Raw genomic sequence first — 57,671 nt, 5'->3', positions numbered from 1 at the left:
CCCGACACGACTTTGGCCATCCTTGCCGGTTTTGGCTACAACCGCCGTGTGATGATCCAAGGCTACCACGGTACGGGTAAGTCGACCCACATTGAACAGGTGGCAGCGCGTTTGAACTGGCCTGCGGTGCGTGTGAACCTTGATAGCCACATTTCCCGGATTGATCTGATCGGTAAGGACGCGATCAAACTGCGCGACGGCGTGCAGGTCACCGAATTCCACGAAGGCATCCTGCCATGGGCGCTGCGCAATCCGGTTGCGATTGTCTTTGACGAATATGATGCAGGCCGCGCTGACGTAATGTTCGTGATCCAGCGCGTGCTAGAGACCGATGGTAAGCTGACGCTGATGGATCAAAACGAGATCATCACGCCAAACCCTTACTTCCGCCTGTTCGCCACTGCCAACACTGTAGGTTTGGGCGACACAACCGGCCTTTATCACGGCACGCAGCAGATCAACCAAGCGCAGATGGACCGCTGGTCGCTGGTGGCGACGTTGAATTACCTCAGCCATGATGCAGAAACCGCGATCATCCTGTCCAAGTCACCGCACTTTAACACCGCAGACGGGCGCAAGAAGATTAGCCAGATGGTTACCGTCGCGGACCTGACCCGGACCGCATTCATGAACGGCGATCTGTCCACTGTCATGTCACCACGGACGGTACTGGCCTGGGCCGAAAATGCGCGCATCTTCCAAGATGTGGGCTATGCCTTCCGGCTGTCGTTCCTGAACAAATGTGATGAGCTTGAGCGTCAGACAGTGGCGGAATTCTATCAGCGGTGCTTTGACGAAGAGCTGCCAGAAAGTGCGGCGAGCCTGAGTCTCGGATAACCGCGCCCTCGCAGCGGTTTCACTGCACAATCGCGCAAGAAAAATCGCATTGTTCGCAATTTTTCTGGGATTCGCCACATTCCGGTCCGTTTTCTGGTAATGATGTCCGCAACCAGAGAGGGAGCATCGGAGTCCACCATGAAAATGAACGTCGCAACGCAGTTGCCCGACGACTATGTCGTCAGCCATCAGGATCTGGCTGAAACAGCCGCCTCTCTGATTGCCCATGCGCTTTTGCCGCTTTTTGCCGAAAACATGGGCGAAGACATCGCCAAGGCGAATGTCGAGGGTATCGTGACAGAGCTTGCCTATCTCTTTGACGAAGGTGAGATCCGATTGGGCGGCAAAATATATCGGCCCCGCATCGCGTTTGTGGACGACTCTGGTCAGCTTTTGCCCGGTGCCGCCGATCTTGTCACGCTCCATGAACTTGCGGGCGAGCCTTTCAACATCTCACCCGATCTGGGCGTCACATTTGAAGCCCCTGAATTGGTCGAAGAATAACCGTCAGCACTGGTCAATATCGCCTGTGGGTTCTAGTTTGCACATCATGCAAAGGACCCGCAGATGAACAAGCCATCAGATAACCCAGCCGACCCGTTCAAAAAGGCGTTGGCCGAGGCGACCAAAGTTATGGCGGATGACCCCGAATTGGCGGTCACCTATTCTGTTGATCCCGCAGGCCAGACCGCAGACACGATCCGTCTGCCGCAGGTGTCGCGCCGGATGACCCGCGATGAGGTGTTGCTGGCGCGCGGTACGGCAGATGCCTTTGCCTTGCGCCACAAATTTCACGACCCCAAGGTATCTGCCCGCTACATGCCGCAAGGCCAGATGGCACAGGACCTATATGAGGCGATGGAAACCGCCCGAATCGAGGCCGTAGGCGCGGAATACATGCCCGGCACCGCAGGCAATATCGACGCCAAGATCGGGACCGAGGCGCTGCGCAAGGGCTATGACCAAATCACACAAGCCTCAGACGCGCCTTTGGCTGTTGCTGCGGGTTATCTTATCCGCCATCTGGCCACGGGCCGTGATCTGCCCAAAGGGGCCGAGAACGTCATGGAGCTGTGGCGCGGGTTTATCGAGGACCACTGCGGTGGCACGCTCGAAAACCTAGAAGACACGCTGAACGATCAACAGGCCTTTGCCAAATTCGCACGCCAGTTGATCAGCGACATGGGTTATGGCGATCAGCTGGGCGATGACCCTGACAGCCTTGATGATGATCAGGAAGACGAGGCCGAAGAGGGCAGCGACGACGATCAGGAAGAACCCGATAGCACTGGCGAGGATGACAGCGACGGCGAAGAAGCCGAAGGCGCGCCCGAACAAAGTCAGGAAGACAGCCAAGACGCCAGTCAGGCTCAGGTCAGTATGGACGATCAGGCCGACACCGAAATGGGCGAAGAGGCAGAAATGCCCGAAGGCGAAGCCCCACTAGAGCCGCCTGCCCCGCAACCTGTCTCGGATGCTGATCCTGATTATCGCGTCTTCATCACCGATTTTGATGAAGAGATTTCTGCCGAAGATCTGGCCGAACCGGTTGAGCTGGAACGGCTGCGCGCCTACCTCGATCAGCAGCTTGAGCCGCTCAAAGGGGCGGTGTCGCGACTGGCCAACAAATTGCAGCGCCGCCTACAAGCCCAGCAGAACCGGTCATGGGAGTTTGACCGCGAAGAGGGAATTCTGGACGCTGGCCGTCTGGCCCGGATCGTCGCATCGCCCACCACTCCGCTGTCCTTCAAGGTCGAGAAAGACACCGATTTCCGCGACACGGTTGTGACCCTTCTGTTGGACAACTCCGGCTCCATGCGTGGGCGACCGATCTCTATTGCGGCGATTTGTGCCGATGTCATGGCGCGCACGTTAGAACGCTGTGATGTGAAGGTCGAAATTCTGGGCTTTACCACCAAAGCTTGGAAAGGCGGCCAATCGCGTGAGAAATGGCTGGCGGCAGGCCGAGAGCCCACGCCGGGCCGCCTGAACGATCTGCGCCATATCGTCTATAAATCAGCCGACGCCCCATGGCGGCGCACCCGCCCCAATCTGGGGTTGATGATGAAAGAAGGCCTGCTCAAGGAAAACATCGACGGAGAGGCGCTGGAATGGGCGCACCGCCGCATGGCGGCACGGCAAGAACAACGCAAGGTGCTAATGGTAATTTCGGACGGCGCGCCGGTCGACGATTCTACCTTATCGGTGAACCCTGCCAACTATCTTGAAAAGCACCTGCGCGATGTGATTGCCATGGTTGAAAAGCGCAAAGCGGTTGAGCTGGTGGCGATTGGGATCGGCCATGATGTGACACGTTATTATGAGCGTGCGGTGACGATTACAGATGTAGAACAATTGGCCGGGGCAATGACCGAACAACTGGCCAGCCTTTTTGACAGCGATCCGCGCAAGCGGGCCCGTGTGATGGGGATGCGCAAGGCAGGTTAAACTTGGGCGTTACGGCATCGGTCCGATGCTTCCAGCCAAAGTTTGATTGGACATAGAAAGTCAGGGAGTTTTCATTTGTTTCAGACGTTTGAGGCGCAATCGATCCCAGAACAAGGGCCACCACGATTGACCGCATTGCGCGCGGTGATGGCTGATCGGGGTTTTGATGCCTTTCTTGTGCCCCGCGCCGATGCCCATCAAGGCGAATATGTCGCCCCGCGTGACGCCCGGCTGGAGTGGCTGACAGGGTTTTCGGGATCAGCAGGGTTTTGCGCCATCCTGCCCGAAGTTGCCGGCGTTTTCATCGACGGCCGCTACCGTGTTCAGGCGCGTGCGCAGGTGGCTGATGTGTTTACCCCTGTGCATTGGCCCGAGGTGAAACTGTCCGATTGGCTGAAAGAACAGCGCCCCGAAGGTGGCGTGCTTGCCTACGATCCCTGGCTGCACACGCTGTCCGAGATTGCAGAACTGCGCAAAACGTTGGATGCCTTTACGCTGACCCCTACCGAGAACCTCGTTGACGAGATCTGGGATGACCAGCCCGCGCCACCCGACGCCCCGTTTACCGCGCACCCGCCAGAACACGCAGGCGAAAGCCATGCCGATAAACGCGCGCGCCTGGCCGCTGAGATGGCAGAGGCAGCAGCCGTTCTGACCCTGCCGGACAGCATCGCGTGGCTGCTGAACATCCGTGGCACGGATATTGCGCGCAATCCCGTACCGCAGGCCTTTGCAATCTTGCACGGCGATGGCCGCGTTGATCTTTTTGCCGGGGCTGGCAAGGTTGATGATATTCGCGATCACCTTGGCCCTGATGTGGCTGTGCAGGATATCGGCGGTTTTCTGGGTGCGCTTACTGCGCTGAAAGGGGCTGTGCTGATCGATGCACGATCCTGCCCTGACATCGTAGCCACCGCCTTGTTCGATGCCGGTTGCGAGGTCGTCAAAGACAAAGACCCTTGCATCCTGCCCAAGGCCCTCAAGAACCCGGCTGAAATAGCGGGCGCGAAGACCGCCCATGAACGTGACGCTGTGGCCATGGTCCGTTTTCTGGCCTGGCTTGATGCCGAAGCCCCCAAAGGTGGGCTGACCGAAATTGACGTAGTCACCGCGCTTGAAGATTTCCGCCGCCAGACCAACGCTCTGCGCGACATCAGTTTTGAGGCGATCTGCGGGGCCGGTCCGCACGGCGCGATTGTCCATTACCGGGTCAGTGATGAAACAAATCGTCCTGTCAAACCGGGGGAATTGCTGTTGGTGGACAGCGGCGGACAGTATGTCGATGGCACCACCGACATCACGCGAACCATGGCCATTGGCGTGCCCACAGCCGAGCACCGCGCCTGTTACACCCGCGTTTTGCAAGGCATGATCGCGGTCAGCCGCATCCGCTTTCCAAATGGCGTGGGTGGTCAGCATCTGGATGCGCTGGCACGTGCCCCGCTTTGGTTGGCGGGTCAGGACTATGACCACGGCACAGGGCATGGCGTTGGCAGCTATCTGAGCGTGCATGAAGGCCCGCAGGGGATATCGCGACGCTCTGACACCGCCCTGCAGGCGGGTATGATCCTGTCCAATGAACCGGGTTACTACCGCGAAGGGGCCTTTGGCATTCGCATCGAAAATCTGATTGTGGTGGTTGACGCGCCGGCCCTGTCCGGCGCGGATGAGCGCGCGATGTTGGCGTTTGACACGCTGACCTATGTGCCCTTCGACCGTCGGCTTATTGATACCGACCTGCTAACACAGGCAGAACGGGACTGGATTGATGGGTATCATGCCGATACATTGGCGCTTCTTGCGTCCCGATTGGATGCAAAGACCCGCGATTGGCTGACCGCCACCTGCGCGCCGCTGTGACTTAAGACCGTCATTGACAGCGCCTAGGATCGCCTAACCCGCGGCATGCCGCCAGAAGTGAGGAACACGACCATGGCCGACCATATCAAAATCCGCCCTGCGACAGGCACATGGGTTGTCCGGGCCGCAGGCGCTGTGCTGGGTGAAAGCACCAATGCGCTGGAACTGGCCGAAGGGGATTACCCGCCGGTCATCTATTTCCCCCGCGCGGACCTTGCCATGGCGTTTCTTGAGCCGACCGATACGACCTCAACCTGCCCATACAAAGGTGAGGCGAGCTATTTCACGATTGTCGCCAAAAGCGGGCCACTGGCCAATGCCGCCTGGTCTTATGAACGCCCCTTGGAGGGTGTGGCCGCGATCAAAGATCACCTTGCCTTCTACTCTGACAAAGTCGCCGTAGAGCAGGTTTAACCGCTAAGAGTGTTCCTCGGCCGCTGTTTCTGACAGCGCCCGGTTCATTGCCCGCAACGCATCGACTTCATACAATGCGCCCAGCAGCTCTGCCCCGCTTTCATCATGTGTAGCGCGAACCACAGGAATCAGCCTTGGCTTTTCGCGTTCAAAAAGCGGCATCGCCTGTTCGAGCGAGGCGTTGCGATCAAGACAAATCCCTTCACGGATCAAGGCGCGGCATTCTTCTTCCAACGTAGACTGGCGCCCTTCGATGGGGTGCATGATCCCCGCGACCTTGATCGTGGCCAGCAAGTAGGCCTGCGGACCGGCGGCCAGATGCACATCCCGCCGCTCTAACTGGGTCAGGAAGAACGACCGATCCACCAGCCGCGAAGATAACGCGCTGGACAGCGACACAGCCACCATTACGGCCAAACCTGTCTGCCAGTCGCCTGTCAGCTCAAACACAATCAGTGTGGTGGAAATGGGCGCGCCAAGGACAGCCGCTGCAACCGCCCCCATGCCCGCCAAGGCATAAAGCGTACCCTCGCCAGAGACATTGGGAAAGATCGCTGTGGCGATGATCCCAAAAGCGAGGCCCGTCAGCGCACCAACCATCAGCGACGGTGAAAACACCCCGCCGCCCATACGTCCGCCCATGGTGATGGCCACGGCCACCACCTTAAGAATGACAAAAACAATGGCCTCGTGCAGTAGCAGTTCACCGGTGAGCGCGGCTGACGTCGTCTCGTAACCGACACCGATGATATGCGGCCACCAGATCGCCAGACCGCCCAGCATCGCACCGGCAATGGCCGGACGCAGAAAGCGGGGCATACGCGTTTCGCTTTGGACGTAAGAGCCAAAATCATCGGCTAGAAAGATAGCTTTCATCAAAGCCACCGCAACGATCCCACAGACCAGACCGAGGATGATAAAGGCGGGCAGTTCAACATAGAATTGCAGCGCGTTTTGGACCGGCAGCACAAATTCCGTGACATCGCCGAAAACAAGGCGGTTGATGACTGTGCCCACAGCAGAGGCAATGACAATCGGCGCAAAGGCATGGACGGCGAAATGACGCAGCACCACCTCTAGTGCGAAAAGCGCGCCAGCAATCGGCGCGTTAAAGCTGGCAGACACAGCAGCGGCGACAGCACATCCAAGCAAATCCCGGCCCGTGATCCCATTGGCATTGATCCATCGACACACAGTCGTCGAAATAACGGCAGCAAGATGGACCACAGGCCCTTCGCGCCCACTGGACCCACCCGTCGAGAGGGTGATCATCGAGGCCATGGCAGAGGCCAGGCCGCGCCGCACTTCAACCCGACCTTGGGCAAGGGCCGCCCCTTCGATCACATCAGCAACAGATCGTACCCGCCCGTCATCGGTAAACCGATCCAGAATTATGCCAACAATCAAACCGCCACAGATCGGAATGATCAGAATTTGATACCAGGCAAGCCCAGCCGCAAAGGAATGCAACGTCAGAACATCATCCGTTCCATAAGCCGTGGTTTGCAGCAGATAGATACCCAGACGAAACAGCACCGCAGCAAGGCCCGCGCCGATACCAATGGCAAGTGCGATGAACCAGAATTGGATTTGGTTGGGGCCATGGGTTTTCATGACCCGCGCTGCATCTTTGCAAACCGTCGTCGCATCAGCAACTTTCTGCTGTAGCAACGCTTTGACTGGCTTGCCCATTCGGTCTGCTTTCCGCCTTGGTCACGATAGCGCCGCACGGGGGTGTCAGATCAGCACGGCTTGTATCGTCTCTATGGTAAGTCGTGGATGCATCCAAGCCAATATTGCGTGACGCTGCCCCCGTTCCATTGCTGCGGGAAAATTGCAGGGCGGCGTCGGGGCGCTGAAACAGGGATTGGACAGAAGAGGCTTTGCAGTAAAAAAAAACAACCTACACGCGTATCCTGCAAATCCACCACGCCGATAAGTGTAAAAATTACCAGAATTTTCACGCAAACTAATGGTGGCAGGTAAGATGGCAACCGCAACAAAATAGGGGATTTGAGAGAACAATACGGAGTTTCGTGAGTGATTTTGCACCCTTAGCGCATGAGTTTCACGGACAACTCTTGATAGTTAGGTCAGTATGCGTGACATACTTTGGGATAGGTTGCGAGTTTCAGGGGTAAACTGTTACTTAGGGTCAAGAGACGCGTATTGTCTCCCATTTCACGAGTATCAAGAGCAACGCTAAGGCGGAGTTCGCAGTTACCCAAGATCGCTTTAGCAATGAAGCGTTCTTAATGAACGATGTATCGAGGAGGTGAGTGGCCGAGATACATAGTAAAGAGTGGGCTGAGTAACCGGTGTAAGTTCAGGGCGTCGTATTTCATACGACGCCCATCTTCTTTCCTAGGTTTCAATCAACGCACGGGCCGCTTCGCGCGCCGCATCCGTCACCGTGTCACCCGACAGCATCCGCGCGATTTCATCAACACGTGCGTCCGCATCGAGTGCCACCACTGTTGATGTCGTAGACTTGCTATCTTGATGTTTTTCTACCCGCCAGTGATGTCCGCCAAGGGCAGCAACCTGCGGTGAGTGTGTCACCACCAGCACCTGCCCACCTGCCGCCAGTTCCGCCAGACGCCGCCCGACGGCATCCGCCGTCGCACCACCAACCCCACGATCGATTTCATCAAAGATCATGGTCAGGCCGTCGCTCGCTTGCGTCAGGCAGACCTTAAGCGCCAAGAGAAAACGGCTCAGCTCGCCTCCGGATGCAATCTTGTTCAATGGCCCGGCAGGTGCGCCGGGGTTGGTAGCCACCGTAAAGGCCACATCATCTGCCCCCTCTGGCCCGGCCTCGGCTTCGGCCATTGTAGTGGCAAAGACTGCGCGTTCCATCTTGAGCGGTGCCAATTCACTGGCCATGGCCGCGTCCAACGCCTTGGCCGCCTTCGCGCGCTTCTTGCGTACACCCAATGCCGCAACATCATAGGCCTGTTGTGCCGCCGTCACTGCCGCATGCAACGCCTCAAGATCACGTGCGCCATCATCAAGCACCGCAAGCCGCTCTCGCAGTTCGTCAGCGAATTGGCGCAGATCATCCGGTTGTACATTGTGTTTGCGAGCCAAGCCACGGATCGCAAAGAGCCGCTCTTCGACCTCTTCCAGCTCTGAGGTGTTGAACGACAACGCATCCAGACAATCGGCCACGCCGCGCTGTGCTTCGTCCAGCGCCAGCATAGCCTGTTCAATTGACGTCAGCGGCGCATCAAGCCGGCCTTCCGCCTGATCAGCAACACCCTGCAACCAGCGTAGCGCGTCGCTTGCCATGCCTTCGGCACCATTCATGCCCAGCGTGTCGGCGGCCTTGCCAATATCAGCACGGATCTTTTCGGCGGCCTGCATGAGGCGGCGCTGCGTGTCCAATGTGGCCTCTTCCCCGGTTTCGGGGGCCAGTGCATCAAGCTCGCTGACCGCATGCCGTAGAAAGTCCTCCTCGGCCTTTGCATCGGCGATTTTGGCCTCGGTTGCGCCCAGGTCGCGGCGTGCGGCGGCCATGGCACGCCAAGCCTGCCGCACTTGCTGCAGTTCAGCGTCCAGCCCAGCATATGCATCCAGCATCTGCCGGTGCCCGCGCGGGTTCAGCAGACCGCGATCATCATGTTGGCCGTGCAGTTCCACAAGCGTCTCTGACAGCTGACGCAGAACCTCGCCGCTGACCCGCCTGTCATTGACCCATGCTGTCTTGCGCCCATCGCGTGAATTGACGCGGCGCAGGATCAATTCATCATCAGCCGCGATACCCGCCTCTTCCAGAACAGCCATGGCCGGATGGGAGGCAGGCAGATCGAACCAAGCAGTGACCTCGCCCTGATCGGCACCCTGCCGCACAAGCTCTGCCCGGCCGCGCCAGCCAAGCACAAAACCCAAGGCATCCAGCAAAATCGACTTACCGGCCCCGGTTTCCCCGGTCAGCACGTTCAGCCCCGGCTGAAACGCCAGTTCCAGCCGGTCGATAATTAACATGTCGCGGATGTCTAAGCCACGTAGCATCGGTTTGCCCAACGGGCGGGGTTTCCCCCGCGTTGATTACAGCCATTCACCACGTAGCACCTGCCGGTAGATCGACGCCAACCAGTTGTCGCCTGCAGCCTCTGCCGTCAGGCCGCGGCCGGTCAGTAGGGCAAAGCTGGATTCGTACCACTCCGTCGACTGATAGTTGTAGCCAAGGATCGCCCCGGCGGTCTGCGCCTCTTCTACCAAGCCAAGCGACAGATAGCTTTCTACCAAACGGTGCAGCGCTTCTGGCGTATGTGTTGTGGTCTGGAAATCCTCGACCACCGTGCGGAAGCGGTTGGCGGCCGCGACGTAGTTGCCACGCTTAAGGTAGTAGCGCCCGATTTCCATCTCTTTGGCGGCCAAGTGATTGAACGCTAGATCAAATTTCAGCACCGAAGCGCTGGCATATTCGGTGTCGGGGTATTGTTCGATCACACGGCGCAGGGCCTGCAGGGCCTGAAAGGTCAGCCCTTGATCACGGCCAACTTCGTCAATCTGATCATAATAGGACAAGGCCAGAAGATAGGCCGCATAGGCCGCATCGTCCTGTGTCGGATAGAAATCCAGATAGCGCTGCGCAGAGGCGCGGCTATTGGGGTAATCTTCGTCCTTGTGATAGGCAAAGGCCTGCATAATCAGCGCACGCTGGGCAAATTCGGAATACGGATAAAGGCGCTCAATCTCACCAAAGGTGAAAGCGGCATCATCGGGATCACCTTGGGTGATCTGGCGTTCACCACGCTCAAAGATCTGGCGGGCTGTCAGATCATCCAGCGGCACACCGCTGCGTTCACCACTACAAGCCGCAAGCACGGCAAGCGAGACGGCGGCAACACTGCGCAGCACCCAACGGGATTTGGTGACCTTGCTGCCTGACATCTTTGTGACCTCATTCACACTTATTATGCGGACAAAGCGCCATGCGCCTGCCCTTCTCGGCTCGGTCTAACATAGAAAAATCGGGGGCAAAATGCCTTTTGACCGCTTCGTGTTCAACTGTCGTTGTATGGATCAGGCAACCGCGTCCAGATCGGCCATGCTGATCCCCACGCCGGGCAGACGTGCCGCGGTTTTTGCGTCGCAATTGACCCAGCGCCATGCGTCAGGGCGGTCAAAGAGCGCACGCAGCAGTTTGTTTGTCAGCGCATGCCCGGCCCGTGTACCCGTGTAGCGGCCAAGGATCGGCGCGCCGGCAGTGTAAAGATCACCCAACGCGTCCAGCATCTTGTGGCGCACGGCCTCATCCGCGTGGCGCAGCCCGCCGGGTGTCAGAACTTTTTCACCATCAACAACAACAGCGTTGTTGATCGTTCCGCCCAAGGCCAATCCGTTGGCACGCATCGCATCCACATCTGCCGAGCGGCAGAACGTCCGGCTATCGCACAACTCGCGTACAAAGGCCCCGTTGGCCATGTTCAACATCTTATGCTGTTGGCCGATTGCGGCATCGGCGAAATCAATCGCAAAGTCGATCTGCAATGTCGTTGACGGGCTCAACTGCGCATAGGCCGGACCATCAGAGACCGAAACCTCCTCCAGTATCTCAATCACGCGCAGTGGCGCAGATAACGAACGTAGGCCGACTTCTACAATGCCGCGCACAAAGGCCGCCGCACTGCCATCCAGAATTGGAACTTCAGGCCCATCAATATCGATCAACGCGTTATGCACACCGCAACCCGCAAGTGCGGCCATCAAATGTTCGATGGTTGAAACCGTCACGCCATCTGCATTTGTCAGACGGGTGTTCAAGGGCGACACAATCACATCATGCCACAAGGCCGCCAGCGCAGGGCGCCCTGTCAAATCCGTCCGCCGGAAAACGATGCCAGCATTTGCAGCCGCAGGATGCACGACAACACGCACAGGCGACCCGGTATGAAGACCGGTTCCTTCAAAGACGACATCTGATTTTAGCGTTGTTTGCACGCGGGGCTTTCCGTGGTGTGGCGTTGTGTGAGTGTGCAATTCAACTAGGACGTCACTGTCTTAGGCTCAACTCACTCTTTGTAACGGTCTGAAACATCGGCTGGCGGAAACAAAGCAATCATTTCGCAGATGCAGCAAGTCTTTGTTTTAGAAGCAAAAAAGGCCGCATCGCTGCGGCCTTTTGATGTGATCGAACGTTGCGTCACGATCTTGATTGTTTCAGATCAATTCGCCTGACGGCGAAGAAATGCCGGGATTTCGATCTTTTCCTGGTCATCATTCTGCTCTGGCTCTTGATGCAAGGCCGTCACTTGCGGCTGTGTGCGGGCCGGTTGCTGCGGCGCGCCATCTGCCTGCGCACCGGTCATCCGGTTGATCAAAGAGTTGATCCCAAAGCGCGGCTTTTCGGCCTCGGCAGGGGCTGCTGATGCCACAGCCTGCGGTTGCTGCAGGGGCTGTGGCGCTTGATCCGCATTGGGCACTCGGTTCACAGCCGCTTGCAGCCGGGCCATCGCTTCAGGCGATGGGGTACCCGGCGCAGATGCGGCGCGTGGTGCGACAAAGTTGTCGGCCTGTGTCAGGTCCGGCTCTGGGCGTGGTGTATAGGCGGGTGGCGGCAGATCATCAGCAACGGCCTGTGGCGCTGGCGCAGGTGCCGGTTGCTGGTAAGCTGCAACAGCTGGCTGCGCAGGTGTTTCCATCTCTTCGAACAACGTGGGTTCTTGCGCAACCGGCGCTGGTGCTTCGGTTTGGGCAACCGCAGCCGGTGCGGCGACTTCAATCTCTTCTGCGATCTCAGCGACAGGGGCCAGCGGTGCCGCCATCGAGCGGCGCGGCACAGGTGCTTCCATCTCGCGGGTCACGGCATCGATACCTGTGGCCACGACGGAAACGCGCATCTTGCCGTCCATCTCAGTGTCGAGCGTCGAGCCCACGATAATGTTCGCGTCGCCATCGACCTTTTCACGGATCTTGTTGGCGGCTTCATCCAGTTCAAACAGGGTCAGGTCATAGCCACCAGTGATGTTGATCAGGACACCCTTGGCACCTTCCAGCGAAATCTCGTCCAGAAGTGGGTTGGCAATCGCTTTCTCAGCGGCCTGAATGGCACGGTTTTCGCCGTCGGCTTCGCCTGTGCCCATCATCGCCTTGCCCATTTCGTCCATCACGGCGCGGACATCGGCAAAGTCGAGGTTGATCAGGCCCGGACGAACCATCAGATCTGTCACGCCTTTGACACCCTGGTAAAGGACGTCATCAGCCAGTGCGAAGGCCTCGGTGAATGTGGTGTTTTCATTGGCCAAACGGAACAGGTTCTGGTTTGGAATGATGATCAGCGTGTCGACAACTTTCTGAAGCGCTTCAACGCCTTCCTCGGCTTGCTTCATGCGCTTTGCACCTTCGAACTGGAAGGGCTTGGTCACAACGCCGACAGTCAGAACGCCCAGCTCGCGGGCGGCTTGCGCGATGATCGGCGCGGCCCCGGTTCCGGTGCCCCCGCCCATGCCAGCAGTGATGAAACACATATGTGCACCGGCAAGGTGATCAACGATCTGTTCGATGCTTTCTTCGGCGGCGGCGGCCCCAACGGTTGCCCGTGCGCCTGCGCCCAGACCTTCCGTTACCTTCAGACCCATCTGGATTTTCGCAGCGGCGCGCGACTGTTGCAACGCCTGCGCATCCGTGTTCGCGACCACAAATTCTGTGCCATCAAGCTCTTGCTCGATCATGTTGTTGACGGCATTGCCGCCCGCGCCACCAACACCAAACACCGTAATACGTGGTTTCAGCTCTTCATGCCCCGGAAGGGAGAGATTCAAAGTCATAACTCGATCCGCCTGTTTTTTTTGATTTGCCCGTGCCCACGGGCTTTTACTGCTTATTGATCAATACAATAACCAAGTGATGCCGAAAGGTCACGACAAAAACACAAAATAACCACCAAATCTGGACAAAATCTGCGACTTACCTCCCGGATTTCGGCCGATCAGCAAGATATTGCGCATTACCAGTTGTCTTTAAACCATTTTACTGCCCGTTTGAGCGATCTGGCGGGGTAACGATCGGCGGGAATTTCAAAATCCCACCACTCATCCTGTGGATTGGCCGCGAACAACGTCAGGCCAACCGCGCTGGAAAACGCAGGACCAATTGCAGCTTGCGGCAGACCCTGCACGCGCAGCGGCCGACCCAATCTGACCTGTTGGCCAAGGATCTTGCTTGCCAGCCCATCAAGGCCGGGGATCTGACTGCCGCCGCCTGTCAACACGATCTGCTGGCTTGGAAGGTGCTCGAACCCTGCCGCATCAAGCCGTTCGCGCACCTCTTCTAAAATCTCTTCCACACGCGGGCGCATGATGCCGATCAGTTCCGCACGGCTGACCGTGCGCCGGTCATGTTCCCAGTCGCCAGTGTCGCCACCGATTTCGATCATCTCGCGGTCGTCCATTCCAGTGGCCATCACGCCACCATAGAACGTCTTGATCCGCTCTGCCGTGGCCGCAGGGATTTGCAGACCCATGGAAATATCGGACGTCACATGCTCCCCCCCCATGCGCACGGAATCCGCATAGATCATGTGTTTCTTCATAAAGACCGACAGGCCGGTGGAACCGCCGCCCAGATCAATACAAGCGGCGCCCAGCTCTTGTTCGTCCTCAACAAGCGTGGACATGCCAGAGACGTAAGCAGAGGACGCTATCCCCGCGAGTTCAAGATCGCAGCGTTTGATACAGTAAAAGATGTTCTGGATCGCCATCGCATCGACCGTCAGCATATGCATGTCCGTGGTCAGCGTATTGCCGATTTGCCCGCGCGGATCGGCCAAACCAGAGCGGTGGTCGAGCGCAAAGTTCACAGGCTGCGCATGTAGCACTTCGCGGTCCATGCCATAATCCGGCACATCGCAAGAAGCCATGACCTGACTGATATCCTGTTCGGACACCAAACCGCCGCTGACATCCAGCGAACCATCCAGCCCGTAAGACCGGGGACGCGCACCCGATAGGCAGGCAATCACGTGATCAACACGCACATTCGCCATTTTCTGGGCCGCCTGCACGGCGGTCCGAATTGCGCGCTCTGTTTCCTGCATCGCGTCAACTTCGCCAAAGCGCACGCCGCGCGACCGGGTTGTGGCCGCGCCAATAACGCGGAACTGCGATTGCCCTGCCATAGAGCCGACACCGTCGGTGCTGCGGAACTGCTCGGGTCCGTCAAACCGCAGGATCAAACAGGCAATCTTGGATGTGCCCACGTCCAGAATGGCGACAACACCCCGCTGCATCGCGGCCTTGCGCATCTGCCGCATTGTTCTTTGGCTGTCGTATACGTCGCCCATTAGTTCCCTGCCCCATCATCAATATCAATTTGAACATTCACACGGCGCAGCGCCGCTGCGGCCTCTTCATTCATCCGCAAAGTCGGGCGGCCCACGTTGCGCATATCCACAACGGCCACATCCCGGTTCAGCATGTCCTGCGCGTCATTCAACGCGATCACCCGGTCAAGTGCGGCAACGGCTGTATCGGACGGCAGCAAAATCCGCTGGTCCCGGTCCAGCACCATATCCCAGCGCCGTTCGCCCATGCGGACCAACCCACGCACGCGGTCCAGCAACGGACCTGCCGCCGCAAAAAGGGCGAGTGCCTCGTCAATGTGTTCTTCTGCCCCGTCGCCCGCGATCAACGGCAGATCAAGCCGATCTGCGCGGGTCGCAACAACACCCGATTGCACGCCATCCGCATCAATCAAACGCAACACACCTGCGTCACGCCAAAGGGCGACGGGCGCACGTGGTGTCAGCGCAATCTCCAAGGCCCCCGTCTGCCCCACACGCACGCTGGCGGATTGGATCGGGTCAAGCGCTTCGATTTGCGCGCGGATCGCCTCTAGGTCGAGATCGAACGAGGAGATCGGAAACTCTGACGGCAACAAAGGCGCGACCTGCGCGACAATGGCAAACTCTGCCCCAGTCACATGCATCGTCTGCACCATGAATTGTGGGCGCTGCTGAAAGCTCTGCTTGGCCTCTTCAACGGTCGTTGCAAGCTGCGCCCGGTTGACGGGTTTGGAATACCAGGACCCCGCAATCGTCAGGATCAGAATGATCGGCACGCCGATACGCACACTTGCACGAAAGCCGGGCGTCAGCATCAGCCGTTGATAGCGATAGCCCAGCCGGGATGGCGCGGGGTCGCGTGGTGCGGCGTCAGGAGTATGGCGGCGACGGATCAGCGATCGCATGATGCGTCCTCCACCATCCAGCGGCACAGCTGCGGGAATGTGACGCCCACATGCGCCGCCTGTTCTGGGGTCAGCGACGTGGGCGTCATACCGGGCTGGGTATTGGTTTCAAGAAGGACGAGGCCATCAAGGCCACGTGTTTCGTCCCAACGGAAGTCCGTGCGTGATACACCGCGACACCCTAAGGCCTGATGCGCCCGCAAAGCGTACTCCATGCAGGCGTCGAAAATGTCCTGCGGGACATCTGCGGGCAGCTCATGACGGGACCCGCCAGGCGCGTATTTTGCATGATAGTCATACCAGCCGTCCGTGATGATATCGGTGACCGTCAGCGCACGATCACCCACGACGGTTGTGGTCAACTCTCGGCCGGGCGCAAATGCTTCGACCATCACCCTATCGGGCATATCATCAGCAAGCTGTGGCGGGCCGTTCGCGTCTTCGTTGACAATGTAGATGCCAACGCTGGAGCCTTCATTGTATGGCTTCACCACATAAGGCGGCGGCATCACATGCGCAGCGCGGACATCATCCGCAGAAGCCAGAATGCTATCAACCACAGGCAGGCCAACCTTGCGGTAGATATCCTTGGTGCGCTGTTTATCGAGGGTCAGAGCAGAGGCAAGAATGCCGGAATGCGTATAGGGGATTTGCAGCCATTCAAGGATACCCTGAATGGCCCCATCCTCACCCCAGCGACCGTGCAATGCGTTGAAGACAACGTCAGGGGCAATCTCTTGCAGACGTGCCGCAACATCGGGGCCCGCATCGACCTCGATCACCTCACATGCTGCGTCCCGCAAAGCCGATGCACATTCACAGCCCGTGCTGAGCGAGACTTCGCGTTCAGCCGAGGGGCCGCCCATGAGGACAACAACTTTCGGGTTTGTCCTGCTCGACATACCCTACCGCCTTATTCGCGGGCCTTTTTTGACCCGTCATTCGTTTTGGCCCTTGCCTTGGACCGTGGCCTTTTGGCCCTTTATTCTGCGGTATCTTTGTCCATTCGGACACCGACCCGCATGATTTCCCATTGTAGCTCAATCCCTTGGCTAGCGTAAACCTTTTTCCGCACCTCTTCGCCCAAATCCTCAAGGTCGGCGGCGGTCGCCCCACCTGCATTTGTCAGGAAGTTGGAGTGCTTGGTGTTCATCACAGCGCCGCCGCGCGTTGCGCCGCGCATGCCTGCGTTGTCGATAACCTTCCAAGCCTTAAGATCATGCACGTCATCCGCCCGCCCGGTTGAGGAAAAACCAGCCGGATTGCGGAAGGTTGAGCCAGCGGTGCGGTCTTTGGTCGGTTGGGTTTCATCGCGCTTGCGCAACTGGCCTTCCATCCGCGCGTTCAACGCTGCGGGATCGTCTTTTGGTGCACCAAATCGGGCGGAAACGATCACGGCACCATCAGGCAAAACACTGCTGCGATAAGCCAGTTCAAGCGCGTCGCGGGTCAACGCAACGATCTGACCATCCCGCAGCACCGCTGTGACTGATTGCAGGACATCGGCCACATAAGTGCCATAACAGCCTGCATTCATCCGCACGGCCCCGCCGATCGTGCCGGGTATTGTGCGTAGGAAAGTCAGATCAAAACCAGCTTCTGCGGCTTTGCGCGCTACATGCGCATCAAGGGCCGCTGCGCCAGCTGTGATCCCATCGTCGTCAATGGTGATCGCGTTAAAGCCGCGTCCCATGCGGATCACGACACCGGGAATGCCGCCATCGCGCACAATCAGGTTGCTGCCAACCCCCATGGGAAAAACAGGGATTGCCGGATCGAGCGCGGCAAGAAAGGCCGCGAGATCGTCAATATCGGCAGGCTGAAACAAGACCTCTGCTGGGCCACCCACGCGCATCCACGTCAGATCTGCCAAGGCACGATGCGCGGTCAATGTGCCGCGCACCGCGGGCAACTTAGGCAAGTTTTGGTTCATCCCGTTTGATCCATCCTGTCACACCGCCGATCAGTCCACCGACGCCGACTGGTGCGCAAATTCCTATCAATGCAAGCACATAGCCCAAGCCATCCCACCCCGTCGAGGATTGAATGCCCATGAACATCCACGTTGTAAAAGCCACCCAGATACCGGCGAACCAACCTAGCCCGCTGCGGCTGCCCGCTTTGCCACATTGAAAGCCCGCAAAGGTTGCCACCAAGAATGCCACGGTCGGCACACCATAAACCAAAAGATATTCTTCCATTGTGATTCTCTCCAATTTTGAACGCTGTTCAAATATATGCCAACTTTATGAACGACGTTCAAGTATTTTCTTCAATCACCGCTTCAGATCGCCCGGTCGTCCTGCCTGCGCAAGAGCCAGCCAAGAAACGCGCCTGCCGCACTACCCAACAATGCGGGCAGAAAACCAAGCATCGCCAAAGTCATGGCAAAGACCGGGTCAATCCCGATGGGCCGCCCACTGGCAAAGATCAGGATCACCAACGCCCCGCCGATGATCGACCCAATTGTCAGCGCCAAGCCAGATTGCCCTGCCCGCATCAACGCGGTGAGCAATAGGAAAGGCGCACCCGCACAAAGCAGCATACCCCCGATGATCATCATCTGTCCCACGGCCTACCTCGCGACTTTGTTCTTGATCCACTGCCATAGAAAGTAGACCGGCCAGCGCAAAATCGAAACACCCGCAATCAGGCCCAGCAACCCGTAGAACACACCGTGTTCCCAAGTAATCCAGAACAGTATCGGAAACCCAATGGCCATTAGGATGTAGGCGCGCCGCCAATGGTTGTCAGTTGACGGAAAAGCCGCCAGCGCAAATGCCAAGACCACCCAAAGCCCGATCAGGACAACGGGATCAGACAGAAACGCCAAACCCATGCTTACTTGGTCAGACGCGCAGGTAGCGCATTGGCCCAAGCGCTGATCGTACCTGCGCCAAGACAGACAACCATATCGCCCGGCTTTGCCTGTTCGCGCACCAGCCGTTCCAGATCATCCTCGGATTCAACCGTGGACGCGTGGCGATGCCCATGGCGGATCAGACCGGCCACCAGATCGGCATGACTGGCGCCCTCAATCGGCTCTTCGCCAGCGGCAAAAACCTCTGTAATACCGACGACATCAGCATCATTGAAACAGGCGCAGAATTCGTCAAAATGATGCGACAACCGGGTGAACCGGTGTGGCTGATGCACCGCAATGACGCGCCCCTCGGTGGCTTGGCGTGCGGCTTTCAGCACGGCGGCAATCTCAACCGGGTGATGGCCGTAATCGTCGATGATGGTGACACCATCCACCTCGCCCACTTTGGTAAAGCGGCGGTTCACCCCTTTGAAACCTTTCAGGGCGGCGCGGATTTCATCCTTTTTCATACCCAAATGACGGGCCACAGCCACAGCCGACAAGGCGTTTGAGACATTGTGGTCCCCCGGCATTGGCAGCTCACAGCCTTCGATCACCGCGTCTTCTGTCTGCAACGCGATGTCAAAATGCGCGACACCTGCCTTGTAGGTCAGATTGATCGCCCGAATATCCGCCTGCGCGTTAAAGCCATAGGTTGTCACACGCCGGTCGGTGATCTTGCCCACCAGCGATTGCACGTCGGCATCATCTGTGCAGCACACGGCCAGCCCGTAAAATGGGATGTTCGAGACGAAGTCGTAAAAGCCCTTATGCAGCGCCTCTTCGGTGCCCCAATGTTCCATGTGTTCGGGGTCAATATTGGTGACGATGGCGATGGTCGCAGGCAGGCGGTTGAAGGTGCCGTCGCTCTCGTCGGCTTCAACCACCATCCATTCACCCTGCCCCATGCGCGCATTTGAGCCATAGGCGTGGATAATGCCGCCGTTAATCACAGTTGGATCAATTCCACCCTCATCAAGCAATGCGGCAACCATTGTCGTTGTCGTTGTTTTGCCGTGGGTACCTGCCACAGCCACATTGGATTTCAGGCGCATCAGTTCGGCCAGCATCTCGGCCCGGCGCACCACGGGCAAACCCGTGGCACGCGCGTCATCCAGTTCAGGATTGCCCGGTTTGATTGCGGATGAGATCACGATGACCTCTGCACCTTCAAGGTTTTCAGCACGCTGCCCTTCAAAGATGATCGCACCCAGCGATTTCAAACGATCCGTGATTTTCGAGGCCTTCAGGTCCGAGCCCTGCACAGTGTAGCCGTGGTTCAACAGCACCTCTGCAATGCCCGACATACCGATCCCACCGATCCCCACAAAATGGATCGGGCCCACATCAAGGGGCAGTTTAGTTGCTGCATTCATAATCGGGTTCCCATCCATCATGTTTTGCCCGCCTCTGCCAGACTTTCAACCATATCCACAAGACGCGTCGTCGCGTCCGGCACGCCACAGCCCGCCGCGGCAATGGCCATCTGCAACATGCCAGCTTCGTCTGACAACAGATCCGTCAGTTTCGCGGTCAGGGTCTGCACGTCAAATTCTGCTTCCGGCATCAGCACCGATGCACCCGCCTCGACCAATTGCCTGGCGTTTGCTGTTTGTTCGTCCCGGACGGCGGCCGCAAATGGCACCCAGATTGCAGGGCGCCCGATCACGCTGACATCCGCAACGGTTGACGCCCCAGAACGTGAGATCACAAGTTGCGCATCCACAATGCGGCGCGGCACATCATCAAAGAAGGTCTGCACGTCCGCGCTGATCAATTCGCTCGCGTAATAGTCGGTCACGCGTTCTATGTCCTCGGGGCGTGCCTGATGGCTGACCCGGATATTGCGGCGGATATGTTCCGGCAGTGCGGCAATCGCAGGCGGCACCATATCTGACATCACCCGCGCGCCCTGTGAGCCGCCCATCACAAGCAAAGACATCGGGTATTCACCGGGCGGAATATAGGGAGAGCCTGCATGCTCTAGAATTGCCGCACGCACTGGGTTTCCAGTGTGCGTGCCTGCAATCTTGCCGGGCAGTTCGGTCGGCCATGTGCCACAAGCAATCTGATCAACACGTTTGGCGAAAAGCTGGTTCACGCGCCCCAGAACGCCATTTTGTTCATGGATCATACGCGGAATGCGCAGAGCCCAAGCGGCGGTCATTGCCGGGATGGTGGGGTATCCGCCAAAGCCCACAACGATCGCCGGGCGATCGCGCAGCATTCGCCACTTGGCTGCGGCTATGCCAGCCAGAATACGAAACGGCACGGCAAGTTTTTGAACAATGCCACCGCGTGCAAAGGTGGCGCTGCCAACGACAGTCACCTCAACCGCATCCGGAAATCCGGCCGTATAGCGCGCGCCTCGTGCATCTGTAGACAGGCGCACGCGCCAACCCTTCTCCAGCATGGCCTCGGCCAGCGCTTGCGCTGGAAACATATGCCCGCCGGTGCCGCCAGCGGCGATGATCAACAATGGCGCGCTCATCTGTTGGCACGCCGCAAGAAGACATCACTCAACTCGCCCTGAGGTCGGGTGCGCGTGAACGCCAAAAGCATGCCCACGGCAATCCCGCTGGCGATCAAGGATGATCCACCATAAGACACAAACGGCAAGGTCATGCCCTTGGCAGGCAGAAGTCGCACCGCCACACCCATGTTGATCATGGCCTGCACACCAAAGGCACAGACAAGACCGGTGCCCGCCAGACGGATGAAAATGTCACGCTCTTTCATCAGGCGCAGCAGCGAACGCACAACGATCACTGCATAAAGAGCGATAATCACAAGCACGCAAATCAACCCATATTCTTCTGCCGCCACAGCAATGATAAAATCCGTATGGGCATCAGGCAGCGACCATTTCACCTGCCCCTCGCCCACACCAACACCAAAGAACCCACCCTCGCGGATGGCGTTGGTGGCATAGCCAAGCTGCGTGTTGGGATCCAAGTCAGGTGACAGAAACCCGTCAATCCGACGGGCAAAGTGTTCGGAATTGGAATAGGCGACGGTGCCGCCAAAAATGACCAAACCCGCCAGGATGATCAGCAGGGTCATCGGCGCACCGGCCACGAAATACATCACACCCCATGCGAAAAGAACCAAAGCGGCTTGCCCAAAATCAGGCTGCATAGCCAGCATCAAAACGATCATCATCGTCAGAACAAAAGAATAGGTCTTGCCCGGCGGACCACCCAACTGTTGGGACGCCGCCAAAAGCCAGGCAGTCATGACCACAAAGCCGGGTTTCAAAAACTCTGACGGCTGAACGGCGGCAAACCCAAGCGAATACCAGCGCGTGGCCCCTTTGCCAAAATCAGTCCCAAGCACCGGCAAAAAGGCAAGGGCAACAAAGGCCGCCAGAAACCCCAGCACGGCCAAGCGGCGCACCACCGTGGGCGACATCATCGAGACGACAAACATGACCGCCATTGCTGCCCCACCAAAGATCGCCTGACGGGTCACATAGTGAAACGGCTCCAGCCCGTTTTTGGTTGCCAAAGGCGGCGAAGAGGCAAGCCCCAGCAACAACCCGATCCCGAACAACAGCAGGATGCAGGACATCGTCCATTTATCAATTGTACGCCACCATCGTGGCAAAACCGGATCGCCGGATTGCACCGGGACCGTCCCATAGACCATTTCCGTCATGGATCACCGCTCACTTGCCTAATACGCCCGTTTTCCGGGTCTGGGTGCAGCATAACCCCCTATTCCTCGCGATTCCACTGAAATCACGGCGCCTCTTATTTTCTATGTCCAATCAATCTTTCGCCAGAGGCATCCCGCATTTGAAATCCCTCGCTACATCCGCCATATGCGCAGCCATGCAGATTGAGACATTGATCATTGGGGCGGGGGCGGCTGGCATGATGTGCGCAGCCCACGCCGGGCCCGGCGTACTGGTGGTAGATCATGCCAAAGCAGCAGGCGAAAAGATCCGTATTTCGGGAGGTGGCCGATGCAATTTCACCAACCTACACAGCAGCCCGCAGAATTTTATTAGCCGCAACCCGCATTTCTGCAAATCAGCGCTGAAGCGCTACACCCAATGGGATTTCATCGATCTGGTCGGGCAGTACGGCATCGCGTGGCACGAAAAAACCCTGGGGCAGCTCTTTTGCGATAGCACCGCCAAAGACATCATTGCGACGCTGTACGCAGAGATGGAGAAGGCAGGGGCGCAACTCTGGCTGCAAACGTCGGTCGCCGCGATCTCGCATGACGGCGCAGAGTTCACTGCAACGCTGACCCGTGATGGGCGCGAAACGCATGTGAAGGCCAAGAACCTCGTGGTGGCCTGTGGTGGCAAATCGATCCCCAAGATGGGGGCAACTGGGTTCGGCTATCAGATTGCGCAGCAGTTTGGCCTGCCAGTGATAACCCCGCGTCCGGGGCTTGTGCCGCTGACCTTCTCGGATGATCGGTTCAAACCCCTTGCGGGGGTCGCCGCACCGGCCCGCGTCTCGGCTGGCGATGCGCAATTTGATGAGGCTATCCTGTTCACCCATCGCGGCCTTTCAGGCCCGGCAATCCTGCAAGCCTCGTCCTATTGGCAGGAGGGCGAGAGCATTGATGTGAACCTGATCCCGCAAGCGGGGCTCTTGGCCGCGCTGCAATCGGCCCGACAAAGCGATGGTAAGAAGGCACTCACAACAGTCTTAGGTCACGCCCTGCCCGCACGGCTGGTTGACTATCTGCAAGATGAACTGGGGCTGACCGGCAATATCGCAGACCAAAGCGATGCGCGCCTGACAACACTCTGCGATGCTCTGGCGCATTGGCAACTGACACCGGCAGGTTCCGAAGGTTACCGCACAGCAGAGGTCACATTGGGCGGGGTTGACACCGATGCGCTGTCATCCAAAACAATGCAGTCCAAAGACGTGCCCGGCCTTTATTTCATTGGTGAATGCGTGGATGTGACTGGCTGGCTGGGCGGCTATAACTTTCAATGGGCGTGGTCGTCGGGGTGGGCTGCTGGGCAGGCCATCCGTGGGACGTAAGGTGGATCACGATCCACCTTACAGGCCGCGCACCTGCGCCATAAAATCATCGCCGCGCTTTTCAAAACTGTCATATTGATCAAAGGACGCCGCCGCCGGAGCAAGTAAAACAACCTCACCCTTTTGCGCATCCTCTGTCGCCGTCGCCACTGCCACATCCATTGTGCCGCAGACCACCGCATCGGCCCCTGTTAACTGGCGTGCAAAGTCTTCGGCTTCGCGGCCGATCACATAGGCCTTCACCACATGCCCCAGATGCGGCAACAGCGCATCCATCCCGCCTTCTTTCTGCAAACCACCGCAAATCCAGCGTATTTTCGGGAACGCCTGCAAAGCCTTGGCCGCACTATCGACATTCGTGGCTTTGCTATCATTAACGAAGGTAACCCCATCCCTTTCGGCTACCACCTGACTGCGGTGCGGCAGGCCGGGGTAGCTGTGCAACGCCTGCTCGATGCCCTTGGGTCCCAGCCCCAGACTACGGCAGGCCGCATAGGCCGCACAGGCGTTTTGGTGATTATGTGCACCGGGCAATCCAGCCACAGCACGCAGATCAATCGAGGCCACCTGTCGCCCCTTGCGGTGTTCGGACAAGAAGCCCTTGCGTGCGCAAACAGACCAGCCATCTCCGGTCAGCTTTTGCCCCGAAGAAATGCGGATGATCCGGTCATCCCCAGCCCCTTCGATTAGCTGATTGGCGATATAACGCCCTTCGGCTTCATCTACCCCAATCACGGCACGGTCAGGCCCGCCCTCGGCAAAGAGCCTGCGTTTGGCCGCAAAATACCCGCCCAGCCCTGCGTGCCGGTCCAGATGATCTGGGCTGAGATTGGTAAACACCGCGACATCAGGCGTCAGACTGCGGGCCAGATCGGTCTGGTAAGACGAGAGTTCCAGCACCACGACTTCGCCGTCATGGGCAGGTTCGATATCTAGAACGCCACGCCCGATGTTCCCGGCCAATTGCGCAGGTCGTCCGTTTTCGACCAAAATATGATGGATCAGCGCCGCCGTTGTCGATTTCCCGTTGGAGCCGGTGACGGCAATGACCCGCGGGGTCGTATCGAAACTGTCCCAGTCATGGGTCGCAAATGAGCGGAAAAACAATCCGATATCATTGTCGACAGGCACCTGCGCATCCCAGGCCCCTGCAATCAACGGATGGGGCGTGGGATAAAGATGCGGAATACCGGGGCTGACAATCAGGGCGGCGACGCCATCAAATGCGCCAGCTTTCGTCAGATCGCGCAGGTCCAGCCCGGCGGCGTCTGCAGCTTCGCGGGCCGGGGCACTGTCATCCCATACCACGGCCGTCGCACCACCAGCCTGCAGGGCCGCCGCCGCCGCGCGCCCGGTCCGGCCAAGCCCAAGAACGGCAACCGTTTGCCCTGTGTAACCCTGAACTGGAATCATCGTCTTACCTTCACCCTGCTCAACTGCCCCAACGGGTCATCCCACTAGGTGACATGTTCAGGACCGGTCATGCAACCGCAGTAGCGGCTATCTGATGTGCAAGGCGCGCTTCATTTCTGTGATCGCATCAACCTGTGCAGGGCTTAAATCGCCTTCGACCAAGGCGGTCAGCATGTTTTGCATCTTGCCCCAGGACGCATCCCCATCAATCTTGAACAGCCGGCGGGACAAACGCGTGACGGCGGCATCAGGCGATTGGCATTGCCCAACCAGCCAACGGCCCAGAACTTCCATTTCTTCGGCCTCATCTGCGCTGCTGCGCAGCTCGGTGCGCAGCAGGACGGACAACCGCTTGCGCTGATCAGATGTGGGCAGTGCGTCAAGCTCAATAAAGGCCTGCGCCAAGGCACAAATCGCGATCCGCGCATCATCGATGCCTTCAACGGGATGTGCATTGTGTTGCTTGCGAAAGGCGAGCCTGCGGGGCGCATTGCGCACAGTCGTCGCCACATCCTGGGCCGCGTTCACTGCATCACCGGGGTTTTGGCGGGCCCACCAAAATAGTGCGCCGCCAAGTGTCGTCAGGATCAGTACAATAAAACCCATGGGCTTGCCTTTCGTTTGTCATCACCACCGTGACGCCAGATCACGGCAGCAATGTGAACCTAGCGGACCTTCAATGTGGCCAGACCAATCATCGCCAGAATAAGTGAGATAATCCAAAAACGGATCACGATTTGCGGCTCGGCCCAGCCCTTTTTCTCATAGTGGTGGTGGATCGGGGCCATCAGGAACACGCGCTTGCCGGTTTTCTTGAAATACAGCACTTGAATGATCACCGAAAGCGCCTCGACGACAAACAGACCACCAACGATGGCAAGAACAATCTCGTGCTTGGTGGCCACCGCAATTGCGCCCAGTGCGCCGCCAAGGGCCAGTGATCCGGTATCACCCATGAATACCGCCGCCGGTGGCGCGTTGTACCACAAGAAGCCCAAACCGCCGCCAATCAGACCCATCGAAAAGATGAGGATTTCACCAGTTTGCGGGACGTAATGCACATCCAGATATTGGGTAAAGTCGGTCCGACCAACCGCATAGGCAATCACCCCAAACGTGCCTGCGGCAATCATCACGGGCATAATGGCCAGGCCGTCCAGACCATCGGTGAGGTTCACCGCATTGGCCGCCCCAACAATCACGATAATCGCAAAGGGAATGAACAGGATGCCAAGATTGATCAGCGTGTCCTTGAAGATCGGCAGTGCCAGTTGGTTGGTCAAATCATCGGGGTGATAGGCCGCCGCCCAATAGCCTGCGATGCCCGCAATCAGAATACCCAACAGGATGCGCACCTTGCCGGACACCCCGGCGGTGTTTTGCTTGGATACCTTTGAATAATCATCGGCAAAGCCGATAGCCGCAAACGACAGCGTCACGAACAGCACCATCCAGACAAAAGGATTGTCCAGCCGCGCCCACAACAGCGTCGAAAAGGTCAGCGCACCCACGATCAGCAAGCCACCCATTGTAGGTGTGCCTTGCTTAACAAAATGCCCTTCGGGACCATCGTCACGAATAGGTTGGCCCTTGCCCTGCTTGCGCCGCAGTACGTTGATCAGCGGTGGTCCAAAGATAAACCCAAAGAGCAATGCGGTCATAAAGGCTCCGCCTGCCCGGAACGTGATATAGCGAAACAGGTTGTAAAAATCGCCACCATCAGAGAGAGCCGTCAGCCAATAAAGCATTGCATGTCCTTTAGTCTTCTTGGGGGCGCCGATGCCCCAGTTTGCGGATGGCGTCAACAATCAGGCTGACTTTGCTCCCCTTGGAGCCTTTGACCAGCACGACATCGCCTGCATCAACCAGCCGCGCAGTTTTGGGGATCAGGTCCTTGGCGGTCTCGGCCCAGTGTCCACGCTGTTCTTCGGGCAGCGCTTGCCACAGGTGATGCATCAAAGGCCCCGCGCAGTGGATCAGATCAAGCCGCTGCAAATCTGCGTTGGCTGCCATGTCGCGGTGCATCTGCACCTCGTCCGGTCCCAATTCCAGCATATCACCCAAGATCGCGATCCGACGTCCTTTGACAATGCGGCCCACGTTGTCCGTTGGTTGTGAGGCCGCGAGCACCTCAAGAGAGGCCACCAATGACGTCGGATTGGCGTTGAACGCATCATCGAGCAATTCAAAGCTTTCGCCATCATTGGCCATATCGGTTACAATGACCTCGCGCGTGCCGCGCCCAGCGGGCGGCACCCAAGTTGCAATGTCGAGCGACGCGGCAACGGGATCAGCACCAAGCGCATCAGCGACAGCCAGCACACCCAGCGCGTTCATCGCAAAATGTCGCCCCGGAACTGAAAGTTTAAAGAGATACTCATCATCCCCATGACGGGCCGTAATGATCGTGACATCACCATTTAACCGCACGTTCTGCAGCGTCCAGTCGGGGGCATTTTCGCCAAACAACATCTGCGTCACACCAAGCCTTCTGGCATGGTCCTGCAAAATCATCGTGGTTTCGATGTCGCCATTGAGAACCGCAGCACCGCCCGGCTCCAAGCCATCCATGATGCTGGCCTTTTCCACGGCAATGCCAGCCAGATTGTCAAACGACGCCAGATGCGCCGCCGCGACCGTGGTGATCATCGCCACATGCGGGCGGGCCATTTCGGACAATGGCCCAATTTCACCGGGATTGCTCATCCCGATTTCGATCACGGCATAGTCGGTATCAGCCGGCATGCGGGCCAAGGTCAGTGGAACGCCCCAGTGGTTGTTGTAAGAGGCCTCTGCAGCATGGCATTTACCCTGTTTGGACAAAACCGCGCGCAGCATTTCTTTGGTCGAGGTCTTGCCAACAGACCCGGTAATCGCGGCAATCCTTGCGCCTGTGCGTGCGCGCGCTGCACGCCCCAGCGCCTCTAGCGCTTGTAAAACATCAGGGACAACCAGCAGTGGCGCATCCTCTGCGACACCTTCCGGTCGGTGGGTCACAAGCGCCGCTGCGGCACCTTTTTCCAAGGCCTGAGCGACAAATTCGTGCCCATCTCTGATGTCTTTGAGCGCAACAAAAAGATCACCTTGCGCGAGTGTCCTTGTATCAATGGACACACCTGTTGCTTGCCAATCACCCGTGGTTTGGCCACCCGTCGCAACGGCGGCATCGGCTGAGGTCCAAAGCGCACTCATATCCGCCCCTCAAGGGCCGCAACGGCAACGCTGGCCTGTTCGACATCATCAAATGGCAGCACCGCATCGCCCACAACCTGCCCCGTTTCGTGGCCCTTGCCCGCAATCAGCAACGCGTCACCCGCGCCCAGCATGTCAATGCCACGCAAGATCGCCTCGGCACGGTCGCCGAATTCAGAAATACTATCGGTGCCACCAGTGGCAACCGCACCCGCCAAAACGGCGGCACGGATTGTCGCGGGGTCCTCTGATCGAGGATTGTCATCCGTCACAATCACGATATCCGCGTTGTTCGCTGCCGCAGCACCCATCAGCGGGCGTTTGGCCGTATCTCTGTCACCACCTGCGCCGACAATCGCAACAATCCGGCCCATGACATGCGGACGCATGGCTTGCAGGGCGGTCTGAACCGCATCTGGCGTATGGGCGTAGTCGACAAAAACCGCCGCACCGCTTTCGCGGGTGGCGGCCAGTTCCATTCGGCCACGCACAGTGCTGAGGTGCGGCAGCGCATCGAACACATCTGCGGGATCAGCGCCCGCAGCAATCACCAAACCAGCGGCAAGCAGCACATTCTCGGCCTGAAACCCACCGATGAGGCCCAGCCGCGTTTGTCGCGCCTTGCCTTGCCATTCAAAGAGCAGATCCTGCCCGGTCGCATCAAACCGCTGCCCGGTTAGGCGTAGCCGGGCGTCAGGGTGGCGGCCTACGCCAATGATCTCTTGCCCGCGTTCGGCACAGATCACGGCAACCTCTGGGCCTTTGGGATCATCCAAATTGATCACCGCAACACCGTCGTCAGACAGAATGCGGGTGAACAGCCCCATCTTGGCGTCGAAATAGGCCTCAAAGGTTTCGTGGTAGTCCAGATGGTCCTGCGTGAAGTTCGAAAACCCTGCCGCGGCCAGCAGCACACCGTCCAACCGGCGCTGGTCAAGGCCGTGGGAAGAGGCCTCCATCGCGACATGGGTGATCCCCTCTTGCGCGGCTTGGGCCATGACCCTGTGCAGGGTGATCGGTTCGGGTGTTGTGTGTTTCAGCGGATGGGTCCATGCGCCTTCCACCCCTGTGGTGCCAAGGTTGACACCTGCAATTTGCAGCTCTTCCCAAATTTGTCGGCAGAATGTCGATATGGATGTCTTTCCATTGGTGCCCGTGACCGCAACAACGGTGCCCGGATGCGCCCCAAACCAAAGCGATGCCGTTTGTGCCAAGGCCTGCCTTGGATCTTGGGCCACAACCAAAGCCGCCCCGCTGCCAGCCAATTCGTCCACCGCGATCCGCGCGCCTTCACTGTCAGTCAGAATAGCACCCGCCTGCATACGCAGGGCGTATTGGATAAATTCGGCCCCATGGACCCGTGCGCCCGGCAATGCGGCAAAAAGGAACCCCGGCTTAACCTCGCGGCTGTCCACGGCCAGCCCGGTGATCTGCGCCTCGCGTCCGCCTTGCGCCGTCAGCCCCAGTTCTGCCAGTGATTTCATTGCCCGCCCTCGCCTAGTTTGAGGTGAGTGTTACACCGACCTGCTGAGGCCTGTCCACTTGTGGTCTAACCCCCAAAAGGGGCGCGACGCGACGGATCATCTCGGCCGCGATGGGCACGGCTGTCCAACCTGCAGTGCGGCGCGGCTCGGCGCCCGAATTCTCGGAGGGTTCATCAAGCGAGACCACCAGCACGTATTGCGGATCATTGGCCGGGAAAACAGACGCGAAAGTCGCGATGACCTTGTCATCGTAGTACCCACCACCCTGCGCGCGCGGCTTATCCGCTGTTCCGGTTTTCCCGCCAACGGCATAGCCCGGCACATCACCAAAGGAGGCCGTCCCGCGTGTCACTACCTGACGCAGCATGTCGCGGGCGCGGGCGCTGACGGCTTCACTCACTACACGCGGGCCGATCTCACTTTCGGATTGGCGCAGCAAAGTTGGTTCAACCCGCGTGCCGCCGTTCAACAAAGATGCATAACCCGCCGCCAGATGCACCGGAGAAGAGGATAAGCCGTGACCATAGGAAATCGTCATGGTCGATATCTCTGACCAGTTTGGCGGAAGAAGTGGGCGGCCTGTGGGCGCTTCGACCATTTCCAACCCTGTTGGTGCCAGAAACCCAAGCGAGCCCAGGAATTCCTTTTGGCGCTGTGCACCGATCTGCATCGCAATCCGTGCTGTGCCAATGTTCGAGGACTCCACGATCACATCCGTTGTGCTTAGCTCTGGCCCGTAGTCATGAAAATCGCGAATGCGGAAACGACCCCACGTCAGCGGACCTTGGGTGTCAATCATCGTATTGGGATTGACCAAGCCAAGTTCCATGGCCTGCGCGACCGCAAAAATCTTAAAAACCGACCCCAGTTCATAAACACCCTGCACCGCCCGGTTAAACAAGGGGCTGTCCGACTGATCACCCGTCGTCAGGACCTGAGGGCGATTGTTAGGATCAAAATCCGGCAAAGAGACCATCGAAATGATCTCGCCGGTATGAATATCCATCAGAACCGACGCGGCACCTTTGGCATTCATGATCGACATGCCACCCGCCAGCACCTGTTCGGCTGCGGCTTGCACAGTCAGATCAAGGGACAATGCAAGCGGCGCACCTTCATTGCCGGGATCACGCAGGAAACCGTCAAACTGACGCTCAACCCCGGCGACGCCGACCACCTCGGCAGAGGCGACACCTTCGCGACCATAGCTGGCACCGCCCAGAATATGTGCGGCAATCGGGCCGTTGGGGTAAAGGCGCATCTCGCGCGGGCCAAAGAGCAAACCCGGAGAGCCGATATCATGCACTGCCTGCATTTGCTCGGGGCTGATCTGGCGGCGAATCCAAAGGAACCGCCGATCACCGGTGAAATCAGTGAGCAGTTCTTCCTCATCCAGTTCGGGGAAAATCTGAACCAAACCCTTGGCGGCCTGCACCGGATCAATCATGTCCTGCGGATGGGCATAGAGCGAATGCGTGGCAAGGTTTGTCGCCAGAATGCGCCCATTTCTATCAACGATATCAGAGCGTTGCCCAATGATGGGATTACCAACTGCAGAGGCACGCGGCTCTTCGGGGATCGCAGAGGCCAGCGTTGCCATCCGCATCCCGATCACACCAAAGGCACAAAAGAACGCAAGCCCCAGCACCAACAGACGCCCTTCGGCGCGCTGGCGTTGCTTGTCGGCTATCGCCTCGTGGCGGCGGGCCCGGTTCTCCGCCTCGATCGCGTCGGGGTCTTCGCCTTTCGCGCGGGCCTTCAGAACACGAGCCAAAGGGCGGAGCGGCGTGCGGATCATAGATCATTCTCCAACGCGCCCATGGCATCTGATGACAGTTCAATCGGGTTAGTAATGGGCAGGATCGGCGGAGCGGGATAGATGACCTGATCGACCGCGCCAAAGGCGTCAGGCATCAGGGGCAAAAGGCCAAGGCGGTCAAAGTTCAGGTCGGCAAGGTCAACCAGCCGGTCAGGCCGGTTCAGATAGGCCCATTCGGCGCGCAGCATGCCCAGACGTTCATGGGCCCGCCCGATGTCCTGATGCAGATCACGCACCTCGGCGATCGCACCTTGGGTCTTGTAGTTTTCCTGATAGGCCCAGAACGCGAGCCCCATAACCGCCAGAGCGGCTAAAACAAAAAACAAACCACGCATCTACCTGCCCCCCTTCTTTTGCTTTTTCATCGGCATGCCCAATGCCGCGGGATCAATCGGCTCTGCCGGAGCGTCAGTGCGGATTGCGACGCGCAGCTTGGCCGACCGTGACCGTGGATTTTCCGCCAGTTCCTGTTCGTCGGGACCAATCGCCTTGCGTTTTTCGATCCGCCACGCGGGCGTCACCTGTGCGACTTCCGGCGCGTAGCGGTTGGCATTGGCGGTGTTGCCAGAGCGCGCCTGCAAGAAACGTTTGACCATGCGGTCTTCGACCGAATGAAAGGTCACAACGGCCAGCTGTCCACCCGGTTTCAATGCGCGTTCGGCGGCCATCAGGCCTTCGGCCAATTCGCCGTATTCGTTATTCACGGCAATGCGCAGCGCCTGAAAGGTGCGGGTGGCAGGGTGCGATTGACCGGGCTTTGCGCGGGGCAGACACCCTTCAACGATTTTGGCCAGTTGCAGCGTTGTCGTCAGCGGACGGGCCGCGACAATCGCCTTGGCGATGCGACGCGACGCGCGCTCTTCACCGTAAAGATAAATGATATCAGCCAGTTCCGCTTCATCACCGTCATTGCAAAGGTCCGCCGCCGATGGGCCATCCTGCGACATGCGCATATCAAGCGGGCCGTCACGCATGAAAGAAAAACCGCGCTCGGCCAAATCAAGCTGCATAGAGCTGACCCCAAGATCAAGCACCACACCGTCGAGGTCCTGCGCATAGTCATCGAGTTTGGAAAACACACCTGCGACCGTTTCAATCCGATCGCCGTAATCGCCAATCCAATCTGACGCCATCTCAAACGCCAGCGGGTCACGGTCCACGCCGATTACCTTGTCGGCACCAGCGGTCAGCAATTCACGGGTATAACCGCCATTGCCAAAGGTACCGTCAAGCCAGACCCCAGAAACAGGCGAGACCGCTGCGATGAGCGGTCTGATCAGGACGGGAATATGCGGGGATGTGTCAGCGGCAGCAGTCATCATCTCTAAGCGTCCAACAGGATGAGCGGATCAAAGCCATCCTCTTGTGCGTCCAACCAGTCGCCCAGATCATCTGCCACCTCTTGGGCAAATGTCTCGGCTTTCCAAATCTCAAAATGATCACCCAGCCCGCTGAACGTCAGCTCGCCATCGGTCAGACCCAGCTTTTGGCGCTGCTTAATTGGCATGACGGTGCGGCCGTCCTTATCAACGTCCAGACGGATGGACTGGCCAATGATCAGGCGCGACAGTTTTTTCTTATCCGACGATCCGCGCGGCAAGGCGTTGATCTGATCCACAACATTGCTGAATTCTTCGACAGTATAGCCGTGCAACTGGTTCTTCAGGTGATCGCCATAAAGCAGGTACATGCGAGGGAAGAGGCCGGGGGTCCAATCAGGATCACCCGCTTCGAGCACGCGACGAAAATCAGCAGGGATCGACATACGCCCCTTACCGTCCACCTTTTGGGTGTGTTCGCCTGTGAAACTCTGACCCACTGTCCTTTGGCCCTCGTTTGCCCCCCGAAAATTTGCCTTAGATGTGAAAACGGCGGATTGCGCTGCTGCCACTGCACAATCCGCCGCCTCGTCCCATCTCTGGGAAAGTCCGACTGCGCGTGCCACCTGGGGGGATGTCTGCTCGCTCACGCGCCGGATCTAGTTTCGGTAATGGCGAAGCCTGTATGAAACCTGCTTTTGCCGGTTGGGGTTCTTAGTATGCCCCTTTTGAAAGTGTGTTCGTCATTACCGTGAAACAGTTGTGGCATCACTTGCCTCACCGATCAACAGTTTTCTGGGAATTCATGGAACTCGATGGTGTTTTCGGAGGTTCGGGGCACCGTAATGCAGGACGACTGGGTCACAAAAACGAATACAGGTAGACACTGAAGACAAATCATACACTATATATAGCGAAATCGATGGAAAATTGATGGTCTTCAATTTTTGAAAAAAACTTTGGTGTTTCGACCAAAACCGACCAGAGTACAGCTCTCGCAGCTTGATCTATCGGCAAATTTTCCAATTCACGATTCGAATCTCACACAGATTCCATTAAATCCCGAAAGTGTGACTCAATTGCCAGCCGGCGCCCATTTAGGGAACAAGCCGCTTATGCATGACAAAGGCGTCGACCACGCCCAAACGCGGATGATCGAAGGCGTCAGGGATGGTTCCGATGGTTTCAAACCCCAATCGATGCCAAAGACCAACCGCGCCGGCATTGCTGGCCAGAACAAAGTTGAACTGCATGGCCCGGTAACCAAGAGCGCGCGCGGCGTCTTGCGAATGTTCGCACATCTGACGCGCCACCCCCTGCCCTTGCGCGCGGGGATCCACGACATAACCGCAGTTGCAGATATGCGCACCACCGCCGGGCTGGTTCGTCTTGATATAGTATGTCCCGACGATCCCGGCGTCAGTGACGGCAACAAAGGTCTTGGCCGCCTGCCCCATCCAATAGCTGCGCGCCGCTTCTTTGCTGATCCGGGGATCGACGGCGTAGGTCTCACCTGCCCGAAAGACGTCGCGGATCATCGGCCAGATGGCCTCATAATCCGGCTCCAGCGCCTCTCGGATGGTGATCACGCCATGCCACCATCGATAAAGCGGCGGGCCAACTGCCGATAGGCGTCGGCCATTGGGCCGTCACCTGCGGCAATGGGTGTGCCCGCATCACCGGCCAACCGGGTATCCAGATCAATCGGCAGCGCGCCCAAGAAGGGCACGCCGATTTTTTCAGCCTCGGCCACCACACCGCCGTGCCCAAAGATATGGCTTTCGGTTCCGCAAGACGGGCAAACAAAGCTCGACATGTTTTCGATCATGCCCAGAACAGGCGTGCGCAAGGAACCAAACATATCCAGCGCCTTGCGTGCGTCGATCAAGGCCACGTCCTGCGGTGTGCTGACAACTACTGCACCGGTCAATTCGGTTTTCTGGCAAAGGGTCAATTGCACATCGCCTGTGCCGGGGGGCAGATCAACGATCAACACGTCCAACTCGCCCCATTGCACCTGTCCCAGCATCTGCTGCAACGCACCCATCAGCATGGGGCCACGCCAGACCACCGCTTTGCCTTCTTCCATCATCAGGCCAATGGACATCATCGTCACGCCATGTGCTTGCAACGGGATGATGGTTTTGCCGTCCGGGCTGCCGGGGCGTTTGTTGACGCCCATCATCCGAGGCTGCGACGGCCCATAGATATCGGCATCCAATAAACCGACGCGCCGCCCTTCACGCGCAAGGGCCACCGCAAGGTTTGAGGACACGGTCGATTTGCCAACACCGCCCTTGCCAGAGCCGATGGCGATGATCCGGTCCACACCAGCCACTTTCGCAGGGCCCGCTTGCGGGGTTGGGTGACGGCCCACCTTCAGCGACGGCGGTTCTGGCGCTTTGGGCGCAGGGCCATGGGCAGTCAGAACCACCGATGCACTATCAACCCCGTCTAGACTGCGGACCAGATCCTCGGCTGCGCGGCGGACGCCGTCCATCTTGGCGGCCTCACTTGGGTCGGCCGCTTCAATAACAAAACGGACGCTGGCGCCTTCGATATTCAACGCCCTGATCATGTCACGCGACACCATATTGTCGCCGCCCGGTAACGTGAGCCGTGACAGAGCGCCTAGTATTACATCGCGGGTGACAGGCATGAGAGGTCCTCGACTTTCAAAAGTGTCTAAATTCCTACCACCATCTGGCACGTTTTGGGCAAAGCGCAAGGGTTCGGAAAAAGATGCCGGAAAATGTAACAGATTGATGACGTTAGGTCAGCAGCGCTTATGCAATTTCTGCATAGCAGCATTGTCGAAACGGATATTGTGCAGTTGCAGCATTATCATACATGTTAGCGGCAACAGGATGAAACACATCATCCGAGCATTACGAAAAGAGATGAGCACATGACATATAACACAGACACAGGCTTTGTCGGTTTCTCCCTTGGTCAGCGCTTTGCTGCATTCCGGGCTGATATGGCGGAAAACGCCGCGAAACGCAAAATCTACCGCACAACGGTTGCCGAGCTGGAATGCCTCAGCAATCGCGATCTTGACGATATGGGTATTTCGCGCAGCGCAATCAAAGCAATCGCATTTGACGCCGCCTACGGCGCCTAAAACAGAATTTGGACCTGCCGCCTCCTCCCGCTGAGGCAGGTCTGAACAACGGCCCAACGCTTCACCTCCTCCCGAGGTTTTGGGTCAGCAATAAGGTGGCGACATCCACCTCCTCCCGGATGTCGCCACCTTGCAAACCAGTTTCGGAACCGCCCAATTCCTCCTGGGTTGGAACCGATGATACCGCAGGCCGCGCTCACGTCCTCCTGAGCAACGCCAGCGAGGACGCGCTTACTCCCCTCCTCCCGTTTGGAGTAGGCGCCGATCAATAAAGACGGTCATGCCCACCTCCTCCCGGGCATGGCCGTTTTTTTTGTTTTGGGAATGGACGTCAGACAGCGGCGAGCAGCTTTGCCAATTGACTGCGTGATCTGGTCACATCGGCGAGCGTGTAGGCGTCCAAAGCCGCAAAGAAAGCCTCTTGCGCCTCTTGCAAGGGCGTGCGCAATCCGCAGGCGGGCAAAATGCAACAGGATTGATCGCTGCCAAAGCATTCAACAACTGGATCATCCGCTTTAAGCGCGCGCACCACGGCCCCGATATTGATCGCATCCGCCGGATGCGCGAGGGTCAGCCCCCCACGGCGCCCTCTTTCGGATTTTACAAATCCTTCGCGGACCAGTTGTGATGCGACCTTGGCCAGATGATGTTCTGACAGCTGGTAGGTGCGCGCTATTGCGGAGGCCGACAGCCGTTCCGGCCGATGTACTTCGAGCGCCACAAGGACGCGCAGGGCATAGTCTGTGAATTTATCAAGCTGCATGGTTTAAATTAGCATTTGCAATGCGCAATTAATAGTGTCATTTAATACGCATGCAAAATACCAATTAAAGGAGTGAGTCGTGTCACTTTCCCAAGCGCTGCTCTGGCCGGGCACAAAAATCTGCGAACGTATGGGTGTTGACCCCGAAGCCGACGCAGGCCTGATCCGCTCGATGTTCAATATGATCTTCTATCTGACTGTCATATTGGCCGTCATGTGGATCATCATGGGATGAGCCTGCCGCCGCGCTTTCCCATCACCGCCACCGAGATCGACAGGGTTGTCGCGGCCTTTTATGCCTTGGTGCGCGAACATCCCGGCCTTGGCCCGGTTTTCGCCACCCATATTGCCGATTGGGCCGCGCATGAGGCCAAGATCGCCCGTTTCTGGCGCAACGCGATCCTGTTTGAGCGTGGCTATGACGGCAATCCCATGCAAATCCATCTGGCGGCAGGCAACGTCAGGCCACCCCAGTTTGCCATCTGGCTGGACCTCTTCGACCACGTACTGCAGGTCGAACTGCCCCAAGAGACCGCCGATGCATGGTCCGCACTTGCACATCGGATCGGTCGCGGGCTGCGTTTTGGTTTGGAAAACAACAACACCGATGGACCGCCGCAATTGCGGACAGCCTAGGCGCAGCCGTCACGGCACGAATTATGCGCCGCCTGGGTGCATTCCTCAATTGATCTGACGTCCTTCGACTGCAAGAGTGCTGACATCACTCTGACACGCGAGGCGCGTATGACATACACAGTCACGGTTGATCCGTCAGGCGCGTTCCTGACCCTCCAGAACCCCCATGCAACACACAGGTTTCACGCGATCTGGCTGCGCGATAATGCAGGCGACCCCGAAACCCGAAGCACTGCCAATGGACAGCGGCTGATCACCTTGGCCGATATCCCTCAGGATACTGCGATCGGCCATGGAGCAATCAAGGTGAACACACTAGAGGTTCAGTTTGCGCCAGAGGCCAAATCAGTTGCCTATGACATCGCTTGGCTGATCGCCCATGCCTATGACACATCACTACCCCAACAGCGCGGTCGGACGCCGGCAGATGTAACCACCTGGAATGCCGCTAAGATGGGCGATGTTCCGGTTGCTGATTTTTTAGCACTCACGAATGACGCTGTGTCTTTGTGCAATTGGCTGGGATCGGTCAATCAGTACGGCTTTGGCAAGGTCATCGACGGTCCCGTCGCCGAAGGCGCATTGTTCAAGATTGTCGATCTTTTCGGGTTTGTCCGCGAAACCAACTATGGACGGCATTTCGAAGTACGCACCGAGGTGAACCCCACCAATCTGGCCTATACCGGGCTAGGGTTGCAGGCGCATACCGACAATCCATACCGCGACCCGGTGCCAACGGTGCAGGTGCTTTATTGCCTCGAAAGTTCTGCCGCCGGGGGTGACAACATGGTTGTTGACGGGTTTGCAGCCGCCCAGCGCCTGCGTGATGAGAACCACACCTACTTTGATGTGCTAGCCGACCACGCGGCGCGGTTTGAATATGCAGGCGAAAAGGGTGTCCACCTGACATCGCGGCGCCCGATGATTGAACTGGGGCCAGATGGTGAACTGGTCTCGGTCCGTTTCAACAACCGATCTATGGCGGCGGTGACGGACGTGCCCTTTGACAAGATGGCCACCTACTATGCCGCCTACCGCCGCTTGGGTGAAATTATTGATGACGCCGCCATGCAAGTGAGCTTTCGGCTTAATCCGGGCGAGGCTTTTGTCGTGGACAACACCCGCGTCCTACATGCCCGCAAAGGTTATTCCGGCGAAGGGACGCGTTGGCTTCAGGGATGCTATGCCGATAAGGACGGGTTGCGTTCGACATATGACGCGATGCGAAACGCGCTGGAGGCCGCAGAATGAAGCCTGACATCGACAGCTTGAACCAACAGACAATCGTGGATTTCATCGGTTCCATTTTTGATCGGCGCGGCGATGAGGAATACCTTGGCGAGCCGGTGAACATGGGCCAACATATGTTGCAGGGGGCGACGTTGGCAGAGCAATCCGGCCAACCAGAGGAAATCATCGTTGGCGCATTGCTGCATGACATCGGGCATTTCACCAGCGAATTTGGCACCTTCACGATGGATGACACGCACGACCGGCACCACGAAGACGCAGGGGCCGAAGTGCTGGAGCGGTTCTTTCCAAGCGTAATCACCGATTGTGTCCGCTATCACGTGGCCGCCAAACGCTATCTTTGCGCCACGCGTCCGGCGTATTTTCGGCAGCTGTCCGAGGCCTCCGTCCATTCGCTCAACCTGCAGGGTGGACCGATGAGCGCTGATGAAGTAGCGGCCTTTGAGAAGAACCCAAATCTCGATCAGATCATCGCGGTTCGCTATTTGGATGATGCAGGCAAACGCCCCGATATGGTGACACCGGATTTCTGGCATTTCGCTGCAATGGTGCAGCGGATGGTTGACCAGCATCACGCCACACGCGCGCAGGCCTAGCCGCGCACATCCTTGGGCGACCCCATGACCATATAGCTGGTGATCGCGCGGACGTGGGGCACGGTGCCCAGCGTATCGGTATGGAACGCTTTGTAGGCAGGTAAGTCGGCCACCTCGACACGCAGCATATACTCAAACGCGCCGGCAACATTGTGGCATTCGGTGACCTCATCAGCGTGCTGCATGGCCGCTTCGAAACCCGCCTGCGCGGCCTTTGTGTGTTCGGCCAGCCCCACGGCCACGTAGACCACATAGGCACGCCCGGTTTGCAGCGGATCAAGTCGCGCGCGATAGCCTTTGATCACCCCACTGCGTTCCAATTCTTGCACCCGGCGCAAGCAAGCCGATGGCGACAGGCCGACTTCTTCTGCAAGCTGCAGGTTACTGATGCGCCCATCGCGGGAAAGCGTGCGCAATATTCGGTCGGTTATTTTATCAATCTTAGTCATGCGTTGCAGTATATCACCAAAAATCAGCATCTTGGCAATTTCATTGCGCCGAACTGCGCGTAATATTGCGCAATGACTATCGAGATTCTGATTGCCCTGATCGGCTTTGCATTTGCCAGTTCTATCACACCGGGCCCAAACAACCTGATGCTGATGGCGTCCGGAGCGAACTATGGTTTGCGCCGCACAATCCCGCACATGCTGGGGATATCAATCGGGCATGCCTTTATGGTGGTCATGGTTGGTGTTGTGCTGTTGCAGGTGTTTGACACCTACCCAGTGCTGAATATCGTGCTCAAAGTGTTATCGGCTAGCTATATGCTATGGCTGGCGTGGAAGATCGCCACCGCCCTGCCCCCCGAAGCGAAAGAAGTCACCGGCAAACCCTTTACCTTCCTGCAAGCCGCCGCCTTCCAATGGGTGAACCCCAAGGCGTGGTTCATGGCCATCACGGCGATCAGCGCCTATGCACCGCAATCGATGGGTGTCCTTGCCGGATCATTGATCGTGGCATTGGTCTTTTCGGCCACCAATCTGCCGTCGGTGACGGTCTGGGCATGGATGGGGGTGCAAGTGCGGCGCTGGTTGGGCACGGCCCGGCGGCTGCGCACATTCAACATCTCAATGGCCGTGCTGCTGGTCGTGTCGCTTTATCCGATGCTGGCGTAGGGTGGGTGAAACCCACGCGTGGGATGCCCTAAAACGGCACATCATCCGCCTGATCCGCGCTGACCACAAAGCGCGCGACCACATGTTTCGACCCGGCCTTGTCAAATTCGATAAGCAGTTTGTCACCTTCGATGCCCATGACCTCGCCATAACCGAACTTCTGATGAAACACCCGCTCACCTTCGGTAAAGGCGCTGACCGCATCCAGATCAATTGTCATATTGCGCGCTTCAGACGGCTGCGACATGCGGCGTTGCGCGCCTCGCGCCTGCAAACGCTTCCAGCCGGGAGAGTTATAGACATCCGCCTTATGCGCCTTCTCATGCAAGTCCGACCCGGCCATGCCCGCAATCGCAGGTGAAGCTGATCCGCCCATGCCAGCCGCACCATATCCGCCACCATAAAGGCCCGGCGGCGTCAACACCTCAACATGATCGGGGGGCAGTTCGTCGATGAACCGCGAGGGCATTTGGGACTGCCATTGACCATAAACGCGCCGGTTGGATGCGAACGAAATGGTGCACACTTCTTCCGCCCGCGTGATTCCGACGTAGGCCAATCGACGTTCCTCTTCGAGGCCAATAGAGATCCTTTCTCCGTCAACCATTTTTGTGCCGCCTTCATCCATGCCACGCTGCGAAGGGAACAACCCATCCTCCCACCCCGGCAGGAAAACCGCGGGAAATTCCAACCCCTTTGCCGCATGTAGGGTCATGATGCTAACCTTCTCCTCGGCTTCGTCAGTCTCGTTTTCCATGACCAGACTGATATGTTCGAGGAACCCTTGCAGGTTCTCGAAATTCTCAAGTGCCTTGACGAGTTCCTTGAGGTTCTCCAACCGCCCCGGCGCTTCCAGGTCTTTATGCTTCCGAGGCTCGGAACGCTCAATTTCTTCATCTGACTGGGGTGCAAAGAACGAATCTATATAGCCACTCTCTTCAAGAATAAGTTCCGCCAGTTCTATGTGCGTGTATTCGTCAGCAGCAACTTGCAAATTCCATTGTTCGATGCGCTGCAAGAACTCCGACATCGCATGACCAGCTTTGCCCTTCAGTAGGCCCCTTTCGAGGGCAATCCCAACTGCATCGATTGAACCTATCTCATTGTCACGCGCGATCTCGGCAATAGCCGCCAAACCCTTCGGCCCCATCCCCCTCTTCGGAACATTAACCACCCGATCAAATGCAAGTTGATCAGAGCGGTTAACCGCCAGCCGGAAATAGGCCATCGCGTCACGGATCTCCATCCGCTCGTAAAAGCGCGGGCCGCCTATGACACGATAGGGCAAGCCAATCGATAGAAAGCGGTCCTCAAACGCACGCATCTGATGGCTGGCGCGCACAAGGATCGCCATCGCGTCAAGCCCCACTGGGTTCAATCCACGCGTACCGCGCTGCATCGCCTCGACTTCTTCGCCGATCCAGCGCGCTTCTTCCTCACCATCCCAATGACCGATCAGGCGGACTTTTTCGCCATCTGTGCGTGATGTGAACAGGGTCTTGCCCAACCGCCCCTTGTTGGCAGAAATCACGTCAGAGGCCGCGGCCAGAATATGCGGGGTTGATCGGTAATTCTCCTCCAGCCGCACCACATGCGCGCCGGGAAAATCCGCCTCGAACCGCAGGATGTTGCCCACTTCGGCCCCGCGCCAACCATAGATGGATTGATCGTCGTCACCCACGCAACAGATGTTCTTATGCCCGGCGGCAAGCAGGCGCAGCCACATATATTGGGCCACGTTGGTATCCTGATATTCGTCAACAAGGATGTAGCGGAACCAGCGCTGATATTGTTCTAGCACGTCTGGGTGTTTCTGAAAGATCACCACCATATGCAGCAGAATATCGCCGAAATCGACGGCATTCAGCTCAAGCAAACGCCTCTGATAAGCGGCATAAAGCTGTGGGCCCTTGTGATCAAAGGCTCCGCTGTCGGCCACTGGGACATTCTCGGGCGTGATTGCCTTGTTCTTCCAGCCATCGATGATCCCCGACAGCATCCGCGCAGGCCAGCGTTTTTCATCAATGCCAGCGGCAACGATCAACTGCTTCATCAGGCGGATTTGGTCGTCGGTGTCGAGGATGGTGAAACTTGATTTCAACCCAACCAGTTCCGCATGACGCCTTAGCAATTTCGCGCAAACCGAGTGGAACGTGCCCAGCCAGGGCATCCCCTCCACCGCTTCCCCCATCAGCCCGCCAATACGGTTCTTCATTTCGCGTGCGGCCTTATTGGTAAAGGTCACCGCCAAAATCTCATGAGGGCGCGCCGTGCCTGTCGCCAGCAGATGAGCGATGCGCGTCGTCAACGCCTTGGTCTTGCCTGTCCCCGCGCCAGCCAACATCAAAACAGGCCCATCAAGCGTTTGAACCGCTTCGCGCTGCGCCGGGTTCAGACTGTCCAGATAAGCCGCATTGGGCCGCGCCATCGCGCGCTGGCTCAGTGGCATTGCGGCCGCTTCAAAGGCGTCATCTTCGGAAAAACTGTTCATCCTCCTTACATAGCGCCAAGACCCAGCCGTGAAAAGCCTTGTTCTGCTTACGTTCTCACCCGCCATCACAGGCCCAAAAATATCCCCGCCGAAGACATCCGAGCATTGCCAAACCCGCAACACCGGCCATAGCCTCGGACCATGACCTTGCATGCCCGCTATCCCGCGATATCTGATCTCAAGGCACGCGCCCGCCGCCGTATCCCGCATTTTGTGTGGGAGTATCTTGATAGCGCGACCGGGGTAGAGGCCACGCAGCGGCGTAACCGGACAGCACTTGATCAGGTGTTGATGGCCCCCTCAATCCTGCATGGGGAATTCACCCCTGATCTGTCCACCACCCTGCTTGGTCACGCCCACCCCTTGCCAATCGGGATTGCCCCGGTTGGCATGTCGGGCCTTGTCTGGCCGGGGGCAGAGCAGATGCTGGCCCGCACCGCCGCCCGTGAAGGCATTCCCTACACTCTGTCAACCGTGGCCAGCCAATTGCCTGAGGACGTGGGGCCACATGCGGGCACACAGGGGTGGTTTCAACTTTACCCCCCGCGCGATCCCGCCATTCGCGATGACATCCTCAAACGCGCCAAGGACAGCGGGTTTCACACCATTGTGCTGACCGTCGATGTGCCTGTCGCCTCGCGGCGCGAGCGGCAGACGCGGGCGGGTCTGACCAATCCCCCAAAGCTCAACCTGCGCCTTGCGATGCAAGCCGCGCAATGCCCTGCATGGCTAAGCGGCATTCGAAAGACCGGCATGCCACGCCTCCGGCTGATGGAAAGCTATACAGAGAACCGCACGGCGTTGCCGTCCAACCATCACATTGGCTATCTGCTGCGCACCTCGCCCGACTGGGATTACTTCAAATCCCTGCGCGATGTCTGGGACGGGCCCTTGATTGTCAAAGGGGTTGGCAATCCTGACGACGCGGCCCGCCTGACGGATGAGGGCGCGGATGCAATCTGGGTCAGCAACCATGCTGGTCGCCAGTTTGACGGTGGCCCTGCGACCATCGAAACCCTGCCCGCCGTCCGCGCGGCCACTCCTCTGCCCGTCATCTTTGATAGTGGGGTTGAGGGCGGTTTGGACGTTTTACGCGCGCTGGCCATGGGCGCGGACTTTGTCATGTTGGGGCGCGCCTTTCACTATGGGCTGGGCGCTTTGGGAGAACCGGGCGCTGCACATGTTCTGGATATTCTGCGTCAGGACATGATCAGCAATATGGGGCAATTGGGTGCTAAGACGCTTCTCGACCTGCCCCAACGCCTGAAAATTACACAATAATCGTTATGGACGCCACGTCATTTGCCGCATACGAGTGCTGCAACTGCGAAGGAGACTGCCATGACCGAGTTTAACAAAATCCTAATTGCCAACCGCGGCGAGATTGCGATCCGCATTATGCGTGCCGCCAATGAGATGGGTAAGAAGACCGTCGCGGTCTTTGCAGAAGAGGACAAACTGGGTCTGCACCGCTTCAAAGCGGATGAGGCGTATCGCATCGGCGAAGACCTAGGCCCCGTTGCCGCCTACCTGTCGATTGATGAAATTATCCGCGTGGCCAAGATGTCTGGCGCGGATGCGATCCACCCCGGCTATGGCCTGCTTTCTGAGAATCCGGAATTTGTGGATGCCTGTGCGGCCAACGGCATCACCTTTATCGGCCCCAAGGCCGAAACCATGCGCGCATTGGGTGACAAAGCCAGCGCGCGGCGTGTCGCGATCGAGGCAGGTGTGCCTGTTATCCCTGCAACCGAAGTGCTTGGCGATGACATGAAGGCCATCAAAAAAGAAGCGGCAAAGGTCGGTTATCCCCTTATGCTTAAGGCTTCTTGGGGCGGCGGCGGACGCGGCATGCGCCCAATCATGTCCGAGGATGAGCTGGAAGAAAAGGTGCTCGAAGGTCGTCGCGAAGCTGAAGCCGCATTTGGCAACGGCGAAGGTTATCTGGAAAAGATGATCATGCGCGCACGCCACGTTGAAGTGCAAATCCTCGGCGATAGCCACGGCCAAATTTACCACCTATGGGAACGGGATTGTTCCGTGCAGCGCCGCAACCAAAAGGTGGTTGAGCGCGCGCCTGCCCCGTATTTGAGCGGCACTCAGCGCGAACAAATTTGCAATCTGGGCAAGAAAATCTGCCAACATGTGAACTATGAATGTGCTGGCACCGTCGAATTCCTCATGGATATGGACAGCGGCGAATTCTACTTTATCGAAGTAAATCCGCGCGTGCAGGTAGAGCATACCGTGACCGAAGAGGTCACGGGGATCGACATCGTGCGTGCGCAAATCCTGATCGCAGAAGGCAAATCACTGGTCGAGGCCACAGGCTGCGCGTCGCAATATGACGTGAAACTGGACGGCCACGCGCTGCAGTGCCGCGTAACAACCGAAGACCCGCAAAACAACTTCATCCCCGACTATGGGCGCATCCAGATGTACCGTTCGGCCACTGGCCCCGGCATCCGTCTGGACGGCGGCACGGCCTATTCCGGCGCCGTGATCACGCGCTACTATGACAGCTTGCTGACCAAAGTGACCGCGCGCGCGCCCACACCTGAAATGTCGATTGCACGTATGGACCGCGCCTTGCGCGAATTCCGTATTCGTGGCGTATCGACCAACATCGCCTTTGTCGAAAACCTGCTTAAGCACCCGGTCTTCCTCAGCAATGAATATCACACCAAATTTATTGATGAGACACCGAACCTTTTCAACTTCACCAAACGGCGCGACCGGGCAACCAAGATCCTGACATACATCGCGGATATCACCGTGAACGGGCATCCTGAAACCGCCGGACGACAGCGCCCTGCCGCGGACGTCAAACCACCCCGCCAACCGGTGAAGCCAACAACAGACATCACCCCCGGTACCCGCAATATTCTGGACCAGTTCGGGCCAGCGGCCGTGGCCGATTGGATGCGCGACCAAAAGCAACTGCTGATCACCGATACAACGATGCGCGACGGGCACCAATCGCTGCTGGCGACACGCATGCGCTCCATCGATATGATCAAGGCAGCACCTGCCTATGCCGCCAATATGCACCAGCTGTTCAGCGTTGAATGCTGGGGTGGCGCGACGTTTGATGTAGCCTACCGATTCCTGCAGGAATGCCCCTGGCAGCGCCTGCGCGATATCCGCAAGGCTATGCCGAACATCATGACACAAATGCTGCTGCGCGCCTCAAACGGGGTGGGTTACACCAATTATCCTGACAATGTCGTGCAGAACTTTGTGGCACAGGCGGCCAGTTCCGGCGTCGATGTGTTCCGCGTGTTCGACAGCCTCAATTGGGTCGAAAACATGCGCGTGGCAATGGACGCGGTGATCAAGGCCGAGAAGGTCTGCGAGGGCACGATCTGCTATACTGGCGATCTGCTCGACCCGGCCCGGTCAAAATACGATCTGAAGTACTATGTCGGCATGGCCAAGGAATTGGAGGCCGCAGGCGCGCATGTGCTGGGCCTCAAGGATATGGCAGGCCTGCTAAAACCTGCCGCAGCCACGGCATTGGTCAAAGCGTTGAAAGACGAAACCAACCTGCCGATCCACTTCCACACCCATGACACCTCGGGTGCGGCGATTGCGACCGTATTGGCGGCCTCGGCGGCCGGGGTTGACTGTGTAGATGCGGCGATGGATGCGCTGTCAGGCAACACGTCGCAACCGACATTGGGGTCGATTGCTGAGGCGCTGAAGGGCGATACCCGCGACACCGGCCTTGATATCGCGGCGATCCGCGAGATCAGCAACTATTTCGAACAGGTCCGCGCGCATTACGCAGCCTTTGAAAGCGGGCTGCAGGCGCCCGCGTCCGAAGTCTATTTGCATGAAATGCCCGGTGGCCAGTTCACCAACCTCAAGGCGCAAGCCCGGTCGCTGGGATTGGAAGAACGCTGGCACGAGGTGGCCCAGACCTATGCCGATGTGAACGCGATGTTCGGTGATATCGTAAAGGTCACGCCATCATCCAAGGTGGTCGGCGATATGGCCCTGATGATGGTCAGCCAGAACCTGACGCGGTCGCAGGTCGAAGACCCGGACGTTGACGTGGTCTTTCCCGATAGCGTTGTGGATATGCTGCGCGGCGATCTGGGCCAACCGCCCGGTGGCTGGCCCAAGGCAATCCAGAAAAAAGCACTGAAAGGCGACAAGCCGATTACCGCGCGGCCCGGCAAATCGCTCAAACCTGTTGATCTTGATGCAACGCGCGCGGACCTCGCAGCACAACTCGACGGCATGGCCATCGATGATGAGGACCTCAACGGGTATCTGATGTACCCTAAGGTGTTCCTTGATTACATGGGCCGCCACCGGACCTATGGCCCGGTTCGCACCTTGCCCACGCGCACGTTCTTTTACGGAATGGAACCGGGCGAAGAGATTGTTGCCGAGATTGACCCCGGCAAAATCCTTGAAATCCGGCTGCAGGCTGTAGCGGACATGAACGAAGACGGCGAAGTGAAAGTCTTCTTTGAACTGAACGGCCAACCGCGCACCATTCGTGTGATGAACCGCCTTGCGGCCTCTGAAAAAATCTCGCGACCCAAGGCCGAAGCGGGCAACGCCAACCATATCGGTGCGCCAATGCCCGGCGTTGTGGCCACCGTTGCGGCAATCGCGGGCAACGAGGTCAAAGAAGGCGATCTACTGCTGACCATTGAGGCCATGAAGATGGAAACTGGAATTCACGCAGAACGCGATGCGGTGGTGAAGGCAGTGCATGTGCAGGCCGGTGGGCAGATTGACGCCAAAGATCTGCTGATCGAGTTCGAGTGACCCAGAACCTCGCTCTGCTGTCCATTCTGGTGCCCGATTACGCCGCGGGCATCGCTTTTTTTGTAGGGCAGATGGGCTTTGATCTGTTGGAGGATACCGATCTAGGGGGCGGCAAACGCTGGGTGCGGGTCGCCCCCGCCGGCGCGCAAACGGCGTTCTTGCTGGCCAAGGCCTTGGGCGACGATCAGATCGCGGCGATTGGCCAACAAGGTGGTGGCCGCGTCTGGCTGTTCCTGCAAACGGATGATTTCGCGCGCGATTATGCAGCGATGCGCGCCAATGGCGTGACCTTCGAAGAAGCCCCGCGTGACGAACCCTATGGACAAGTCGCGGTTTTTTCTGATCCATTCGGCAATCGTTGGGATTTGATCAGATTTAAGAGGTAGCTCCATGCAGAAAGTCTTGTTCATCAGTGATCTGCATATCTGTGCGCCGGGCGAGACGATCATCGGGCTTGATCCGGCGGCACGGTTGCAAGCTGTGCTTGATGCGACCCTTGCCGATCATGCGGATGCAGCCGCCATGGTATTGCTGGGGGATTTGACGCATCACGGCACGGCGGCTGAATACCAAGCGCTCAAACTGCTGCTGGCGCAAATCCCTGTTCCAGTCCTTCCAATGCTGGGCAATCATGACCGCCGTGACGCCTTTCTGGAGGTGTTCCCGGATGCATCACAAAGCCCTGCAGGGCATATCCAACAGGTGATGGACCTGGGCAACCACCGGATCATCACACTCGATTCGCTGGATGGCCCGCCCTATGTTGCCGGGCATCACAGTGGCAAGCTCTGCGCTGATCGTCTTGCCTTTCTGACTGCAGCACTTGAAACGCGCGGCGGGCGGCATGCCCTTGTCTGCATTCACCATCCCCCCTTTCAAACCGGCATCACAGGTATGGACCGCATCATGCTGGCCGACGGGCGTGCGCTGCTTGATCTGCTTGCAAGCCACGGCAATCTGCACCTGATCTGCGGCCATATCCACCGCACGATTTCGGGCAATGCGCGGGGCGTACCCTGGACAATGTTCAAAAGCCCCTGCCATCAAGGCGTGCTGGAACTGCAAACACCCAATTCACACCTGTCATCAAATGAACCGGGCGCCTATGGCATCGCATTATTGGCCGATGACGGAGTAATCTTGCACAGCGAAGATGTCGGGCTGCCCGATGTGCGCATTTACGGCGGCTATGACATGGCCGATCACGCGAAAGACGGCGGGTAAGCACGGAAAAACTGCAATTGGCGGTGATTTTGGTCTTGCAAGATTAGGTGAGTCTTTATAGATCAGCCCAACGAAACGGATGCGGGCGTAGCTCAGGGGTAGAGCATAACCTTGCCAAGGTTAGGGTCGTGAGTTCGAATCTCATCGCCCGCTCCATTTCGAAAACCAAAAGGCCGCAGCATCTGCTGCGGCCTTTTGGTTTTCTATCGTTAGGTGAGCGGTAGAACCCTTGAGATACTCATCCTACGACAACCACAGCGCCACAGCCCTATGACGCTTGCGCCTGTGCCGCCGCAGGGCGCTGCCCGCCTGCCAGATGCGATAGCGGATGACTGCGGAACAGTGCTGCAACCTCGGCCATCACAGCATCTTCGACCTTCTCAAGCGGCGCCACTTCGGTCGGAGCAGTCACGGCTTCTGCAATCACGACATCTGGGATCTTTTCAAGCGGCACAGTCCCCGCCGCTGCAATTTCTGCCATCGCAGGGGCGACGATGGCGATATCTGCACAGGCAGGTGCGCCACTTTCGCCATCATCGTCAGGTGTCACCAACATCGCCGCATCAAGGAACAGCGCGTCCGCCGCTGTTTCTTCAACTGCAATCTCAGCAGGTTCGATCAGGTCAAGTTCCGCCTTTTCAGCCGCAATCTGTCGATCAACCCGTGAGGCAATCATATCCAAGTTGCTGACCGCAGAGAACGCCAATTTTCCTAACATATTGGCCTTAACATCCGTACCGACGAGCGCATAAAGACTGGGGATCAGATCATAAAGATCATCACTGTCCGCACCGGGCCGGTCGGTCAGCATGATCGCGCTCTGATAAGGGTTTTTGCGCTCACCTGACAGCGCGATCGCATGGGTCAGCTGCCCCTCAACACGTTCATCCAAAACCACAAGGTCAACCGTATCCATGCGGATCTACGCATGTGCAACGGACAGGGTATCCACGCAAAGGATCTGAAACCCTTTGTCGGCAAGCGCTTGCGAAGTTGCGATCGCGTCTTGTGCATCGTGGCGTAGGATGAGGGCTTTCATCGGATTCTCCTGATATGTGACAGCTGCCGTCACCATAAGAATCCAAAACTTAAATTTTGCTGAAAAGACACAACGGAATTTAGACAGGCTTGGCCCCTGCTCCGCTTGCCCCTATAGAGCACGTAGAAAACAAAGGACGCGAGCGATGCGCACAGCGACGATCAAACGGCAAACGGCCGAGACGGATATCACCGTCACCATCAACCTCGATGGGACCGGGCAATATGACAATCAGACCGGCGTGGGTTTCTTTGACCACATGCTGGATCAACTGTCGCGCCACGCGTTGATCGACATGACCATCCGCGCGCAGGGTGATCTGCACATTGATGATCACCACACCGTGGAGGATGTCGGCATTGCACTAGGTCAGGCCCTGACAAATGCATTGGGCGACAAACGCGGCATCCGCCGCTATGGGTCTTGTCACCTTGCCATGGATGATGCGCAGGTGCGCTGCGCGCTGGACCTTTCCGCGCGGCCTTATCTGATCTGCAATCTTGATCTGCCGTTTGGCAAGATCGGCACGTTTGATACCGAACTGGTCCGCGAGTTCTTTCAAGCGCTCAGCACTCATGGCGGCATCACGCTGCACATCGATAAGCTGCATGGTTTTAACGCCCACCACATCGCCGAAGCCGCGTTTAAGGCCGTGGCACGCGCCCTACGTGAAGCGGTTGAAACCGACCCACGCAAGGCTGACGCCATCCCGTCCACCAAGGGCAGCCTATGACAACCGCGCTTGTCGACTACGACAGCGGCAACCTGCACTCTGCCCAGAAGGCCTTTGAACGGATGGCGGCAGAGGTGGGCGCCGGCCCCATTGTCGTGACTTCGGACCCCGACGTTGTGGCTGCGGCAGACCGTATCGTGCTGCCCGGCGACGGTGCATTCCCCCATTGCCGGGCAGAGCTTTTTGCGCGCACCGGTTTGGCCGAAGCAATTGTTGAGGCTGTGACCCAGCGTGCCCGCCCCTTTATGGGTATCTGCGTGGGCATGCAGATGATGGCCACGACCGGCCACGAGCATGAAGAGACACCTGGCTTTGGTTGGATTGCGGGGAATATCCGCAAGATCGCACCTGCCGATCCGACGCTTAAGGTGCCGCATATGGGTTGGAACGATCTGGTGATTGATCATCCGCACCCTGTGCTTGACGGGATCACATCGGGCGATCACGCCTATTTCGTGCATTCTTATGCGATGGACGTGACCGACCCCACCGAGCGGCTGGCGCATGTCGATTATGCGGGCGAAGTCACGGCCATTATCGGGCGCGACACAATGATCGGCACGCAGTTCCACCCTGAGAAAAGCCAAGGCGCAGGATTGCGCATGATCGGCAATTTTCTGACGTGGACGCCCTGATCTCTGACTGCGCTATTGCATAGCAAGGCTGGCGAAACGATGGTCTGTCCAAAATATAATCAAAGGGCAGAGCATATGTTAATTCGACGTCAGATGATCATGATAACCGTTGCAGCGGGCCTAAGCGCCTGTGGCCGCAGGCGGGATCGGCACCGCCCAACAAGCCGCGCGGCCGACATCCCGCTTTACCCCAACGAAACCCCGGAATTGCGTGCGCTGATCAACAAATACGCTGGCGTGCATGATATCCCGGTGACCTTGCTGCACCGGGTGATCATTCGCGAAAGCACGCACCGCCCTTGGGCGCGCAATGGGCCCTACTATGGGTTGATGCAAATCTTGCCCGAAACTGCGCGCAGCATGGGCCATCGTGGATCGCCCGAAGGCCTACTGGATGCCGAAACCAATCTGATCTACGCCGGTCGGTATCTGCGCGGTGCATGGCTGGTGTCAGGCGGGGACGAGGCAGAGGCAGTGAGTTGGTACGCGCGTGGCTACTATTATGAGGCCAAGCGGCTGGGATTGTTGGAGGAAACGGGGTTGCGTTAGGGCGATGAATGGCGGTGTTACGGGACAAACCTGCCATTGGGTTTTCCACCTTCGCTAGCGCAGCATTACTTTGCATGTGCAGCACCCCTATCGCGACATGGCAACACTGATCGCCAGATCGGTCATCCAGTGTTACGGATTACTTTTGGTTCCGCCAGTGCCCATCCAACCTCGGAAGCGCCTACAAATCCAAGGTCGGCTTTAAATTAGCGTCGATTTCCGAAGAATGCTGCATAGGGCTATGCAAGCGGTGGACTTATTGTAACAATAGCAGTTACGGGTGTCTGATTACAGAGGACGGAGCAGTCACATGAAGCGGAATTCGCGTTTGTCTTTGGCGCTGCACACACTCAGTCATATGGCATTTGACACCGAAGATGCTCAAACATCTGCTGACATCGCGGATCATGCTGGGACCAATCCAGTCGTCGTCCGGCGGGTTCTGGGCAAACTACGTTCGGCGGGTTTGCTATTGTCCGAACGTGGGCACTCAGGGGGATGGCGATTGGCGCGCGAGACGAAACACATCACGTTAGCGGACGTTTATGATGCACTCGGCGAGAGTTTTGTCGCGCCGAGGGGGCAAACCGACGCCAGAACATGTTCGGTGGCGCAATCCCTTGAGGTTCAGGTCTCTCAGATCATGAAGGACATCGAGGAAAGCTTGGTTGAGCGTCTGTCGCGAACAACGATTGCAGATATTCAAAATTCAACAAAACGGGAACCTTCTCATGCCCATTGATATCGCCACCGGCAAGCCAGTGTCTAAGCTTTTGCTGTGTTTCAGCATGATCGGAGCAGCGCTTATCGGTATTTCTGCAACCATCGAAAAGCAGAAAAAAACAGCATGACTGATCAACGTGTGCCAGTGACGCTTCTGACCGGATTCTTGGGGGCTGGGAAGACGACCCTTCTCAATTCGGTTCTTACTGACAGTACGGGCGGGCGTGTCGCCGTGATCGTCAATGAGTTTGGTGAAGCAGGGCTTGACCATGATCTTATCACGGAAAGTACCGGTGAGATCGTGCTAATGTCTTCGGGTTGTCTTTGCTGTTCGGTGCGAGGAGATCTTGCACGTACAATGCTGGGACTGATCGACAAGCGCGCGTCAGGTAAACTGCAATTTGACCGCGTTGTGATCGAAACGACGGGTCTGGCCGACCCTGGGCCAATCGTACAGACCCTTGTGAACGACCGAGACCTCAAGCGAACAACGCGGTTGGACGGCGTGGTCACTATCGCCGATGCCGCCAACGGAATGACGACGTTGGATACGCAGTTTGAAGCCGTATCGCAGGCAGCGGGTGCCGATGTGATCATCTTGAGCAAGACTGATGTTGTCGAACCCGAAGCTGTCGCAGCAATTGAAACGAGGTTGCGGGGGCTGAACCCAACCGCCCCTATCGTCAGAGCCATTCGAGGCGAAAACGCTCATCAGCATATGTGGGGTCTGTCAGGTGTGCGTAATGGTGTGACGCAAACTGAGGCACTCGATTGGTTGCAGATGCCGAAGCCTACGCCAAGCGATCCGCTGCAGAACCTCTCTGGCCTCGCTCCTAAGTCGGCAGATAGCGCGTCATTTTCTCCCCATGACAATCGTATTCGCAGTGCCTCAATCGTACTAGACAAGCCGCTTGAGGGTCACGTCCTTGACGACTGGCTCACTGATTTTGTGGCTTTGCGCGGACCCAACTTGTTGCGGGTCAAAGGCCTTGTATTTCTCCAAGGTATTGAAGCGCCTTTTGTGTTCCACGGCGTTCAGCATATCTTTGATGATCCGGTACCAATCAAAGATTGGGATCAGAACGATCAAACGAGCAGGATCATCATAATTGCCCGCGATATGTCGGAGAACCGTTTGCGACGCTGCTTAAAGCCGCTATCCAAAGATGCCGAGATTGCGGTGACAAATGCCGGTTAGGCCGACTTTGAATTGGGTGAAGCGGCAAGTTATCTGCGCGTGTCGGGCCCCCGTGCTCTGCGGCGTAATCGCCGTGAGTGCTGGTCCTGCTGCCGGACACCCACATGTTTTTGTCGATGGTGGTGTGAACTTTGTATTCGACGACAACAGTCTCGTTGCGTTGGACGTCACATGGCTCTACGACGACTTTGAAACTCTCTACATGTTGTCTTCCTATAACCTTTCGTTGAACGCCGAGGGCGAATTGGATGAGATTGACCGGCGGGCGCTTGTACAACATCGCAGTAATTGGCCCAGTGATTTTGATGGCTCTGCGCACCTAACTGTCGGCGGACAACCCGTTTCGCTGCAATGGCCAAGAGATCTGGATGCTCAGATAGTTGATGGCAGGTTGCGGGTTACTTTCACAAGAGACTTGCATGAAGCGGTCGGCTTGGCCGACCTGACCGCGGAAGTTGCCTTTTATGAGTCAACTTACTTTTACGCATTTACCATCACAGAGCAGCCCCAGTTTGTAGGTTCTGCAAACCGATGCAGTGAGGAGGTCTTCAAGTACGAACCCGCAGCACAAGATCAGGAAATGCAAGCAACGCTATCCCGGCTAAACCGAGAGGAGACGCCGGCGATGGCCGATGTTGGGGCATTGTTTGCAGACAGAATTGTTATGATATGCGCGTAGTGCTGGCTCTCGTTACAGCGCTGATAGCTGCATCTCTCGCGATTGGGGCAATCGATCTTAGTCGGGTCGCGATTTGGGCCGTTGACGCCCAGCGCGATTTTCAAAACCAAATGGCTGGCGCCATACGCGCGCTGAAGGGCGGCGATATCTACGCCTATTTTGCGCTGCTGGGTGCTACAATGGCATACGGATTTGTCCATGCACTAGGGCCCGGTCACGGAAAATATCTTGTCGGCGGTGTGGGGTTGGGAACGTCTGTTTCTGTCCGCAAGCTTGTCGGATTGGCCACCGTTTCTAGCCTCACACAAAGTCTTTGGGCCATCGTTTTGGTTTTTGGTGGATTCTTGTTCATTGAAGTGTCCGCCCAGCAGATGACCACGCTAGCAGAGGACTACCTGGCTCCGTTGAGCTATCTTGCTATTGCGAGCGTGGGCCTATTGCTTGTGTGGCGCGGGTTACAAGCCTTAGCACGGGTTGAGAGGTCCATGGGAAGCCGTCAAACCAGCCGCGGTCTCGGCTCTTCCGGCGGGTATTCATTCGCAAAGCAACACGCGATTGCGCATGCGACAGGTTTTACCAAGACCGGAAACAAATGGGCAGTTCCGCAAGAGACCGCGGTTCTCACGTCTTGTGTTGAGGATTGCAACTGCGGTGCCCATGGCCCCACGCCTGAACAGGCCGCCCGTGTCAGTTCTTTACGCGATGCGGTGGTTCTGGTGCTGAGCATTGCAATTCGTCCATGTACCGGCGCCATATTCTTACTTGTGATAGCATGGCAAATGGATCTCGCGCTTGCTGGCGCGCTCGCTGTTCTGGCCATGGGGTTTGGTACCGCCGCACTGACGTCATTGGTTGCAATTTCAAGTGTTGCCGCCCGCAGTATCGCTGTGTTTTCATCTAAAGCGGGCCGGGGGTGGCGCTTTGTCATGCCAGGGATACAAGTCTTTTCAGGTGCAACGATTGCTTTGATCAGCTTGGGTCTATTAGGTTTCAAGCTTACCTTGTGATCGCTGGGCACTGTTGGGGTTCACATATTTTTTGCATAAAAGCGGTCAGCCTAATTGTATCCGTCGCGCATAACGCCGCCTAGCAAACTCATCCCCAGTTTCTTGAGCACCCGGATTGAGCGATGATTGTTTTCGTGTATTCGCAAGGCAAATCAGCAGAGTATCTATAGCCTTCGGGGACACCGCATCTTGGAGACGTTGCGCCTGTGTCAGCCAGGTCAGCGCGCCATTTTTGCTGTGTTCCATGACATTTGGATCACCAAGGATGTCACGGACTGCATACGCGTCACCTCCATGCCATCCTCTCAACCGAAATCTCTCTGTTTCGGTTATCGGGGACCACACCGCCCCCGACAATTGGCTACATCGTGCTTCAAAGGGAACGCCTCCCAAGCAGCCATACGAAAAACATGCCGCCAACAAGCCCGGTCACGATGCCAATTGGCATGTCTTCTGGTGCCATGACCGTGCGGGCGGCAATATCAGCCCAGAGCAGAAAGATTGCACCGACTAATGCTGACGCCGGCAGAACACGGGTGTAATCGCCCCCGACAAGCATGCGTGCAATATGCGGGACCATCAGACCGACAAACCCAATAATACCCGAGAATGCGACCATGACGCCGGTGATGAGGGCTCCGATCACAAAAACGACCAACCTGAATCGCGCAACTGCTATACCGAGTGTGGCGGCAGTTTCATCCCCAATTGTCATTGCGTTCAATTGGGTTGTCCGCAAAGCCAGCCACGCGCCGCAAAGGATCAGAATCACGAGCGGGTAGATCAATTGATCCCATTGCGCGAGACCAAGGCCGCCGAGCATCCAGAAGACGACCGTATGGGAGGCACGCGGATCGCCAAGGAATATCAATCCGTTTGCTGCAGCCATGATGATGAAAGAGACAGCGACACCGGCAAGAACCAACCGATCCGCGCTGGATGCGTCGGCGAGGCGCGAGACGCCAAGAACGATCAATGTCGCGGCAAGTGCCCCGATGAATGCCAACAGCGGTACCGTCAAAACCCCCAGAAACAAACCCGAATGGAGTAAGGCGAATATAGCACCAAACGCGCCCCCTGATGAGATACCCAAAAGGTGGGGATCAGCCAACGGGTTGCGCGTCACTGCCTGAAGACTGGCACCGACGATTGCGAGACCTGCGCCCACCATCATCGCCAAGATTGCGCGTGGAAAGCGGATATTCCAGACGATCGCTTCGCGGCCTTGGCTCCAAGTTTGTTCGACGAAACCTGGCGACAGCTTGTTGGCCAAGACACCCCAGACCGTACCCGCAGGAACCGCAACGGCCCCCACGGATACTGCAATGGACAAAGACACAAGCAGCACCAACATACCGCCAAGCAAAAGAAAGGATATGCTTGCCCATTTTGCTGGGGTTGATCGTGCTATGGGGTCACTCATCGATCAATTTTTCCAGAACGCTTCGGCAAGGGTTTTGATCGCTTGAATGTTGCGCGGACCCGGCGTGGCCTCAACATATTCGAGGGTCACGAAACGGTCATTCCGTACGGCGTCGATCTCTGCGAAAGCAGGGTTCGACATCATGAAATCACGTTTTTGCTCTGCGGTTACTTCACCGTAGTTGACGATCACAATCACTTCGGGGTTCTGTTCGACAACCTCTTCCCAGGTCACTGTGCCCCAGCTTTTCTCAAAGCCCTCCATGACATTCGTGCCACCCGCAGACTCAATCAACGCGGTGGGCATGGCAAAAAGCCCTGCGGTAAACGGCGCATCTTCACCACTATCGTAAACAAAAACCCGCAGCGGTTCACCGGTTTCGAGATCATCAGTAAACGTCGCGAGGTCTGCCCTGTAGCTATCCACAAGAGCGGTGGCCCTGTCTTCGACATCAAAAATAAGACCGAGGTTCATAAGGTCTGCATACATGTCCTCGATACTGGCCCGGTCTTTGTCCATGATATGGATGCAGCTTTCCGTCAGCTCATAGACCTGAATGCCGAAGGGCTCCAAGGTGTCGGGTGTGACCTCGCCCCCAACTTTCATTCCGTAGTTCCAGCCTGCAAAGAAAAAGTCAGCATCTGCGCCAACGAGGACCTCTTTCGACGGGTAGCGTTCGGATAACTCGGGCAATGCCGCGACACCCTCGCGCATTTCCGCGTCGAGCTTGTTCCAGCCATTGATGCCAGTGTAGCCGACCATGTGGTCGGTCAAACCAAGCACCAACATCATCTCGGTCAGGTTTACATCATTAGAGATTGCGCGCTCAGGCGGCGCGTCGA

At 57.6% G+C, this 57,671-nt stretch carries 55 protein-coding genes and 1 tRNA gene (2 of these 56 running past the window's edge); 24 read left to right on the top strand and 32 right to left on the bottom strand.

Annotation, left to right across the window (positions count from 1 at the left end; genetic code table 11):
* From cobS to DHN10_RS07765, 5 genes are all read left to right on the top strand, one after another.
* Window positions 1-837, top strand: the 3' portion of a protein-coding gene (cobS, locus tag DHN10_RS07785; protein WP_108814702.1) for a cobaltochelatase subunit CobS. It extends 150 nt beyond the left edge of the window; the window shows 837 of its 987 coding nt (coding positions 151-987); its start codon lies beyond the left edge, outside the window; its stop codon occupies window positions 835-837.
* Window positions 838-975: 138 nt separating this feature from the next.
* Entirely contained in the window at window positions 976-1,341 is a 366-nt protein-coding gene (locus DHN10_RS07780) for a hypothetical protein (RefSeq protein ID WP_108814701.1), read from the top strand.
* Window positions 1,342-1,404: 63 nt separating this feature from the next.
* Window positions 1,405-3,285, top strand: coding sequence for a cobaltochelatase subunit CobT (gene cobT / locus DHN10_RS07775; RefSeq protein WP_108814700.1), 1,881 nt, complete (start codon window positions 1,405-1,407; stop codon window positions 3,283-3,285).
* Between the two features lie 75 nt (window positions 3,286-3,360).
* Window positions 3,361-5,145, top strand: coding sequence for an aminopeptidase P family protein (locus DHN10_RS07770; RefSeq protein ID WP_108814699.1), 1,785 nt, complete (start codon window positions 3,361-3,363; stop codon window positions 5,143-5,145).
* Window positions 5,146-5,217: 72 nt separating this feature from the next.
* Window positions 5,218-5,559 carry a DUF427 domain-containing protein gene (locus DHN10_RS07765; protein WP_108814698.1) on the top strand — a complete coding sequence of 114 codons (342 nt, stop codon included), beginning with the start codon at window positions 5,218-5,220 and terminating at the stop codon, window positions 5,557-5,559.
* A 3-nt stretch (window positions 5,560-5,562) separates the two neighbouring features.
* On the opposite strand, the gene DHN10_RS07760 is transcribed toward DHN10_RS07765, so the two are convergent.
* The 15 genes from DHN10_RS07760 to ftsW form a co-directional block, all read right to left on the bottom strand.
* Window positions 5,563-7,251: a chloride channel protein gene (locus DHN10_RS07760; protein WP_108814697.1), complete on the bottom strand. Its 1,689-nt coding sequence runs from the start codon at window positions 7,249-7,251 to the stop codon at window positions 5,563-5,565.
* A 672-nt stretch (window positions 7,252-7,923) separates the two neighbouring features.
* Window positions 7,924-9,573: a DNA repair protein RecN gene (gene recN / locus DHN10_RS07755; protein WP_108814696.1), complete on the bottom strand. Its 1,650-nt coding sequence runs from the start codon at window positions 9,571-9,573 to the stop codon at window positions 7,924-7,926.
* A 36-nt stretch (window positions 9,574-9,609) separates the two neighbouring features.
* Window positions 9,610-10,458 (bottom strand): outer membrane protein assembly factor BamD, encoded by an 849-nt coding sequence (locus DHN10_RS07750; RefSeq protein WP_108814695.1) that lies wholly within the window; start codon window positions 10,456-10,458, stop codon window positions 9,610-9,612.
* A gap of 132 nt (window positions 10,459-10,590) precedes the next feature.
* On the bottom strand, window positions 10,591-11,508 hold the full coding sequence (gene lpxC / locus DHN10_RS07745; RefSeq protein ID WP_108814694.1) for a UDP-3-O-acyl-N-acetylglucosamine deacetylase: 918 nt from the start codon (window positions 11,506-11,508) through the stop codon (window positions 10,591-10,593).
* Between the two features lie 224 nt (window positions 11,509-11,732).
* Window positions 11,733-13,334, bottom strand: coding sequence for a cell division protein FtsZ (gene ftsZ / locus DHN10_RS07740; protein WP_108814693.1), 1,602 nt, complete (start codon window positions 13,332-13,334; stop codon window positions 11,733-11,735).
* 179 nt (window positions 13,335-13,513) lie between these two features.
* Complete coding sequence (ftsA, locus tag DHN10_RS07735) at window positions 13,514-14,848, bottom strand: cell division protein FtsA (protein WP_108814692.1); 1,335 nt, start codon at window positions 14,846-14,848, stop codon at window positions 13,514-13,516.
* On the bottom strand, window positions 14,848-15,753 hold the full coding sequence (locus DHN10_RS07730; RefSeq protein ID WP_108814691.1) for a cell division protein FtsQ/DivIB: 906 nt from the start codon (window positions 15,751-15,753) through the stop codon (window positions 14,848-14,850). Before DHN10_RS07730 ends, ftsA begins: the two co-directional genes overlap by 1 nt.
* Window positions 15,741-16,619: a D-alanine--D-alanine ligase gene (locus tag DHN10_RS07725; protein ID WP_234417094.1), complete on the bottom strand. Its 879-nt coding sequence runs from the start codon at window positions 16,617-16,619 to the stop codon at window positions 15,741-15,743. The genes DHN10_RS07730 and DHN10_RS07725 overlap by 13 nt, the downstream gene beginning before the upstream one ends.
* A gap of 116 nt (window positions 16,620-16,735) precedes the next feature.
* Window positions 16,736-17,665, bottom strand: a complete 930-nt coding sequence (murB, locus tag DHN10_RS07720; protein ID WP_373456692.1) for a UDP-N-acetylmuramate dehydrogenase — start codon at window positions 17,663-17,665, stop codon at window positions 16,736-16,738.
* 1 nt (window position 17,666) lies between these two features.
* The gene (locus DHN10_RS07715) at window positions 17,667-17,954 is read right to left on the bottom strand and encodes a hypothetical protein (protein ID WP_108814688.1); all 288 of its coding nucleotides are present in this window, start codon (window positions 17,952-17,954) and stop codon (window positions 17,667-17,669) included.
* A gap of 83 nt (window positions 17,955-18,037) precedes the next feature.
* The gene (locus DHN10_RS07710; RefSeq protein ID WP_234417093.1) at window positions 18,038-18,316 is read right to left on the bottom strand and encodes a UDP-N-acetylmuramate--alanine ligase; all 279 of its coding nucleotides are present in this window, start codon (window positions 18,314-18,316) and stop codon (window positions 18,038-18,040) included.
* A 12-nt stretch (window positions 18,317-18,328) separates the two neighbouring features.
* Window positions 18,329-18,592 (bottom strand): DUF2484 family protein, encoded by a 264-nt coding sequence (locus DHN10_RS07705; protein ID WP_234417077.1) that lies wholly within the window; start codon window positions 18,590-18,592, stop codon window positions 18,329-18,331.
* A gap of 2 nt (window positions 18,593-18,594) precedes the next feature.
* Entirely contained in the window at window positions 18,595-19,992 is a 1,398-nt protein-coding gene (gene murC / locus DHN10_RS07700; RefSeq protein WP_199910649.1) for a UDP-N-acetylmuramate--L-alanine ligase, read from the bottom strand.
* 17 nt (window positions 19,993-20,009) lie between these two features.
* Window positions 20,010-21,107 (bottom strand): UDP-N-acetylglucosamine--N-acetylmuramyl-(pentapeptide) pyrophosphoryl-undecaprenol N-acetylglucosamine transferase, encoded by a 1,098-nt coding sequence (locus DHN10_RS07695; protein WP_108814686.1) that lies wholly within the window; start codon window positions 21,105-21,107, stop codon window positions 20,010-20,012.
* On the bottom strand, window positions 21,104-22,273 hold the full coding sequence (ftsW, locus tag DHN10_RS07690; RefSeq protein WP_108814685.1) for a putative lipid II flippase FtsW: 1,170 nt from the start codon (window positions 22,271-22,273) through the stop codon (window positions 21,104-21,106). Before ftsW ends, DHN10_RS07695 begins: the two co-directional genes overlap by 4 nt.
* A 176-nt stretch (window positions 22,274-22,449) precedes the next feature.
* Here ftsW and DHN10_RS07685 point away from each other — a divergent pair, with 176 nt between their 5' ends.
* On the top strand, window positions 22,450-23,628 hold the full coding sequence (locus DHN10_RS07685; RefSeq protein WP_108814684.1) for an NAD(P)/FAD-dependent oxidoreductase: 1,179 nt from the start codon (window positions 22,450-22,452) through the stop codon (window positions 23,626-23,628).
* Window positions 23,629-23,646: 18 nt separating this feature from the next.
* On the opposite strand, the gene murD is transcribed toward DHN10_RS07685, so the two are convergent.
* The 11 genes from murD to DHN10_RS07630 form a co-directional block, all read right to left on the bottom strand.
* Window positions 23,647-25,041, bottom strand: a complete 1,395-nt coding sequence (murD, locus tag DHN10_RS07680; protein WP_108814683.1) for a UDP-N-acetylmuramoyl-L-alanine--D-glutamate ligase — start codon at window positions 25,039-25,041, stop codon at window positions 23,647-23,649.
* A gap of 87 nt (window positions 25,042-25,128) precedes the next feature.
* Complete coding sequence (locus tag DHN10_RS07675) at window positions 25,129-25,647, bottom strand: hypothetical protein (protein ID WP_108814682.1); 519 nt, start codon at window positions 25,645-25,647, stop codon at window positions 25,129-25,131.
* Window positions 25,648-25,706: 59 nt separating this feature from the next.
* Window positions 25,707-26,789 (bottom strand): phospho-N-acetylmuramoyl-pentapeptide-transferase, encoded by a 1,083-nt coding sequence (gene mraY / locus DHN10_RS07670; RefSeq protein ID WP_108814681.1) that lies wholly within the window; start codon window positions 26,787-26,789, stop codon window positions 25,707-25,709.
* A 10-nt stretch (window positions 26,790-26,799) separates the two neighbouring features.
* Entirely contained in the window at window positions 26,800-28,233 is a 1,434-nt protein-coding gene (locus tag DHN10_RS07665; protein ID WP_108814680.1) for a UDP-N-acetylmuramoyl-tripeptide--D-alanyl-D-alanine ligase, read from the bottom strand.
* Window positions 28,230-29,717, bottom strand: a complete 1,488-nt coding sequence (locus DHN10_RS07660) for a UDP-N-acetylmuramoyl-L-alanyl-D-glutamate--2,6-diaminopimelate ligase (RefSeq protein WP_108814679.1) — start codon at window positions 29,715-29,717, stop codon at window positions 28,230-28,232. Before DHN10_RS07660 ends, DHN10_RS07665 begins: the two co-directional genes overlap by 4 nt.
* 13 nt (window positions 29,718-29,730) lie before the next feature.
* Complete coding sequence (locus tag DHN10_RS07655) at window positions 29,731-31,515, bottom strand: peptidoglycan D,D-transpeptidase FtsI family protein (RefSeq protein ID WP_108814678.1); 1,785 nt, start codon at window positions 31,513-31,515, stop codon at window positions 29,731-29,733.
* Window positions 31,512-31,871: a cell division protein FtsL gene (gene ftsL / locus DHN10_RS07650; protein WP_108814677.1), complete on the bottom strand. Its 360-nt coding sequence runs from the start codon at window positions 31,869-31,871 to the stop codon at window positions 31,512-31,514. The genes DHN10_RS07655 and ftsL overlap by 4 nt, the downstream gene beginning before the upstream one ends.
* Complete coding sequence (gene rsmH, locus DHN10_RS07645; RefSeq protein ID WP_108815129.1) at window positions 31,872-32,855, bottom strand: 16S rRNA (cytosine(1402)-N(4))-methyltransferase RsmH; 984 nt, start codon at window positions 32,853-32,855, stop codon at window positions 31,872-31,874. It abuts the gene before it with no gap.
* Window positions 32,856-32,860: 5 nt separating this feature from the next.
* Complete coding sequence (locus DHN10_RS07640) at window positions 32,861-33,355, bottom strand: division/cell wall cluster transcriptional repressor MraZ (RefSeq protein WP_108814676.1); 495 nt, start codon at window positions 33,353-33,355, stop codon at window positions 32,861-32,863.
* A gap of 597 nt (window positions 33,356-33,952) precedes the next feature.
* Window positions 33,953-34,444 carry a GNAT family N-acetyltransferase gene (locus tag DHN10_RS07635; RefSeq protein WP_108814675.1) on the bottom strand — a complete coding sequence of 164 codons (492 nt, stop codon included), beginning with the start codon at window positions 34,442-34,444 and terminating at the stop codon, window positions 33,953-33,955.
* Window positions 34,441-35,514, bottom strand: a complete 1,074-nt coding sequence (locus DHN10_RS07630) for an Mrp/NBP35 family ATP-binding protein (protein ID WP_108814674.1) — start codon at window positions 35,512-35,514, stop codon at window positions 34,441-34,443. Before DHN10_RS07630 ends, DHN10_RS07635 begins: the two co-directional genes overlap by 4 nt.
* Window positions 35,515-35,763: 249 nt before the next feature.
* On the opposite strand from DHN10_RS07630, the gene DHN10_RS07625 reads away from it, so the two are divergent.
* Entirely contained in the window at window positions 35,764-35,979 is a 216-nt protein-coding gene (locus DHN10_RS07625) for a DUF1127 domain-containing protein (RefSeq protein WP_108814673.1), read from the top strand.
* A gap of 331 nt (window positions 35,980-36,310) precedes the next feature.
* Here DHN10_RS07625 and DHN10_RS07620 read toward each other — a convergent pair whose 3' ends face one another.
* Window positions 36,311-36,742, bottom strand: a complete 432-nt coding sequence (locus DHN10_RS07620) for an RrF2 family transcriptional regulator (RefSeq protein ID WP_108814672.1) — start codon at window positions 36,740-36,742, stop codon at window positions 36,311-36,313.
* A 79-nt stretch (window positions 36,743-36,821) separates the two neighbouring features.
* Here DHN10_RS07620 and DHN10_RS19880 point away from each other — a divergent pair, with 79 nt between their 5' ends.
* The 4 genes from DHN10_RS19880 to tmpB all read left to right on the top strand — a co-directional run bounded on the left by DHN10_RS19880 (window position 36,822) and on the right by tmpB (window position 39,225).
* Window positions 36,822-36,977: a hypothetical protein gene (locus DHN10_RS19880; RefSeq protein WP_199910648.1), complete on the top strand. Its 156-nt coding sequence runs from the start codon at window positions 36,822-36,824 to the stop codon at window positions 36,975-36,977.
* Complete coding sequence (locus DHN10_RS07615; protein WP_108814671.1) at window positions 36,974-37,378, top strand: group III truncated hemoglobin; 405 nt, start codon at window positions 36,974-36,976, stop codon at window positions 37,376-37,378. Before DHN10_RS19880 ends, DHN10_RS07615 begins: the two co-directional genes overlap by 4 nt.
* Window positions 37,379-37,486: 108 nt before the next feature.
* Window positions 37,487-38,629 carry a 2-trimethylaminoethylphosphonate dioxygenase gene (gene tmpA, locus DHN10_RS07610; protein ID WP_108814670.1) on the top strand — a complete coding sequence of 381 codons (1,143 nt, stop codon included), beginning with the start codon at window positions 37,487-37,489 and terminating at the stop codon, window positions 38,627-38,629.
* Window positions 38,626-39,225: a (R)-1-hydroxy-2-trimethylaminoethylphosphonate oxygenase gene (tmpB, locus tag DHN10_RS07605; RefSeq protein WP_108814669.1), complete on the top strand. Its 600-nt coding sequence runs from the start codon at window positions 38,626-38,628 to the stop codon at window positions 39,223-39,225. The genes tmpA and tmpB overlap by 4 nt, the downstream gene beginning before the upstream one ends.
* On the opposite strand, the gene DHN10_RS07600 is transcribed toward tmpB, so the two are convergent.
* A complete protein-coding gene (locus tag DHN10_RS07600; protein WP_108815128.1) occupies window positions 39,222-39,674 on the bottom strand; it encodes an Lrp/AsnC family transcriptional regulator in 453 nt (150 codons plus the stop codon). The genes tmpB and DHN10_RS07600 overlap by 4 nt on opposite strands.
* A 72-nt stretch (window positions 39,675-39,746) precedes the next feature.
* Here DHN10_RS07600 and DHN10_RS07595 point away from each other — a divergent pair, with 72 nt between their 5' ends.
* The gene (locus tag DHN10_RS07595) at window positions 39,747-40,343 is read left to right on the top strand and encodes a LysE family translocator (protein ID WP_108814668.1); all 597 of its coding nucleotides are present in this window, start codon (window positions 39,747-39,749) and stop codon (window positions 40,341-40,343) included.
* A 28-nt stretch (window positions 40,344-40,371) separates the two neighbouring features.
* Here DHN10_RS07595 and DHN10_RS07590 read toward each other — a convergent pair whose 3' ends face one another.
* Window positions 40,372-42,834, bottom strand: a complete 2,463-nt coding sequence (locus DHN10_RS07590; RefSeq protein WP_108814667.1) for an ATP-dependent helicase — start codon at window positions 42,832-42,834, stop codon at window positions 40,372-40,374.
* A 141-nt stretch (window positions 42,835-42,975) separates the two neighbouring features.
* On the opposite strand from DHN10_RS07590, the gene DHN10_RS07585 reads away from it, so the two are divergent.
* The 5 genes from DHN10_RS07585 (at window position 42,976) to DHN10_RS07565 (ending at window position 48,999) form a co-directional block, all read left to right on the top strand.
* Complete coding sequence (locus DHN10_RS07585) at window positions 42,976-44,115, top strand: alpha-hydroxy acid oxidase (protein WP_108814666.1); 1,140 nt, start codon at window positions 42,976-42,978, stop codon at window positions 44,113-44,115.
* Window positions 44,116-44,175: 60 nt separating this feature from the next.
* Entirely contained in the window at window positions 44,176-47,619 is a 3,444-nt protein-coding gene (locus DHN10_RS07580) for a pyruvate carboxylase (RefSeq protein ID WP_108814665.1), read from the top strand.
* The gene (locus DHN10_RS07575) at window positions 47,616-48,005 is read left to right on the top strand and encodes a VOC family protein (RefSeq protein ID WP_108814664.1); all 390 of its coding nucleotides are present in this window, start codon (window positions 47,616-47,618) and stop codon (window positions 48,003-48,005) included. The genes DHN10_RS07580 and DHN10_RS07575 overlap by 4 nt, the downstream gene beginning before the upstream one ends.
* 4 nt (window positions 48,006-48,009) lie before the next feature.
* Window positions 48,010-48,843, top strand: coding sequence for a phosphodiesterase (locus DHN10_RS07570; protein ID WP_108814663.1), 834 nt, complete (start codon window positions 48,010-48,012; stop codon window positions 48,841-48,843).
* 81 nt (window positions 48,844-48,924) lie between these two features.
* Window positions 48,925-48,999: transfer RNA gene (locus tag DHN10_RS07565), tRNA-Gly, on the top strand.
* Between the two features lie 112 nt (window positions 49,000-49,111).
* On the opposite strand, the gene DHN10_RS07560 is transcribed toward DHN10_RS07565, so the two are convergent.
* A complete protein-coding gene (locus tag DHN10_RS07560; RefSeq protein WP_108814662.1) occupies window positions 49,112-49,759 on the bottom strand; it encodes a hypothetical protein in 648 nt (215 codons plus the stop codon).
* Window positions 49,760-50,027: 268 nt separating this feature from the next.
* Between DHN10_RS07560 and hisB the strand changes: the two genes are divergently transcribed.
* From hisB to DHN10_RS07525, 7 genes are all read left to right on the top strand, one after another.
* A complete protein-coding gene (hisB, locus tag DHN10_RS07555; RefSeq protein ID WP_108814661.1) occupies window positions 50,028-50,615 on the top strand; it encodes an imidazoleglycerol-phosphate dehydratase HisB in 588 nt (195 codons plus the stop codon).
* Window positions 50,612-51,250 carry an imidazole glycerol phosphate synthase subunit HisH gene (hisH, locus tag DHN10_RS07550; protein WP_108814660.1) on the top strand — a complete coding sequence of 213 codons (639 nt, stop codon included), beginning with the start codon at window positions 50,612-50,614 and terminating at the stop codon, window positions 51,248-51,250. The genes hisB and hisH overlap by 4 nt, the downstream gene beginning before the upstream one ends.
* Before the next feature lie 75 nt (window positions 51,251-51,325).
* Window positions 51,326-51,799, top strand: a complete 474-nt coding sequence (locus tag DHN10_RS07545) for a lytic transglycosylase domain-containing protein (RefSeq protein WP_108814659.1) — start codon at window positions 51,326-51,328, stop codon at window positions 51,797-51,799.
* A gap of 310 nt (window positions 51,800-52,109) precedes the next feature.
* Window positions 52,110-52,541, top strand: coding sequence for an RrF2 family transcriptional regulator (locus DHN10_RS07540; protein ID WP_108814658.1), 432 nt, complete (start codon window positions 52,110-52,112; stop codon window positions 52,539-52,541).
* 105 nt (window positions 52,542-52,646) lie between these two features.
* Window positions 52,647-53,720, top strand: coding sequence for a CobW family GTP-binding protein (locus DHN10_RS07535; RefSeq protein ID WP_108814657.1), 1,074 nt, complete (start codon window positions 52,647-52,649; stop codon window positions 53,718-53,720).
* Between the two features lie 73 nt (window positions 53,721-53,793).
* A complete protein-coding gene (locus DHN10_RS07530; protein ID WP_159086950.1) occupies window positions 53,794-54,399 on the top strand; it encodes a DUF1007 family protein in 606 nt (201 codons plus the stop codon).
* Window positions 54,390-55,406: a nickel/cobalt transporter gene (locus DHN10_RS07525; RefSeq protein WP_108814655.1), complete on the top strand. Its 1,017-nt coding sequence runs from the start codon at window positions 54,390-54,392 to the stop codon at window positions 55,404-55,406. Before DHN10_RS07530 ends, DHN10_RS07525 begins: the two co-directional genes overlap by 10 nt.
* Before the next feature lie 373 nt (window positions 55,407-55,779).
* On the opposite strand, the gene DHN10_RS07520 is transcribed toward DHN10_RS07525, so the two are convergent.
* Together DHN10_RS07520 and DHN10_RS07515 are read right to left on the bottom strand one after the other, a co-directional pair.
* Window positions 55,780-56,829 (bottom strand): FecCD family ABC transporter permease, encoded by a 1,050-nt coding sequence (locus DHN10_RS07520; protein ID WP_108814654.1) that lies wholly within the window; start codon window positions 56,827-56,829, stop codon window positions 55,780-55,782.
* A gap of 3 nt (window positions 56,830-56,832) precedes the next feature.
* On the bottom strand, window positions 56,833-57,671 hold the 3' portion of the coding sequence (locus tag DHN10_RS07515; RefSeq protein WP_108814653.1) for an ABC transporter substrate-binding protein. 97 nt of this gene lie beyond the right edge of the window; 839 of the gene's 936 nt are visible here — the last part of the coding sequence; the start codon falls outside the window, past its right edge — the gene reads right to left on this strand; the stop codon is at window positions 56,833-56,835.

This window comes from Loktanella sp. Alg231-35 (assembly GCF_900143545.1).
In the GTDB taxonomy this organism is placed as follows: domain Bacteria; phylum Pseudomonadota; class Alphaproteobacteria; order Rhodobacterales; family Rhodobacteraceae; genus Yoonia.
Note: the sequence above shows the minus strand (reverse complement) of the source record. Positions and strands in the feature narration are given on the sequence as shown.

Bases quoted from the DNA above. Each gene is read 5' to 3' on its own strand.
- DHN10_RS07780 (WP_108814701.1), top strand. From the start codon at position 976: ATGAAAATGAACGTCGCAACGCAGTTGCCCGACGACTATGTCGTCAGC.
- cobT (WP_108814700.1), top strand. From the start codon at position 1,405: ATGAACAAGCCATCAGATAACCCAGCCGACCCGTTCAAAAAGGCGTTG.
- DHN10_RS07765 (WP_108814698.1), top strand. From the start codon at position 5,218: ATGGCCGACCATATCAAAATCCGCCCTGCGACAGGCACATGGGTTGTC.
- DHN10_RS07760 (WP_108814697.1), bottom strand. From the start codon at position 7,251: ATGGGCAAGCCAGTCAAAGCGTTGCTACAGCAGAAAGTTGCTGATGCG.
- recN (WP_108814696.1), bottom strand. From the start codon at position 9,573: ATGCTACGTGGCTTAGACATCCGCGACATGTTAATTATCGACCGGCTG.
- DHN10_RS07750 (WP_108814695.1), bottom strand. From the start codon at position 10,458: ATGTCAGGCAGCAAGGTCACCAAATCCCGTTGGGTGCTGCGCAGTGTT.
- ftsZ (WP_108814693.1), bottom strand. From the start codon at position 13,334: ATGACTTTGAATCTCTCCCTTCCGGGGCATGAAGAGCTGAAACCACGT.
- ftsA (WP_108814692.1), bottom strand. From the start codon at position 14,848: ATGGGCGACGTATACGACAGCCAAAGAACAATGCGGCAGATGCGCAAG.
- DHN10_RS07730 (WP_108814691.1), bottom strand. From the start codon at position 15,753: ATGCGATCGCTGATCCGTCGCCGCCATACTCCTGACGCCGCACCACGC.
- DHN10_RS07725 (WP_234417094.1), bottom strand. From the start codon at position 16,619: ATGGGCGGCCCCTCGGCTGAACGCGAAGTCTCGCTCAGCACGGGCTGT.
- DHN10_RS07715 (WP_108814688.1), bottom strand. From the start codon at position 17,954: ATGGAAGAATATCTTTTGGTTTATGGTGTGCCGACCGTGGCATTCTTG.
- DHN10_RS07710 (WP_234417093.1), bottom strand. From the start codon at position 18,316: ATGATGATCATCGGGGGTATGCTGCTTTGTGCGGGTGCGCCTTTCCTA.
- DHN10_RS07705 (WP_234417077.1), bottom strand. From the start codon at position 18,592: ATGGGTTTGGCGTTTCTGTCTGATCCCGTTGTCCTGATCGGGCTTTGG.
- murC (WP_199910649.1), bottom strand. From the start codon at position 19,992: ATGAATGCAGCAACTAAACTGCCCCTTGATGTGGGCCCGATCCATTTT.
- DHN10_RS07695 (WP_108814686.1), bottom strand. From the start codon at position 21,107: ATGAGCGCGCCATTGTTGATCATCGCCGCTGGCGGCACCGGCGGGCAT.
- ftsW (WP_108814685.1), bottom strand. From the start codon at position 22,273: ATGACGGAAATGGTCTATGGGACGGTCCCGGTGCAATCCGGCGATCCG.
- DHN10_RS07685 (WP_108814684.1), top strand. From the start codon at position 22,450: ATGCAGATTGAGACATTGATCATTGGGGCGGGGGCGGCTGGCATGATG.
- murD (WP_108814683.1), bottom strand. From the start codon at position 25,041: ATGATTCCAGTTCAGGGTTACACAGGGCAAACGGTTGCCGTTCTTGGG.
- DHN10_RS07675 (WP_108814682.1), bottom strand. From the start codon at position 25,647: ATGGGTTTTATTGTACTGATCCTGACGACACTTGGCGGCGCACTATTT.
- mraY (WP_108814681.1), bottom strand. From the start codon at position 26,789: ATGCTTTATTGGCTGACGGCTCTCTCTGATGGTGGCGATTTTTACAAC.
- DHN10_RS07665 (WP_108814680.1), bottom strand. From the start codon at position 28,233: ATGAGTGCGCTTTGGACCTCAGCCGATGCCGCCGTTGCGACGGGTGGC.
- DHN10_RS07660 (WP_108814679.1), bottom strand. From the start codon at position 29,717: ATGAAATCACTGGCAGAACTGGGGCTGACGGCGCAAGGCGGACGCGAG.
- DHN10_RS07655 (WP_108814678.1), bottom strand. From the start codon at position 31,515: ATGATCCGCACGCCGCTCCGCCCTTTGGCTCGTGTTCTGAAGGCCCGC.
- ftsL (WP_108814677.1), bottom strand. From the start codon at position 31,871: ATGCGTGGTTTGTTTTTTGTTTTAGCCGCTCTGGCGGTTATGGGGCTC.
- rsmH (WP_108815129.1), bottom strand. From the start codon at position 32,855: ATGACTGCTGCCGCTGACACATCCCCGCATATTCCCGTCCTGATCAGA.
- DHN10_RS07630 (WP_108814674.1), bottom strand. From the start codon at position 35,514: ATGCCTGTCACCCGCGATGTAATACTAGGCGCTCTGTCACGGCTCACG.
- DHN10_RS07625 (WP_108814673.1), top strand. From the start codon at position 35,764: ATGACATATAACACAGACACAGGCTTTGTCGGTTTCTCCCTTGGTCAG.
- DHN10_RS07620 (WP_108814672.1), bottom strand. From the start codon at position 36,742: ATGCAGCTTGATAAATTCACAGACTATGCCCTGCGCGTCCTTGTGGCG.
- DHN10_RS07615 (WP_108814671.1), top strand. From the start codon at position 36,974: ATGAGCCTGCCGCCGCGCTTTCCCATCACCGCCACCGAGATCGACAGG.
- tmpA (WP_108814670.1), top strand. From the start codon at position 37,487: ATGACATACACAGTCACGGTTGATCCGTCAGGCGCGTTCCTGACCCTC.
- tmpB (WP_108814669.1), top strand. From the start codon at position 38,626: ATGAAGCCTGACATCGACAGCTTGAACCAACAGACAATCGTGGATTTC.
- DHN10_RS07600 (WP_108815128.1), bottom strand. From the start codon at position 39,674: ATGACTAAGATTGATAAAATAACCGACCGAATATTGCGCACGCTTTCC.
- DHN10_RS07595 (WP_108814668.1), top strand. From the start codon at position 39,747: ATGACTATCGAGATTCTGATTGCCCTGATCGGCTTTGCATTTGCCAGT.
- DHN10_RS07590 (WP_108814667.1), bottom strand. From the start codon at position 42,834: ATGAACAGTTTTTCCGAAGATGACGCCTTTGAAGCGGCCGCAATGCCA.
- DHN10_RS07585 (WP_108814666.1), top strand. From the start codon at position 42,976: ATGACCTTGCATGCCCGCTATCCCGCGATATCTGATCTCAAGGCACGC.
- DHN10_RS07580 (WP_108814665.1), top strand. From the start codon at position 44,176: ATGACCGAGTTTAACAAAATCCTAATTGCCAACCGCGGCGAGATTGCG.
- DHN10_RS07570 (WP_108814663.1), top strand. From the start codon at position 48,010: ATGCAGAAAGTCTTGTTCATCAGTGATCTGCATATCTGTGCGCCGGGC.
- DHN10_RS07560 (WP_108814662.1), bottom strand. From the start codon at position 49,759: ATGGATACGGTTGACCTTGTGGTTTTGGATGAACGTGTTGAGGGGCAG.
- hisB (WP_108814661.1), top strand. From the start codon at position 50,028: ATGCGCACAGCGACGATCAAACGGCAAACGGCCGAGACGGATATCACC.
- hisH (WP_108814660.1), top strand. From the start codon at position 50,612: ATGACAACCGCGCTTGTCGACTACGACAGCGGCAACCTGCACTCTGCC.
- DHN10_RS07545 (WP_108814659.1), top strand. From the start codon at position 51,326: ATGTTAATTCGACGTCAGATGATCATGATAACCGTTGCAGCGGGCCTA.
- DHN10_RS07540 (WP_108814658.1), top strand. From the start codon at position 52,110: ATGAAGCGGAATTCGCGTTTGTCTTTGGCGCTGCACACACTCAGTCAT.
- DHN10_RS07535 (WP_108814657.1), top strand. From the start codon at position 52,647: ATGACTGATCAACGTGTGCCAGTGACGCTTCTGACCGGATTCTTGGGG.
- DHN10_RS07525 (WP_108814655.1), top strand. From the start codon at position 54,390: ATGCGCGTAGTGCTGGCTCTCGTTACAGCGCTGATAGCTGCATCTCTC.
- DHN10_RS07520 (WP_108814654.1), bottom strand. From the start codon at position 56,829: ATGAGTGACCCCATAGCACGATCAACCCCAGCAAAATGGGCAAGCATA.